Source organism: Ilumatobacter fluminis (genome assembly GCF_004364865.1).
In the GTDB taxonomy this organism is placed as follows: domain Bacteria; phylum Actinomycetota; class Acidimicrobiia; order Acidimicrobiales; family Ilumatobacteraceae; genus Ilumatobacter; species Ilumatobacter fluminis.
The window spans coordinates 3,518,692-3,575,773 of sequence record NZ_SOAU01000001.1 but is presented as its reverse complement, the minus strand read 5'-3'; the positions used below and the strand labels follow the sequence as shown (position 1 = coordinate 3,575,773).

Here is a 57,082-nt window from a genome sequence, read left to right as displayed (position 1 = left end):
TGAACGACTGCGCGAACGGCTGCAACCCCTCGTCGACGACGGCACGATCGATTCGACGCAGGCCGACGCCGTGTCCGAGTATCTCGCCGACGAGTGGAACGAACGGCCGGGCCGCCGTGGTCACGGCCGTCGGGCGCACCCCCTGCTCGAAACCATCGACACCGCCGTCGAGGTCATCGGCGTCGACGCCGAGACGCTTCGTGACGAGCTCCGCTCCGGCAGCTCGCTCGCCGACATCGCAACGGCGAACGGCCTCGATCCGCAGACGCTCGTCGACGCCCTCGTCGCCGAGGCCGAGGCGATGCTCGACCAAGCCGTCGCCGACGGTCGGATCGACGCCGATCGGGCCGAGGAACGCGTGACCGACCTCACCGAGCGGGTGACCGCCCGTGTGAACGGTGAACGGCCGGTCCGCGGCGACACGGCCGACGGCGACTGATACGTCGGCTCGAATCAGCCCAAAGTCCCTATGCGCCCGGCTTCGGCCGGGCGCATACTCGTGTCGAGACGTCGAATCGCGACGGGCGACACGAGGAGGTGCACGATGGCCGAGACCCCAGTGATCGTCGAGGCCCCCGTGATCGTGGTGGGGGTCGACTCGAGTGCCGAGTCCGACACGGCGATCGAGTGGGCGCGCGCGGTCGCCCCGTCCGATGCCCGCATCGTGCTCGTCCACGCGTGGGAGCTGCCGATCGTCACCGGCTACGACGTCGTCATCCCGCTCGACCCGGCCGAGATCGAGGCGTCGGCGAACGCGGGCCTCCAGGCGGTGGTCGACGAGCTCGACGACGACCGGATCGAGACCGAACTCGTGCAGGGCCACGCCGGCAAGGGTCTGATCGGTGTCGCCGACGAACGCGACGCCTCGATGATCGTCGTCGGACACCGTGGCAAGGGCCGGATGTCGATGATGCTCGGCTCGACGGCGAACTATGTCGTGCATCACAGTGAGCGGCCCGTGATCGTCATCCGCGGCGACCACGTCGCTCCCCCCGCCCGAATCGTGGTCGGAGTGGACGATCACGACATCGACGACGAGCACGTCGAGAACGAATCGGTCCGTGCCGTCCGCTGGGCATACGACCTGCCCGGCGCCCGCCACGTCGAGGTGGTCCACGCCTGGTTCCTCCCGGCGCTCGCCGTCGGCATGTTCACGCCGGCGGTCGCCGAACTCGACCAGATGGACGCGGCGGCGAACGCCGTCGTCGAGCGCATCGTCGAGGTGGTCGGTCCACCGCCCGACGGTGTGACGGCGACCGGAGCGGCGGTTCGTGGGACGCCGGGCTTCGCGCTCATCGAAGCCTCCCGCGACGCCGATCTGGTGGTCGTGGGTTCCCGGGGCCGCGGTGGGTTCGCCGAGCTCCTGCTCGGCTCGACCTCGGCCGAGGTCGCCGCCCACAGCCACGCTCCGGTCGCCGTCATCAGATAGGGGTGGGACCCCGACGGTTCGCGTGCCGTTGCCCGTGGGTGGCGGGCGACGGCACGCACTGCTCGGTCCGTAGGGTGTGCGGGTGATCTGTGTCGATCTCGCCGGTGTCGGCATCGCCCAACCCGACAAGCAGCTGTTCGCCGACCTGTCGTTGACGGTCTCGTCCGGCGACCGGATCGCGATCGTCGGCATCAACGGATCCGGCAAGTCGACGCTGCTGCGCCTGCTCGCCGGCTCCCAGCAGCCCGACGAGGGCGAGGTCCGCTTCGGGCGCGGCGTCCGGATCGCCGTCCTCGACCAGGATCCTCGGCTCCCGGCCGGCACCGTCGCCGAGTACCTGGGCGATTCATGGGAGGTCGCGGCGGTGGCGACCTCGCTCGGTGTCCAACCGTTGCTCGACCGGCCGACCGACGAGCTGTCCGGCGGGCAGGCGAAGCGGGTGGCTCTCGCCCGTGCGCTGGTCGGCGAGTTCGATCTGGTCCTGCTCGACGAGCCGACGAACCATCTCGATCTCGAAGCGATCGAGTGGTTGGAGCAGCGGCTCGCCTCGGCTCCGGCAGCCCTCGTGACGATCACTCACGACCGTCACCTCATGGATCGGCTGACCACGGCTCGCGGTGATGGTCGCGTCGTCGAGATCGAGCGTGGAACGGCGTACGTCCACCGAGCCGCCGCCGGTGCCTCGGCCTATGCGACCTACCTCGACGGTCGTGCCGAACGCGACGCCCGTGCGGAGAGCGAGGAGGCGACCCGTCGAATTCTCGCCCGCCGAGAGCTCGAGTGGCTCCGTCGGGGCGCACCGGCCCGTTCGTCCAAGCCGAAGGCGCGCCTGCGTACGGCGAACGAACTCGTGTCCGGCGGGCCCGAGTCGGCGGGCGTCCGCGGTGACGAACTCCTCCTCGACGTCGGCACGACGCGACTGGGCAACCAGGTGCTCGAACTCGTCGGCGTCGGCCAGCGCTACGGCGAGCATCAGGTGTTCCGCGACATCGACCTGCTGGTCGAGCCGGGTGCGCGTCTCGGTGTGGTCGGTCCGAACGGCGCCGGCAAGTCGACCCTGCTCGACATCGTCGCCGGACGCACCGAACCGGACTCGGGTTCGGTCCGCCGTGGTTCGACCGTCGTCACCGGGTACGCCGATCAGCAGACCACCTTGCTCGACCCCGATGCGATCGTCCGCGAGATCGTCGCCGGGCCGACCCGGCAACCCGACTGGGAGGACCGTGTCCTGCTCGAACGATTCTGGTTCGACTCGACGGCGCAGTACGCGCCGGTGCGGATGCTGTCGGGCGGCGAGCGGCGGCGTCTGCAGCTCGTGATGGTGCTCGCGGCGAAGCCCAACCTGCTCGTGCTCGACGAGCCGACGAACGACCTCGACCTCGACACCCTGCGCGCCCTCGAGGGGTTCCTCGACGAGTGGCCCGGCGCGCTCGTCGTCGCCAGCCACGACCGGACCTTCCTCGACCGGACCGTCGATCACGTGCTGGCGATGGAGCCCGGCGGATCGGTCGCTCGGGTGCCGGGCGGCGTCCAGGGATGGCTCGCCGCCCGGTCGGCCAAGCCGCAGGCTCCGGCTCGCAAACCCGTCGGCGACACACGACCGCCCCGGGTGACGACCGGCCGGGAGATCCGCCGGACCGAACAGGCGATGGAGAAGCTGCAGCGGCGCGCCGAGCGGCTCCACGACGATCTGGCCTCGACGACCGACCGCGACGAGATCGCCCGGATCGGTGGCGATCTCGCCGCCGTCCAGGCCGAGATCAGCGAGTTGGAGGATCGGTGGCTCGAGCTCTCCGTCGATCCCGATTCGTGAGCGCGATCGCGCCGATCAGGACGAGCAGCGGGAGCACGCGCCACGGCCAGTCACCGGTGGACGAGTACCAGGTCGTGCCGGTTCGCAGGGGAATGTCCCGGGTGATGACCGCCCGCTCGCCGACGTCGGTGCGGTCGAACACGTCGCCGTCGGGTGACACGAACGCCGAGAAGCCGGTGGGAGCCACCTGCACCACCCATCGGCCGGTCTCGGCGGCGCGCAGCCGGCTCGACGCGACCTGCTGGGTCTGCAGGATCGTCCAGGTGTAGCTCGCGCCGTTGGTCGGGTTGACGAGGAAGTCGCCATCGTCGGCGGCGCGTCCGCGGTCGCCGAAGAAGACCTCCCACGAGATCATCACGCCGATCTCGATCTCGGTTCCCTCGTACGGCATCGGCAGCACTGCCGGGCCCTGCCCCTCGGTGGCGTCGGAGGCAACGTTCTCGAGCGGTGCACCGAGTGCCTCGAGCAGGCCCCGGAACGGCACGTACTCGCCGAACGGCACGATGTGCACCTTCTCGTACCAGCCGGCGACCTCGCCGTCGGGGAGCACGAGCACCTGTGCGTTGACGAAGCTGTCGTCGACCGGGTGCTCGGAGTACTCGGAGTCGATCGTGACGCCGACCGACAACGGCACCCCGAGGCGAGCGGCCTCGGCGGCGACGAGTGCGTACTGGTCGCTCTCGAGGAACGCCTCGTCGTTCACGTCGATCCCGTTCTCGGGCCAGACGACGAGGTCGAGATCGTCGGACGGTTCGATGGCGCGGGTCGCCTCGACGAGGCGTTCGGTCACGACCCTGCTCGGGACGTCGAGCGCCCGCGTGCCTTGTTCGCCGCCGCCTTGCACCGCCGCCACGGTGATCGGCTCCGGATCGTCACGGTCGGCGCCTGCCGGGGCGACGACGGCGACGAGCGCGAACGCCGCAGCCACGATCGCGGCGAACACGCCGGTCGGGTCGACGTACTCGTCGCGCCGCTCGGCGGCGTTGCGAGCGATCCGTATCAGGGCCGGCAGCGCAAACCCGACCTGGAACACGAACCAGGTGAGCAGGAGCGACCCGCCGAGGCGGGCAACACCGAGCAGTGGGCCGCCCGCCTGGGAGATGGCGAGTGAGGCGAGCGGGACACCACCGAACGGGAACACGAACCGCAGCGCCTCGGCCAAGGTGTGGGCGGCAGCGCGTCCGACGGGCGACCACCGGCCGGCCGGTGCCACGGCGGCCGCAAGGGCGTGCAGGGCCGAGAACCACAGGCAGGCGACGAGATAGCCGGGCACCGTCAGGAACCACATCCAGGCCATCGACAGGTACATCCACCCGATGCCGAACGCGAACCCGGCAAGGGCGCGACGACGGCGGGACGATTCGCCGGCGATCGACCAGCCGAACACGGCGGTGCCGACGAAGGCGAGCGGCCAGAAACCCCACGGCGGCATCGACAGAGCGACGAGCAGCCCACCGGAGGCCGCTGCCACGGGTTGCCGCCAGATCGGCGGCCCCGGAGCGGGGTCGGGCATCAGCTGATCAGGTCGGCGAACACCACGATGCGCTGTGCGGTCGACCCGGGCGGGTGGCACGCGAACAAGGTGGCGGTGGGCGTCGGCGTCGGGTTGATGATCCAGACGTCGGTCGGCTGGACGACCTCGACCCGGTTGACGGCGTACACGTGGGTGCCGTTGTCGTCGCTGAAGATGATCTGGTCGCCGGCGACGAGCTGATCGACGTCGCGGAAGACACGGTTCTTGCTCGTACGGTGGCCGCCGATCACGTTGTTGCCGGCCTGGCCGGGCATCGCACTCCCGGGCCAGTGGCCGGGTCCGACGTCGAGGGTCGTCATGCGGATGCCCTCGTACATCGTCGTGTCGACCCCGATCTTCGGGATCTGGATCCGGCCCAGCGAGATGACGGGCTCGGCGGCGTACGTGTCGGTGGGCGGAGCGATCGGTTCGGTCTCTTGGGCCTCGTAGAACGTGGCCTCGTCGACGACCGTGGTCGTGGTCGCACGTGCGATCAACTCGGTGACCTCGGCGGTCGGGAGCGTGGTGGTGGTCGTCGGCGCCCGGGTGGTCGTCGACTTCGGCACCGTCGTGGTCGTGGTGGTCGGCGCTGCCGTGGTCGTCGTGACCTCGGTGGTGGTGGTGCTGGTCGTCGTCTCGGCCGCCTCGGCCGTCGGCTCTCCGCCACCACTGCAGGCGCTGAGCGACAACATGCCGACCACGCCGAGCGCGAACAGCGAACGTGGGGAGATCGTCCGGGGGCGCATAACAACCATCATGTCAGACTTCCATCGGTTCGTGCAGTCGATTGCTTGATCGATTCGGCGGCCGCGCGACCCGACGCGATGCAGGCCGGCACCCCGATCCCGTCATAGCTCGCCCCGGCGAGCGCCACGCCGACGGGCAGCGCCGCTCGGGCGCCCGCGACGAGGCGGTGATGATGCGGGCGGTACTGCGGGAACGCGCCCCGCCAACGGGTGATCGCCAGCTCCGACGGTTGCAGGTCGATCGACAGGTGACGCCCGACCTCGTCGGTGACCGCGGTGATCACCTCGTCATCGGACAGGTGCATGACGGGCAACGCGTCGCGTCCCAGCGAGATGCGCAGCAACTGGCCGCCGTCGGGCCGCCAGTGGGCCCACTTCTGCGACGCGAACGAGGCCGCCGTGACGAGCCGCTGATCGGGCTTCGGCACGAGGTAGCCGCTGCGACCGGCCAGGCGGTCGGGCCAGTCGGGCTGCACCAGGCGGACCATGATCACGTCGGCGGTCTCGATGGCGCCGATCGCCGCAGCGCCGTCGGCCGCCGCCGTGCCGAGCAGCCGTGCCGTCGCAGACGCGGGTGTCGCGAGCACGACGGCGTCGAACGGGTCGTCGTCGACGCGCCAGCGGTCGCCGTCACGGTCGAGCGCGGACACGGGCGTCCCGGTTCGCACGACCACGCCGAGTCGTTCGGCATCGGCTGCTGCGGCGGACGCCAAGCTCCCCATCGACGTCGCCGGCGCACCGAAGATCGGGCCGGCCGGCGACGGCGGGGCGGGACGTCGACGTCCGGCGAGCAGCAGGCTGCGGTTCCCGCGGGCGAGTCCGGCGAGTTGGGGCACCGCCTCGAGGCTCCAGCGGTCGGTGTCGGCGGCATAGATGCTGCCGACGAGCGCGTCGACGAGGCGTTCCTGGACCTCGTCACCGAACCGGGCCCGTACGAGTGCGCCGAGGCAGTCGTCCGGGTCGGTGGCGGGCAGGAACGGCTCGAGCGCAGCCCGCGCCTTGCCCCGCCACGACAGCAGCGACGACGTGGCGAACGGCCGGACCTTCGACGGCATGCCGAGCACGAGGCCGCCCGGGATGTCGTGCAACCCGTCGTGCCACACCGACGCCGACGCCGACGTGGGCGACACGATGTCGGTGAGACCGACCTCGTCGGCGAGCCGGCTCGCGTCGGGCGCACGGAGGAGGTAGGCGTCGGCGCCCTCGTCGACGTGGGGAAGGCCGGCGAACGACGACGACCGGAGCTTGCCGCCGACCCGCTCGTCGGCCTCTCTGATCTCGACGTGATCGAAACCGTCGACGAGTTCGCGAGCGGCCGCCAGGCCGGCGATGCCGGCGCCGACGACGAGTGCCCGACGCTCAGCCACCGAGCCGGGCCGCCTCGTCGTGGACCCGGGCTGCCAGTGCTGCGAGCACCGTCGGGTCGTCGTTGACGCACGCCGTGCGGTCGAACGCGAGTCCGAGTTCGTCCGCCCGCTGCGCTGCCTCGATGTCGAGGTCGTAGAGCACCTCGAGATGGTCGGCGACGAAACCGACCGCCGACACGATCACGCCGTCGACGGTGTCGTCGGAGCCGAGCGTGTCGAGGACCTCGAGCACGTCGGGGCCGAGCCACGGCTCGGGTGTCCGTCCGGCGCTCTGCCACGCGATCTGCCAGTCGGACCCTTCGGCCAACCCGAGACGTTCGGCGACCGCCTCGGCGGTCGAGCGCAGCTCGTCGGGGTAGATGTCACCGGCGGCGATGATCCGCTCGGGCAGGGAGTGAGCCGTGAACAACACCCGCGTCGCATCGGGCGCCGCGGCCAGGCGTGCTGCCAGATCGTCGGCGATGAACGACACGAAGGCCGGCTCGGTCGCCCACGAACGCACCCCGCCGACGGCGATCCCGTGCGGTTCCGCTGCGGCGGTCAACCGGTCGAGATACTGGCCGATCGAGTAGGTCGAGTCGTGCGGGGCGAGCACGATCCCCACCGCCCGTCCGACACCCTGCGCGGCGAGGGCGTCGACCGTGGCCTCGATCTTCGGGTCGGCGTGCTTGAGACCGATCACGACCTCGTACTCGCCCGGGGCGATCGCCTCGAGTGCGGCGGCGAGACCGGCACGCTGTGCCTCGGTCCGCTCGGCGAGCGGGCTGAGACCACCGATCGCCTCGTAGCGGCCCGTCAGCTCGGCGAGCAGTTCGGGTGTGGGCGGCCGCCCGCGGCGGATGTCGGTGTAGTACGGCTCGATCTGATCGGCCGAGGTCGGGGTGCCGTAGGCCATCAGGACGACGGCGGTGCGTGTGGTCATCGACGGGTCTCCTCCTGGACGAACCGGGTGACGGCCTCGAGAACACCGGGGTCGGTGTCGGGTTGGACGCCGTGGCCGAGGTTGAAGATGTGCGCCGGGTGCCCGGCGTTGTCGGCGAGTACGGCCGCGGCGCCGGCGAGCGCCGGGTCGGTGCCGGCCAGCACGAGCGCCGGGTCGAGGTTGCCCTGGACGGCGGTGTCGGTACCCAGCCGGCGACGAGCGTCGGCGATGCGGGTGCGCCAGTCGAGCCCGATCACGCTGACGCCGCAGGCATACATCGACTCGAGCAGGTGGTCGCACCCGATCCCGAAGTGGATCGACGGGACGCCGGGATGACGCTCGCCCAACTCGGCGACCACGCGTCGCGAGTGCGGCTGGACGAACCGTTCGTAGTCGGCACGCGACAGCGCACCGGCCCACGAGTCGAACAACTGGAACGCGCCGGCGCCGTGGGCGAGCTGGGCGCTGATGAACTCGATCGCACTGGAGGCGAGCCGGTCCATCACGTCGTGCCACAAGACCTCGTCGGTCGCCATCAGCGCCTTGGTGTGCTGATAGGTGCGGCTCGGCGCCCCCTCGATCAGGTAGCTCGCGACCGTGAACGGAGCGCCGGCGAAGGCGAGCAGCGGCACGGTGGCCGGCAGCTCGTCGACGAGCAGATCGACGGTGTCGGTGACGTACGCGACGTCGTCGGCCTCGAGCGGGCGGAGACGGTCGAGGTCGGCCCGCGAACGCAGCGGCGTGTCGGCCACCGGCCCGCGACCCGGTTCGACATCGATCCCGAAGCCGACGGCGTGGGCGGGGACGACGATGTCGCTGTAGAGCACCGCCGCGTCGACGCCGTACCGCCGGACCGGCTGCAGGGTGATCTCGGCCGACAGGTCGGGCTGCTTGATCGCATCGAGGATCGATCCGTCGCCGCGAACGGCCCGGTACTCGGGAAGACTCCGTCCGGCCTGCCGCATGAACCAGACCGGCGTGTGGGTGGTCGGTTCGCCCCGGGCGGCGGCGAGGAACGGGGCGACGGTCGCCTCGTCGGATCGGGGGCGGTCGGTGTGGTCGCTGCGCTGCTCCATCCCTGGTCGACGCTATCGGCGAGGAACTCGCGAAGTGTCCCGGCAGATCGCCCGATAGAGTACATCGACCCCCAATTACGGCGGTTGCGGCCGCCGCACGGTCTCCACCGAACGAATGACGCAACACCATCCTGATCTTCCCGACGAGCAGGCGTACGTCGACCATGCGTACGACTGTCTCGAACAGAGCAAGCAGGCTGCCTGGCAGCTGCGGGACCTGAACGAGGCCGACCTCGGCGGCACGTTCCAGGCCCGGTTCGAGCGCAATGCGTTCGACGAGGCCCTGCTCAAGCGACTGACCGATCTCGACCTCGGCAATGCCGCACTGGTCTTCGGTCGGATCGACCGTCACGCCACCGACGACGCCGGTGCCCCGACCGACGAACTCGAGTCGTTCCACATCGGGCGCCTCGCCGTGGCCGACCCGAACGCCGAACCGGTCGTGATCGACTGGCGGGCCCCGGTCGCCGAACCGTTCTACCGCGCCACCGGCCGTGAGCCGATGGGCCTCGCCAGGCGTCGGCACTTCGCCGTCGAGGGACGCAAGCTGCTGGGGATCGAGGACGAGCTCTTCGGCGACGGGCACCTCGGCCTCGGCCACGACGAGGGCCTCGCGGAATCGTCCGGCGGCGCCGCCAACCTGCGGGGCTACAGCACGCTGATCGCGTCACTCGAGCGCGGCCGTACCGGCACGCTCGGCGACATCGTCGCCACCATCCAGGGCGAGCAGGACGAGATCATCCGATCGCCACAGGCCGGCGTCCTCGTCGTGCAGGGTGGTCCCGGCACGGGCAAGACGGTCGTGGCGCTCCACCGAGCCGCCTACCTGCTGTACACCCACCGGTTCCCGCTCGAAGACCAGGGCGTCCTCGTGATCGGGCCGAACCGCGTGTTCCTCAAGTACATCGAGCAGGTCCTGCCGAGCCTCGGCGAGGCCGGGATCGACCAGGTCACCCTCGCCGACCTCGTGCCGGGCGTGCGGTTCGCGACCCGCGACGAGGCGACCGACTCGACGCTCGCCCAGAAGATCAAGGGCGACGCTCGCATGAGCGACGTCATCGACCATGCCGTCAACGATCGTGAGCGCCCGCTGCGCGACGACCTCGTCGTGCCCTACGGCGCCGGCTACGTCCGGCTCCGTGCCGAGGAGTCGGCCCGGATCGTCAAGCAGGCACGCCGCCGGTTCCGTCGTCACAACGCGGCGCGGCGCTGGGTCGAGGGCGAGTTCTACAACGCGCTCGCCGATTCGTCCCGTGCCGACGTCTCGCCCCGGCAGGTCCGTGGCGAGATCCGCTCGCTGCCCGAGGTCCGCGAGGCGCTCGACCGGATGTGGCCGGTCCTGACGCCCGCCCAACTGTTGCACGACCTCTTCGGGTCGATGGCGCTGTTGCGACTCGCCGCCGGCGACGTGTTCGCCGAGCACGAGTACAAGGCGCTGCACCGTGCACGCAGCGAGCACGTCGACGATGTGCGCTGGACGCCGGCCGACGTGGCCTTGCTCGACGACGCTCGCGAGGTGCTCGGCCCGAAGCCCGGCAAGGGCGGCAAGATCGACGAGGCGGACGAGATCCGCACGTTCGGGCACATCGTCATCGACGAGGTCCAGGACCTCACGCCGATGCAGCTCAAGATGGCGACGCGTCGTTCGCTCAACGGGTCGATGACGGTCGTCGGCGACATCGCCCAGGCGACGGGCCCGCTGGCACCCGATCGCTGGGAGGACGTGCTCGAGTACCTGCCCGACCGCAAGCCGCCTCGCGTCATCGGTCTCTCCGTCGGTTACCGCATCCCGTCGCAGATCATGACGCTCGCCAACCGGGTGATGCGTGCGGCGACGCCGGGTCTGCGTGCGCCCGAGTCGGTGCGGGTCGGCGACGCCGAACCTCGGATCGAGCAGGTGGCGTCACGCAACGACGGTGTGGTCACCGAGGTCGAGCGGTTGCGCGCCGAGCTGCCCACGGCCTCGATCGCGATCGTGGCCCCCGACGACCTGTGCGACGATCTGTCCGAGGCGCTCGTCCTGGCCGGGCACCCGCACGGCCGCGCGGCGACCGCCGGACTCGATCAGCTGCTGACCGTGGTGCCGGTGAGCGTCGTGAAGGGTCTCGAGCTCGACGCCGTCATCGTCGTCGAGCCGGCGCGGATCGTCAGCGATCAGGAGCACGGCCTCCGAGCCCTCTACGTGGCCCTGACCCGCCCCACCCAGCGACTCTCGATCGTCCACACCGACGGCCTCCCCGCTTCCCTCACCTGAACAGAAGGGGTCAGGCACCTTCTGTTCTCACAGGGGCGGGGTGCGCCAACCGTGACGTCTCGAACAGAAGGTGCCTGACCCCTTCTGTTCCGACACCGTTCGTCGTCAGGAGACGAGGATGCGTTCGCTGGCGAAGGAGCCGACCCCGACGACGCCCTGACCGTCGATGTCGACCGTCAACGTGCCGTCGGGTGACGCCGCCGTCACGACACCGCAGCTGCCGGGACGCAGCGACGACTGCTCGAGGAACTCGAGCAACCCGGGTGTGAACTCGAGCTCTTCGGGGATGCGCTTGACCGTGAACCGCTCACCGACCGGGTGGTCGGACAGCGGTGACAGATCGAGTTCGACATAGTCACTCCCCGGGATCGGGTTGCCGTGCGGACACGTCGTCGGATCGCCGAGCAGGCGGTTCATCGCCACCTCGACGTTCTCGCTGATCACGTGTTCCCACTTGCCCGCCTCGTGGTGCGCCTCGGCCCACGACAGCTGCAACACGTCGGTCAGGAAGCGCTCGGCGAGCCGGTGTCGTCGCACGACCTGCTGCGCGAGCTCGAGGCCCTTCGGCGTGAGCGAGATCTTGCCCTCGTTCGTGATCAGACCCTCACCCTCGAGGCGTCGGATCATCTCGCTGACCGCAGGCCGGCTGACTTGCAGTCGGTCGGCGATCCGCGCCTGGATCACGTCGAGGTCGTCCTCAGCGAGTTCGAAGATGCACTCGCAGTACTCTTCGAACGCCGGGTGGTGCTCACCAGCCGCAGGCATGTCGTCAGTCTACGTGAACCTCAGCCGAAGGCGGCGACGCGGGCCGCCAGCTCGACCCGGTACGCCTCGGCGCGCCGGAGCTTGATGTCCTCGTAGCCGCGAACCTGATCGGGGAGGGAGGCGATCGCCACCGCCTCGTCGAGGTTGGTGGCGTCGAGCCCGGCGACGATGGTGTCGAGCGCGGCCTCGAACTCGGGGATCATCGCCCGCTCGACCTTGCGGACCTCGGCGTAGCCGAAGGGGTCGAGCTTGGTGCCACGGAGTCGCTTCATCGCCCGGAGCGCCTTGAACGACGGGGCGCCGGTCTTGTCGAACTTCAGCTTCTTCTGCATGCCCATCGCGCGCAGCATCGGCGGATGCAGATGGTAGGTGACCCGCGTGTCGGCGCCACCGACGGCCCGGTAACGGGCCTGCGACTCGTCGAGCAGTGCCAGGCGGGCGACCTCGTACTCGTCCTTGTACGCCATCAGCTTGTGGAGGTGGCGCGCGGCGGCCTCGGTGAGGACGGTCGAGTGTTCGTCGATGCGTCGCTCGGCGCTGCGAACCCGATCGATCTGTTTCCGGAACCGCCGGGCGTCGCCGCGGTCGCCCCAGTCGGCGAGATCGTCGGCCAGCCGGTCGATGAGCTGGTCGAGCGTCTCGACGCGAGGCGTCGTGATGCCGGCGATCGCCTCGACACCGTCGGGGTCGACGACCCACTGGCGTCCGTACCGGAACGAGGCGATGTTGGTGTCGACGGCGACGCCGTTGAGTTCGATCGCCCGTTCGACGTGCTCGGGTGCGATCGGGAGTGCACCGAGTTGAGCGGCCACGCCGAGTACGAAGATGTTGGCGGTGGCGGTGCTCCCGAACAGGCCGCCGGTGACGGCACCGGCGTCGACGTAGCGGTTGTGTTCGGCCCGTGACGACTGGTCGAGGCGGCGTCGCAACACGTCGAACGACGGGAACGGCTTGCCGCCCGGGTCGACGACCATCTCGCCCGTCGGGACCGCGTCGATCGAACCGACGACGACCGTCCGGTCGGGGCTGGCACCTTCGAGATGCTTGTCGCCGGCGCCCGACAGCAGGTCGAACGACAGGTAGCAGTCGACCCCGCCCGGCACGACGTGATTCGACGACGCCGGCGCGATCCGCGACACCCGGACGTCGCTCGTGACCGTGCCGGCCTTCTGGGAGAGGCCGGTCTGGTCGAGGCCGCGGACGTGGAAGCCGTCGAGCATCGCCGCGGTGCCGATGATCTGGCTGACCGTGACCACGCCGGTGCCACCGATACCGGAGAGGCGGAGCGAGAACTCGTCCGGGTCGACCAACCACGTCGGGGTCGGGAACTCGGTCGGCGCGGCGGGGATCTCGCGCGCCTCGGGTCGGGCGTCGGGGTCGACGCTCACGGTCGCGAACGCCGGGCAATCGCCCTCGAGGCACGTCATGTCGAAGTTGCAGCTGGTCTGGTGGATCGCGGTCTTGCGGCCGTACGGGGTGTCGATCGGCTGGACCGACAAGCAGTTCGACTTGTCGCCACAGTCGCCACAACCCTCGCAGATGCGCTCGTTGATGACGACCCGGAACCCCGGCTTGGCGATCAGGCCGCGGCTGCGGGCTCGCCGCTTCTCCGCCGCGCATCCCTGGTCGTGGATCAGGACCGTCGTGCCCTTCACCGCGGCGAGCGTGGTCTGGGCCTCGTCGAACCGGACCCGGTCCCACACCTCGACGCCGGCGGGGAACGTGACGCCGTCGAAACGCTCGGGGGCGTCGGAGGTCACGATGATGCGTCGGACACCCTCGGCCTTCAGCATCGTCGCGATCTCGGGGACGTCGACGGCGCCGGCTGCGTCCTGGCCGCCGGTCATCGCCACGGTGCCGTTGTGCAACAGCTTGTAGGTGATGTCGGTGCCGGCAGCGACCGATGCCCGGATCGCCAGCGAGCCGGAGTGGAAGAACGTGCCGTCGCCGAGGTTCTGGATCAGGTGGTCGCGTTCGACGAACGGCTGCATGCCGATCCACTGGGTGCCCTCGTTGCCCATGCAGGTCAGGCCGACCATGTCGCCGACCCGCTCGGGGTCCATCAACGCGATCATGCCGTGGCAGCCGATCCCGCCGCCGACCAGGGTGCCCGACTCGGTTCGGGTGCTGCGGTTGTGCGGGCACCCCGAGCAGTAGAACGGCGCACGGTTGACGGTGAGTGGGATGAGGTCGCGCTGGCGTTCGGGTGGCGGCTCGGGCGCGAGTCGGTCGGCGATCCGCTTCGACAGGTGGTGGCGCAGCGCCGGGACGATCGTGGTGGCGTCGAGTAGGCCGTTGTAGGGGAGCAGGGAGCGACCCTCCTCGTCGATCTTGCCCCAGACGCGCGGCCGGTCCGGGACGTCGTAGAGGGCGTCGCGGACGAGGAGTTCGAGGGTCGGGTTCTTCTCCTCGACGACGATCACGTCGCTCAGCCCCTGGGCGAAGCGTCGCACGTCGTGGCGGTCGAGCGGGAGCGGCATCATCAGCTGCGCGAGCCGGATGCCCGCGGCGCGCAGGTCGTCGTCGGTGTCGAGGCCGATCAGCCGGAGCGCCTCGCGCAGTTCGTGGTAGGTGTGGCCGGACGCCGCGATGCCGACCCAGTCGTCGCCGGAGTAGACGGTCGCCCGGTTGAGCCGGTTCAGCACGGCGTACTCGCGTGCGATCTGGGTGCGAACCTCGTGGAACTCCTGCTCCATCTCCAACGTGTACGGCGTGATCAGTCGGCCGTTGGGCTGCGGCACGTAGGGCTTCCCGTCGACTTCCCATTCCGGGATGATCGGCGTCACGCGCTCGGGGTGCACGTCGATCGTGCCGGTGCCGTCGGCGACCGCCGTCACCACCTTCAGTCCGGCCCAGATCCCCGACGCCCGCGACACGGCGACGGCGTGACGGCTGAGATCGAGCGCTTCCTGGGCGTCACCGGGGTACAGCACCGGCATGTGGAGGTCGTGCAACGTCGCGTCGCTCGACGTCGGCAGGGTCGACGACTTGGCACTCGGATCGTCGCCGACCACGGCGACGACGCCACCCTTGGGTGCGGCACCGGCGAACACGCCGTGTCGGATCGCATCACTCGCCCGGTCGAGGCCGGGCGCCTTGCCGTACCAGATGCCGAGCACGCCGTCGTACTTGCAGTCGTCGAGGGTGACGGCGAGCTGGCTGCCCATCACCGCCGTCGCGCCGAGCTCTTCGTTCACGCCGCGTTGGTTGACGATCGGCAGATCGGGCACGGCCCTGATCGCCCGGTCGACCTCGTCGCCGTAGGCGCCGACCGGTGATCCCTGATAGCCGCTGATGAACGCAGCGGTGTTCAGCCCGGCAGCCCGGTCGATCAACAGCTGGTCGAGTGGCAGACGGGCGATCGCCTGGAGTCCCGAGACGAAGACCCGGCCGTCTTGTCGGCGGTACCGGTCGGCGAGCTCGTAGGCGGACACGTCCGGTCGTGCGGTATCGGTCACACCCTCATACTGCCCCAACTCGCGCCGCTCGTCATTCGCGACACCCCGATGTCGCTCCTCCGGGCGACACGGATCGGGTTGTGGCCCGTGTGGCACACTCGATGCCGTGATCGTCGTCGTCGGAGAAGCACTGATCGACCTCGTGATCGACCCGGACGGGTCGGTGGAGGCAGCGGCCGGCGGCGCCCCGTTCAACACCGCACGTGGGGTGGGGCGTCTCGGTGGCGACGTCGCGTTCGCCGGCGCGCTCGGGACCGACCGGTTCGGGACGATGCTGGCACGTCGTCTCGCCGACGACGGGGTCGACACGTCGACCGCTCCACGGGTCGACCTGCCGACGACGCTCGCCGCCGCCGAACTCGACGAACACGGCGCGGCGTCGTACCGCTTCTACTTCGCCGGCACCACGGCCCCGGCACTCGACGCGCCGCCGACGACGACGGGCGACGTCCTGTTCGCCGGCGGTCTCGGTCTCGTCCTCGAACCCATGGCCGACACGGTCGCGGCGACGGTCGCCGGTTTCGACGGGATGACGATGGTCGACGTCAACTGTCGGCCGCACATCATCCCCGATCGTCAGCGGTACGTCGATCGGGTTCGAGACATCCTGCTCCACACCGACGTCGTGAAGGTGAGCGACGACGACCTCGATTATCTCGTCCCGGGTGCGGCGCCGCTCGATGCCGCTCGCGGCCTGCTCGAGCGGGGGCCGAAGGTGGTGCTGCTCACCGCCGGAGCGGACGGCGCCCACGTCGTGACCGGATCAGGCGAGCGGCGCGTGCCGTCGATGCCGGTCGACGTCGTCGACACCGTCGGTGCGGGCGACTCGTTCGGGGCCGGGTTCCTGGTCGCGTGGGCCGACGGCGGCGACCTGACGGCGTTCGACGATCTCGACCGCCTGGCCGATGCCGCCGCGTTCGGCGCCCGCGTCGCGGCGATCGTCTGTACCCGCCGCGGTGCCGACCCGCCGACCCGCCCGGAAGTCGTCGGTTGATGTCAGACATCAACCGACCGGGTGTGTGTGACCCGACGCCCGGGTCGGTCGGTTGATGTCTGACATCAACCGACCATCAACCGACCGGGTGTCAGGCGGAGACCTCGGACGGCAGCAGATCGAGGATGAACTCGGTCCGGCCGTGATGGCCGTCCACGACCATGCACCCCAGTTCGTCACCGACCCGCCGGATCGCGCCCGACCGGTGTGACGACCGCATCACGAGACGGGTGTAGTGCAGCTGCCGCGCCCGCTCGACCATCGCCCGGCCGAGCTCGGTGCCCAGGCCCTCGTTGCGGTACTCGGGCGCGACGGCGAGGAAGAGTTCGCCGGCACCGTCGATGCGGGCCAACCCGACGACCTGCGCTTCGACGAAGACCGCCATCCGGAACCCGCCGCGCTGGCGGAGCGACGCGAGCAACGCCCGCGTCGGCTTGGGACGGCTGCTCGCGGTCGGGCCGAAGTAGCGACGCTCGACCTGCAAGCGGGTGAGGAACTCGTCGATGTCGCCGGCCAGTGATGGATGGTCGGCCGCGACGATCAGGGCCTCGACGGTGTCGGTGTCCTCGTTGTGCATGCCCACGATCATGACGGCACGACTTGAACGAGGCCGGTCGGGCGTGTGAACCCTGTGTTTCCGATCTGCGATCAGACGAGATAGTGCCGGACGGCGAGCCGCTCGGCACTGTCGTCGCCGGGCACCGGTAGCTGGCAGTTCACCCGCAGGCTCGGCCACTCCAGCGGGGCCAACTGCTGGTACTCGAAGGTCAACTCACCCGCCGCCGGGTGGTGGAACCGTCGGATCCGTGTCTCGAAGCCGGACACGTCGTGTTCGCGCCACCAGCGGGCGAAGTCGTCACTCACGCCGTGGAGCCGGTCGACGAGCTCGGCGAAGCCGGGGTCGCCGCGCAGGGTCGAGGTGCCGGCACGGAACTCGGCGAGTGCTTGTCGGGCGTGGATGTCCCAGTCGACGATCAGCTCCCGCGTCGCCGGGTCGCCGAACAGCACCCACAGCAGGTTGCGCTCGACGCCGTCGAGTTCGACGATACGCGGGTACAGGCGGGCCTGCGCTGCGTTCCACGCGAGGAACTCCCAGCGCGGTCCGAGCACGTAGGCGGGTGCCGGGTCGAGCGCCTCGATCAGTCGGACCAGTGCCGTCGGCGCCTCCTGGGGTGCCTCGACCGGTGCGGCGGAGGGCTGCGCGATCGCCAGGAGGTGCTCGATGCCGGCGTCGTCGAGCTTGAGAGCTCGACCGATCGCGGCGAGCACGTCGTCAGAGGCGTTGATGCGTCGCCCCTGCTCGAGCCACGTGTACCACGTGAGTGAGACACCGGCGAGCATCGCCACCTCTTCGCGCCGGAGGCCGGGCGTGCGCCGCCGCGACGCTCCTCGCGGCAGACCGACCTGCTCGGGGGTGACCGCGTCACGCCGAGCGCGCAGGAACTCCGCGAGTTCGCTGCGGTGATCGGTCGTCTGACTCATCCGACCCAGTCGACCACATCCTCACCCCCGGGTGCCAGGTGCCACCCCCACCCGTCATCCGACCTGTGATGCAGGGTCGAGCGTGCAGGACGGTCGGACGAGGTCAGACCTCATCCGACCTGTGATGCAGGGTCGAGCGTGCAGGACGGTCGGATGAGGTCTGACCTCATCCGACCGTCGTCGGGTCACGGGGCGCGGTAGGTGCGGCACGGTTGGCCGCGGAGCGAATCGCAGGCCGGCGCCGGATCGGGTGCGTCGATGCCATCGACGACCGGGAGGACGAGCCGAGACGGGGTGATCGTGTCGTGACCGATGGTGACCTGCTCGCCCTGGGCGATCGTGGTGTCGAACGCCCAGACGGCGCGGTTGCCGCCGGGTGCGTCGACGACGAGCCGCAGCTGCGAACCGGCGCGGAAGACGTGCCCGACCGGCAGGATCTCGACCCGGACGAGTTCGAACTCGCCGTCGGGCAACGGCGCCGCGTCGGCCTCGAGGTGGGTGGCGACCGGCCGCAGCTCGGTCGACGCAGCCTCGTCGAGGGCGCGATGCGAGGCCCGCAGCCAACCGCTCTGCACGTACAGCTCCTGACCATCGGGGCGAACCTCGGTGAGGGTCACCTCGACGTCGGTGTCGCCCAGGTTCGACTGGAGGAAGAGGTCGACCGACCCCGAACCGATCACGGCGACGTCCTCGGCGAGCGGTTCGGTGAGCCAGCCGGCGTACGTGCCGGGGCCCGACTCCTGCCAGTCATAGGTGACGTCGACCGTCCAGATACTCGAGCTCGACCCCTCGTAGAACGTCTGCGGAATGGCCTCGGGCAGCGCCAGGTACGTGGTCGATGCCGGCTCGGCGTCGGTCGGCTCGCTCGCGAGCACGCCACCGGACACGCCGTCACCCGACAGGTACCACGCCGTCGCCTGGGCGTCCGGGATCGGCCAGGCGTCGAACCCGGCCGAGTAGCGGGGGAGCGGTGTGAGCGGCGGCAGACCGTCGGCCGCACCCTCCTCGAACAACACCTCGATCGGGGGCTCGGCCTCGAACGCGGTCAGCGCCTCGTCGTACGTCATCCCGGCGAAGCGATCGCCATCGGGCAACGTGGCGGCGTCGGTCCCGAAGATGCCGGCGGCGAGCAGCGGCGCGACCGTTCGGGCGCCGTCGAGCGACGGGACCCGCTCGGCGACGTACAGGTCGAGGAACTCGACGAACCGGGGGAAGACCGCCGGTCCGATCGACTCGGTGTGGAGGCCGTTCGTCAGCGAGGCGTAGAAGGCGTCGGTGCCGGTGAAGCCGTCGAGCATGGTGGCGAAGTGACCGCCGGTCTGCTCGTCCTGCCACGCCCCGGCGACGAACGTCGGCACGGTGATCTCGTCGACGAACGTCCGGGGCGCGACCTCGCCGGAGGTCGCTTCGGTCCAGAACGGGTTGTCGAGGATCACGGCCGTCTGGTCGACGTTCTGGAGCCGGAGCAGCTGGTTGTCGGTGCACGTGTCGTCACCCGCGGCGATGCGGGCGGCGGCCCAGGCCTGGCCTTCGGGTTCGGCGTCGGCCTCACGGGCCTCGCTCCACGGGACGGCGAAGCCGGTGTTGAGGATGCCGCCCGGGTACAGGGTCGAGGCGTAGCTGTCGGCGATGACGCTGAACGGGGTGATCGCCGCGAGGCTCGGCGGTTGCGTTCGGGCGACGAACAGCTGGCTGATGCCGGGATACGACACCCCGACCATGCCGACCCGGCCGCCGAGCGCCCACGGTTGGGCGGCGACGACCTCGATCGCGTCGTACCCGTCGGTGCTCTGGGCGTGTTCGAAGTAGCGGAACGAGCCGCCGGAGCATCCGGTGCCGCGCATGTTGACACCGACGTAGGCGTACCCGAGCGCGTTGAACAGGTCGGGGAAGCCCGTCGATCCGGGGTCGCTCGGCGTGTAGCCGGAGTATTCGACCACGGTCGGGTACGGCCCGTCGCCCGGTTCGCCCGGGAGCCACACGCTCGCCGACAGCGTCGTGCCGTCACGGGTGGTGATGTAGCCGAGCCCGTCGGTCGGCAGGCGCTGTTCGGCGTAGAACGACGGCGTCGGGGTGTCGCCGAACCCGATCACCTTGACCTCCGACGAGACCGACGCCTCGTCGCGAACGCGCACGATCGTTCCGCCGTCGAGGTCACGGAAGATCAGCGCTCCGTTGGCGTCGGTCGGAAAAGCGGCGAGCGTCGATCCGTCCCGATCGACGAGGGTGAGCAGGGTGTCGGGCTCGGCGCCGCGCACGGTCACCTGCTCGATGCCCGGCGACACCGAGAACGTCGCCCTGACCTCGGGCGACGGCGGCAACGTCGTCGGTGCGGGTCGGGTCGTCGGCGCGGGCGGCACCGTCGGGAGCACCTCGCCGTCGTCCCCGTTCCCGTCGCCACCGTTGCCGGCGTCACCGTCGTTCGCGTCCGGTGCAGTCGTGCTGCTGGGTGGGATGAACGCCGACGGCTCCGGTCCGGTGTCGACCGGGGTGCTGGTGACGTCGCCGCCGCTACACGCGGCGACGACGGAGGCGAATGCGATGACGATGGCGGTGCGCCGCATGGTCCACCATCTTGGCCGCCCGGTACGGTGGCCGCCGTGGCAGAACTCGAAGTCCTGGTCGACGACGTCCGACGTCTGGTGGAGGTGGAGTCACCGTCGCTCGACGTCGACGCCTGCACGGCGTCGGCGGAGAACCTCGCGGCGCTGATCGAGGAGCGCACCGGTCGAGCGGCGTCGTTGATCGACAGTCCGGTCGGTCCGCACGTGCACTGGTCGGGCGGCGGCGAGCCGTCGGTGCTGATCCTCGGTCACCACGACACGGTGTTCCCGCTGGGTGCTCTGGCCGAGCGTCCGTTCCGTCACGCCGACGGCAAACTCACGGGTCCCGGCGTGTTCGACATGAAGGCGGGCATCGTGCAGGCGATCCATGCCGTCGCCGAACTCGACGACGCGTCGGGCGTGGAGATGCTGTTCACCGCCGACGAGGAGGTCGGCTCCGCTGCGTCACGTGACCTGCTCGAGGAGCGGGCACAGGCGTGCGGCAACGTGCTCGTGCTCGAACCGAGCGGCGACGGTGGCGCCATCAAGACCGGCCGCAAGGGCGCCGGCACCTTCGAAGTCGTCGTGCACGGCCGTGCGTCGCATGCCGGGCTCGACCCCGATGCCGGGATCAACTCCCTGATCGAGGCGGCACACCAGGTGCTCGTGATCGCCTCGATCGGCGACGCCGCGGCCGGCACCACGGTCACGCCGACCGTCGCGAAGGCCGGCACCGCCGACAACGTCGTGCCCGCCGAGACCCGCGTCCGCGTCGACGTGCGCGTCACCGGGCCGGAGGAGAAGGACCGCGTCGAGGCGGCGATGGCGGCGCTCACCCCGGTCGACGAGCGTGCCACGATCGAGGTGCTCGGCCGGATCGGGCGCCCACCGATGCCGGAGTCGGCGTCGGCCACCCTCTTCCCGCTCGCGCAGCAAGCCGATCCCGGTGTGGTCGGCGTCGCCGTCGGTGGGGCGAGCGACGGCAACTTCACCGCTGCGCTCGGCGTCCCGACGCTCGACGGCCTCGGGGCCGTCGGCGGCGGCGCCCACGCCGATCACGAGTGGGTCGACGCATCGACGCTGCCGGCTCGCGTGGCGCTGCTGCGCGGGATCCTGGAGCGGATCCCGGCGCCGTGACGATGGGGTGACGCTGGCGTGGCTACGGCGTGACGACGAGCTTGCCGAGCGCCTTGCGGTCCATCAGGGCCCGCATCGCCTCGCCGGCCCGGTCGAGCGGGAAGCGCTCCGACACGTGCGGCGCCAGGTCGCCGCTCGCGACCCAGTCGATCAACTGCTGGCTGATGGCGGCGTTCTTGTCCGGCTCGCGCATCGTCATCGCGCCGTAGAACACCCCGATGATCTGGCAGCTCTTCAACAGCGCCAGGTTGAGCGGGATGGCCGGGATGCCGGCCGTGAACCCGATCACCAGGAAGCGGCCTTCCCACCCGATCGCCCGCAGGGCCAGTTCGGCCTTGTCACCGCCGACGCAGTCGTAGACCACGTCGACGCCGTTGCCGTTCGTGAGTTCCTTGGCGCGGTCCTTGAGGTTCTCGGTCGCGTAGTTGATCGTCTCGTCGGCACCGCGCTGGCGGCACAGCTCGAGCTTCTCCTCGCTCGACGCCGCGGCGATCACGCGGGCACCCATCAGCTTGCCGATCTCGACCGCCGACAGGCCGACGGCGCCGCCGGCACCGGTGACGAGCATCGTCTCGCCGGGCTGCAGTTCGCCGCGATATTTCAGGCCGTAGAGCGTGGTGCCGTAGGCGTAGTTGAGGCCGGTGACGACCTCGAAGTCGACCCCGTCGGGGAGGCGCTTCGCGGCGAGGGCGGGGATCACCATCTTCTCGGCGTACGCACCGGTCGTGCCGAGGCCGCCGACGACCCGGTCACCGACCTGCCAGCCGTCGACCCCGGGGCCCACCTCGGACACCACGCCCGCACCCTCGGCGCCGGGGATGTACGGCGGCGTCGGGTGGAACTGGTACTTGTCCTCGAGCATCAAGGTGTCGGGGAACGTGACCGCCGCCGCCTTCACGTCGATGACGAGTTCGCCCTCGCCCGCCACCGGATCGTCGAGCTCGTCGACCGTCAGATCCTCAGGAGCCCCGAACGCATGACACACCACAGCCTTCATGGACGCAGACACTAGGTGACCGGGTCGACGTCGGTTGATGTCAGACATCAACCGACCAGCAAGGCGGGTGGCCGTCGCAGACCGGTCGGTTGATGTCTGACATCAACCGACCAGGTGCGAGTTCGTCAGTCTTCGAGTTCGAGGAGGGAGCTGCCGGTGAGGGTGCCGGCGTTGCGGTAGACGTCGAGCTTCTGGCGGCTGTCGGTGATGTCGAGGTTCCGCATCGTGAGCTGACCGATGCGGTCGAGCGGACCGAACGCGGCGTCCTCCACCCGCTCCATCGACAGGCGCTCGGGTTCGTACGTGAACACACCCTTGGTGTCGACCGTGTCGAGGATCGAGTAGTCGTCGCCCCGCCGCAGGCGGATGTGCACCTCGCCCGACACCGCCGAGCCGACCCAGCGCAGGAGTGGCTCGCGCAGCATCAGCGACTGCGGGTCGAACCAGCGACCCTCGTACAGCAAGCGACCGAGGCGACGCCCCATCGTGGCGTAGTTCTCGAGGGTGTTCTCGTTGTGGATCGCGGTGAGCAGCCGCTCGTAGGCGATCTGGAGCAGCGCCAGCGCCGGCCCCTCGTAGATGCCGCGCGACTTGGCCTCGATGATGCGGTTCTCGATCTGGTCGCTCATGCCGAGGCCGTGACGACCGCCGATCGCATTCGCCTCGAGCACGAGGTCGACCTGCGACTCGAACTCGTTGCCGTTGATGGCGACGGGCCAACCGTCCTCGAACGTGACCGAGACGTCTTCCGGCTCGATCGCAACCGATTGGTCCCAGTGTGCGACGCCCATGATCGGCTTGACGATCTCCATGCCGGTGCCGAGCTCTTCGAGTGCCTTGGCCTCGTGGGTGGCGCCCCAGATGTTGGCGTCGGTGGAGTAGGCCTTCTCGACCGAGTCGCGGTACGGCAGATCGCGGGCCTGCAGGAACTCGCTCATGCCGGTGCGACCACCCAACTCGTCGACGAACTCGGGGTCGAGCCACGGCTTGTAGATCCGCAGGTTCGGGTTGACCATCAGCCCGTAGCGGTAGAACCGCTCGATGTCGTTGCCCTTGTAGGTGGAACCGTCGCCCCACACGTCGACGCCGTCCTCCTTCATCGCCCGCACCAGCAGCGTGCCGGTGACCGCACGACCGAGCGGGGTCGTGTTGAAGTAGGTGCGGCCGGCGGTGCGGATGTGGAACGCGCCGCACTGCAGCGCCATCAGGCCTTCGCGCACGAGCTCGTCCCGGCAGTCGACGAGGCGGGCCTCCTCGGCGCCGTACACCTTCGCCCGACCGGGCACACCCGACAGGTCGGGCTCGTCGTACTGGCCGAGGTCGGCGGTGTACGTGTACGGGATCGCCCCGCGCTCACGCATCCACGCGACCGCAGCGGAGGTGTCGAGACCTCCGGAGAACGCGATTCCGACCCGGTCTCCGACCGGCAGCGACATGAGCACCTTCGACATGGGGTTCGAAGCTACCGGACGGTGTCGTCGGCCGACTCGGCCGATCCGTCGCCGGCACCGACGTCGACCGGCCGGTAGGTCCCGGTGAGTGACGCCGCCGACACGGCGAAGGCGAGGCCGGCGACGAGGAGCTCGACCGCCGCGAGCCGCGGCGCGCGTCCGAGGTCGACGATGCCGAACACGGCGGTGACCAGCGAGGCGCCCATCCCGTACCACGCCATCCGCCGCATGTTGTTGAACGCAGCGATCGTCATCAGCAGCGGCGCCACGAACGGGGCCAGCCGGATGATCGGCGACCGAGGGTCGGCCCGCGGTCCGAGCCACCAGGTGGACAGACCGAGTTGCACGCTCGTGCTCCACACCGCGGCGAACGCCACGATGACGGAGATCCACAGGCAGGCGGTGACGACCCGCCAACCCGTCGCCAACTCACCGGCACGTGGTGCCTCGACGAGGCGGACCTGCTCGGTCACGACGCCGGGCGGCGGCGGGAGCGTGGTGGAGGCGTCGGTGGCCTGGGACTCGGGCACACGACGACTCTACGGGGTCGCTCCGCCGGTGCCCCGGCGGGCGTGCTGTGGCTCTCAGCTCGCTTCCGGTTACTGTCGCTGCTCGTGGCGGATACGACCAACTCAGCCGGACCGACCGGCCCGACCTTCCAGAAGCTCTCGGTCTTCTACCCGATGTGGAACGAGGAGGACTACATCGAACGCGCCCTCGCGTTCGGGAAGCGGGCCTGCGAGGGCCTGGTCGAACGGGGTGACATCCAGGACTACGAGCTGATCGTCATCGACGACAAGTCGACCGACCGCACGCCCGAACTCGCCGATGCGCTCGCCGCTGGCGACCCGCACATCCGGGTCATCCACCACGAACGCAACCGCAAGCTCGGCGGCTCCATGAAGACCGGGTTCGCGGCAGCGACCGGCGACCTGATCCTCTACACCGACGCCGACCTGCCGTTCGACATGAACGAGTTGCCGCGAGCGGTCCGCATCCTGCGCGAGTACGACGTCGACATCATCTCGGCGTACCGCTTCGACCGCACGGGCGAGGGCACGCTGCGGGCGGTCTACACCTTCGTCTACAACGGGCTCATCAAGGCGCTGTTCGGCGTCAAGGTTCGCGACATCAACTTCGCCTTCAAGCTGTGCCGGGCACGCATCTTCGACCACATCGAGCTCAAGTCGGAAGGCTCGTTCATCGACGCCGAGCTCGTCATCCGGGCGACCCGCATGGGGTACGAGATCATGCAGATGGGCGTCGACTACTTCCCCCGCACGCGCGGAGAGTCGACCCTCAGCTCACCGGGCGTGATCGGCACGATCCTGAAGGAGATGTGGTCGTTGCGGGCCGATCTCGACCAGGTCGAACGCGTCCGCTGATGCTGTCTCGTCAGAGCGCTGCCCACCGGCTGAAATAACGACGCGACCAGGGAATCGCGCGGCCGGGGGAGGGGTTGTCTCCTTGTAGCCTGGTGCGGACCACACCGCACCCATGACTCTCACCACCCCCACCGACCTCGTCATCTCGTGAACGCCGCTCAGTCCAGTCCCCTCTCGAAATGGTTGCCCGCCGCCGCTGCGGGTGGCCTGCTCGCCGCGGTCGTCGCGGCCGGCGTGATCTCGGGCAGCGGCGGAGGCGAGACGTCGGCATCGACGACGTTCGCCACGGCCGCACCCGTCGAGACGGTCAACACCCAACCGGCAGTGACCGTGGCCCCCGAAGATCAGGTCGTGAACGAGGGGTCGACGATCGCCAAGACAACGCTCAGCCAGACCCTGTCGAACGGCATGGCCGGCAGCGAGGTCCAGATGGTGCAGGAGCGCCTCGTCGAGCTCGGCTTCGATCCGGGCCCGACCGACGGCGTCTACGGCGGTCTCACCATCCAGTCGGTGTGGGCGTTCGAGAAGCTCGTGCTCGGCACGCCACGTGCTCAGGCGACCGGCCGCGTCACCCCCGAGATGTGGGACCGCATGCAAGACCCGATCAAGGTCAAGCCGCGGGCCCCGAGTGGCGGGTTGGCCGACCACGTCGAGATCTACCTGCAGGAGCAGGTCATGGTCGTGTTCCACGGTGACGAACCGGCGGTCATCACCCACATCTCCACCGGCGAGCTGGCGCCGAACGTCACCGAAGACACCCCGTGGAACGACTTCGACCAGATCGCGGCCGAGTACTGCGAGGTCGTGACGATCGACACGAACAACCAGGGCGTGCCGCTCGAGGAGCCGGTCGAAGAGGCCCGCTGCGGTCGCTCCTACACGCCGCCCGGCGTCTTCAAGGCGTACAAGATGATCGAGGGTCGTCGTCAGAGCGCGCTCGGCGGCATGTACGACCCGATCTACATCAACCAGGGCATCGCCATCCACGGCGCGCTCACGGTGCCGCTGCAGCCCGCGTCGCACGGCTGCATCCGCGTGTCGCAGTACCTGGGCGAGAAGCTGCAGGGCATGATCGACATCGGTGATCAGGTGCTGATCTACGACGGTCAGGTCGACCCGTGGAACCAGACGGAGCAGGCCATGCAGATGCGCTTCGACTACCCGGATCCGAACGCCACGACGACCACCACGTCGACGACGACCACCACCACCTCGACGACGACGACGGTCCCCGAGGCCACGACGACCACCACCGAGGCGCCGGCACCGGTTACGACCACCACGACGAAGCCGCCGACGACCACCACCACGTCGACGACCTCCACCACGTCGACCACGGTCGCCCCCGCCGCCGAAGAACCCGACACCGACGACTGACCCGCCGAAAGGGGGTCGGATACGTTTCGTCGGAGTCGGGGTAAGTGGCGAGGCGGTCGGCGACGAAACGTATCCGACCCCGTTCGGACGCTGGTTCCGCCCGGTTCAGCCAGCCGAGCAGGAGGTGAGGCCGCCGAGGACGCCGGTGCGGAAGGCGTCGATCTTCTCGAACGCGGTGCCGATCTGGTCGACGTTCACGCCGATGTCACCCAGCAGGATCGTCATGCGGATCGCCTCGTCGAGATCGCCCGGCGACGTTGCCACCGTCGACTCGGCGACGCCGTCACCGTCGTCGTCACGCTGGTTGCGCGGTGTGGCGCCGTTGTCGTCGGGCGTGATGTCGCGAACCCATGCCCCGGTGTAGCAGTCGTTCAGCAGTGCCCGCGCCTCGCCGGTCAGATCGGAACCGAGATCGAGCTGGACGAGCTCGGCGGCGGCGATCCCGTACACGTAGCCGAGGGTGAAGTCGCCGAACTCGTCGTACAGCTGGACCACCTCGGGCTCGTCGTAGACCACGACCCGCTCGGCCGGGCACACGGTGACCTGCGGCGTCAGGTTCCGAGCGTCGGCGCAGGTGACGGTCGACAGATCGGTCGTCGTCGCCACGGTGAACGGTTCGAAGGTCTCGCCGAGCTCGTCCTGGAACAACAGCTGCCAGAAGTTGATCAGATCGGCCGCGAGGAACTCGGGGGCCGACGAGCAGTCGTCGCCGAAGATCTGTTGGCGAAGCTCGGGATCGAGGGCGTCGCAGTCGTACGGCGCATTCCCTTCGAAGAACTCGTCGGCGCTGAACTGCTGGAACTCGTTCGGCATGAGGGGGAGCGGGTCGTCGAGCAGTTCGGCGCAGCGGGCGGGTCCCTCGAGGAACCCGACCTGGAATGCGCCGACCCGATCGAACGCCGAGCCGTGGCCGCCCGGTGTGAACTGGTTGGTGCCCACCGGGTCGCGGACCTCGAGCATCGCCAGCAGGCCGGCGCGGACGTCGGTGTCGCCGAGCCGCAGCAGGGGTGATTCGCCTCGGTAGGCCTGCCCCGTCCAGGCCCCGGCGAAGCAGTCGGCCTGCTGCTCGGTGAGGATCGTGGCGAGTGGGCGTTCGAAGGCGCCAATCCGCTCCTGGATCGTGTGGCCGTACTCGTGCGCCAGGACGACGCCGAGCACCGAGCTGCCGAACGCATCGGCCAACGGGGTCAGGAGGCTGACCGCCGGGTCGGCGCCCTCGTCGTAGGCCATGAAGTCGCCGATGTTGCAGTAGAACGCGACGAACAGCTGGAGCTCGTCGTAGTCGGTCTCGGGCTCGCCGCATCCGGGGATCGGTGTCGTGCGGGTCGGCGACCCGACGTACACCCCGCCGCGCAACGGTTCGAACGGCTCCCCGTAGACCTCGGGGAACACCTCGGTCCACCACCGCTCGACGTCGGTGAACGCCACCGCAGCGAACTCGTCGTGCTCGTTCGGGATGCGATTCGGGTCGACGTCGAAGACGTCGGCGAACGGCACCGAGGCGTTGAGCTCGGGCTCGATCACCAACGGTTCGGTGACGTCGGCCGCCGTGGTCGGTGGCACTGTCGCCGGTGGGATCGTCGACGGCATCGTCGTGTCGGCCGTCGACGTGTCGGGCGTGGTGTCGACGGTCGGTGCGCTCGACGACGGCGCCGGTTCGGTCACCAGCGGGACCGCCGACTGGACCCGCACGCCACTGTCGTTCGCACACGCGGCGCCGACGATCGACAGGGTCACGAGTGACGCGATCGCAGCGGTCGGCCTCTTCACGTGGTCGATGATAGGTGTGGGTGCCCGAGGCGGCGGATCGTCGCTCTCAGGAAGGTCTTAGCCCTGGCCCTCTTGGACCTCGACCTCGTCCATGCCCGCCGCGATGACGTCGAGCATCTCGCGGATCTCGGACTCCTGGGCGTGTGCCATCGACTCGGCGAACAAGAGCACCTCGTCGTACTCGGCGTTCTGCACCGCGAACTCCGCCATCTCGATGCCCCCGAAGTGGTGCTCGATCATGAGGTCGGCGAACATGATGTCGGCGACCCGACCCTCCGACGCCGCCAGCTCGTCGAGTTCGGCCTCGCTCGCCATGCCGGGCATCTGGTCGTCCTCGGCCACCATCGACATCCACAGCATCGAGGTGCCCGACTCGTTGGCCTCGGCCTCGCCGAGCGTCCGCAGCATCTGGATCATGCGGCCGATCTCGATGTTCTGCCCCTGGATGATGCTGCGGGCCACGGTGTTCATGCCGGGGTCGATGTCGGGCCGGGAGCGGTAGATCACACTCATCAGCACCGCCTGCTCGTGGTGCACGCGCATGTCCTGGAGGAAGCCGGTGTCGACCTCGTTGTGTGCCGGGACGTCACCGGAGTCGCCGATCGCCCACCCCACGATGCCGGCGAGCAGTGCGCCGGTCACGACGAGCACCACGATGTTGAACGGACGTTGCCACCAGGGCAACAGGAGCTCGTCGTCGGCGGTGTCCGACTCCCGAGCGGCTGCCTCGTCGGCCTCGGCCCGCTCGTCGGCGCGACGCTCGAGCTCGACGAGTTGGTCGAGGGAGAGATCGCTGAGGTCGGCTGAACTCCGCTCCATGGTTCAAGTGTGCCACGACGTTGCTGAGAGCGGGCCTCCGATGGGTCGTTGGTCGGTCGTCGCTGTTACGTTCGTCACATGTCCAGCAAGGTGGGCAGACCACGTGACGGCGACTCGGCCGAAACCCGACGGAAGATCCTGCGGGCGGCGCGCGTCCGCTTCGCCCGCGACGGGTTCCGGGCGACCACGAACCGGATGATCGCGCAGGACGCCGGCATCACCTCCGGCGCGATCTACCACTACGTCGAATCGAAAGCCGAACTGTACGCCGACGTCTACTGCAGCACCGTCGACCATCTCTACAGCGAGTTCGAACAGGCGGCATCCGAACACGACACCCTGTTCGACCAGTACGGAGCGGTCCTACGGCGCGCCGCCGAACTCTCGCTCGACGATCCGTCGATCACGGGCTTCATCGTGGCGGTGACCGAAGAGACCCGCCGTCACCCCGATCTGCTGGCGCTGATGACGCCCCAGCGCGGGCGCCACGCCCGCTTCTTCGCCGGTCTGGTCGAGGCGGCTCACGAACGCGGTGAACTCGCTCCCGATCTCGATCTGCGCGCCCTCACCGACCTGCTCGGGTCGGTGATGACCGGCCTGGCCCGCATGTCACACGCCGCAGGCGACGCGTCGAGATACACAGCGGCCGTCGAGGTGCTCGAACGCTTCCTCGACGGCTCGCTGCTCAATACCCGGGTCTAGCGACCGATCACTCGTCGAGGACCGCCGACACGTCGATGTCGACACAGTCGAGCATCGCCATGCCGATCGACTCGGCGTCGGTGCTCAGGCCCTCGGGGTCACCGTCGGGGCCGGCCTCGAGGATCAGTTCCGCGTCGGAGTCGCTGAGCTCACCGATCTGGTCACGGACACAGTCCTCGTCGATCTCGACGCCTTCCATGTCTTCTTCGTTGAGAGCATCGATCATCATGTCGGCGACCTGATCTTGGGGGGAGCCGCCACCGTCGTCGTCGCCGCCGCAGGCAGCGAGGGCCAGCGCAGCGACCGAGAGGGTGGCGAACAAACGTGATTTCATGGGTGATTCCTTTCCGCCGGGCGTGCCCGCTTGCACACCCCGGATGTACCACTGTGGCAGATCGGCTTCGGCCGACCCTGGAAATATCTTCGTGACAGACTGGTCGGGTGGAGATCAGCGTCAGCGAACGCCCCGCCGTCGAGGCCGCCTCGAAGCTGGCTACACGCCTGCGTGATGCCGTCCGGCGACGGGGATCGGCGTCGCTGGCAGTGAGCGGTGGGGGCACGGCGCCGCCGATGTTCGAGGCACTGCTCGACTTCGACGTGCCGTGGAACGACGTCGCCGTGTGGCAGGTCGACGAACGGGTCGCACCCGACGGCGACGACGCCCGCAACGCGAACCAGCTCACCGGCCTCGCCGAGCGTTGTCGCGTTCACGCCATGCCGGTCACGGCCGCCGACCTGCGTGCGGCGGCCCGGCGGTACGCCGCCGGACTGCCCGACCGCTTCGACGTCGTCCACCTCGGTGTCGGCGACGACGGACACACGGCGTCATGGCCGCCGGGTCGGCCGGCGATCCCGACCTCGGACCGCCCGGTCGAACTCGTCGACGAGTTCAACGGGCTGCCACGCATGACCCTGACCCAGCCGGTCGTCGGAGCGGCCCGTGCCCGGGTCGTCCTGGCAACGGGGGAGCGGAAGCGGCCGATGATCGAACGGTGGCTGCTCGGCGACGACGACCTCCCGATCACACGCGTGCGACGGTCCGACACCTGGGTCTACCTCGACGCAGCGGCCGCACCCGACGCGCCGCTCCACTAGCGTTCCCGTCCGTGATCGGCACGCCTCCCCTCTCCGACCTGTTCGCCGACGACCCGGGCCGCGCCGAGCGGTACGTGGTCGAGGCGGGCGACCTCCGCATCGACTACTCCAAGCAGCCGCTGAACGACGACGTCCTCGCCGACCTGCTCGAACGGGCTCGCGATGCCGGTGTCGAGTCACGGCGCGACGCGATGTTCGCCGGTGAGCACATCAACGTCACCGAAGATCGTGCCGTGCTGCACACGGCCCTGCGTGCGCCCCGCGACGCCGTGGTCGAGGCGGACGGCGAGAACGTCGTCCCGGACGTGCACGAGGTGCTCGACGCGATGTCGGCATTCGCCGATCGGGTGCGAGCCGACGATCGCATCACCGACGTCGTCAACATCGGCATCGGCGGCTCCGACCTCGGTCCGGCCATGGCGGCGCAGGCGCTCGAGGCGTTCGGCCACCCGCGGATCACGTGCCACTTCGTCTCGAACGTCGACGGTGCCGACATCCACCGCACGCTGCAGCGCGTCGAACCCGCATCGACCCTGTTCATCGTGGCATCGAAGACGTTCGGCACGATCGAGACCCTGACCAACGCCCGGACGGCACGGTCGTGGCTCGTCGAGGCCCTGGGCGACGATGCCGTGGCCGACCACTTCGTCGCCGTGTCGACCAACGCGGAACGGGTCGCGGAGTTCGGCATCGACACCGCCAACATGTTCGGGTTCTGGGATTGGGTCGGCGGGCGCTACTCGGTCGACTCGGCGATCGGTCTGTCGCTCATGATCCTGATCGGGCCCGACGGCTTCCGAGCGTTCCTCGACGGCTTCCACACGATCGACGAGCATTTCCGCACCGCACCGCTCGAACAGAACGCGCCCGTGCTGCTCGGCATGATCGGCATCCACCACAGCGACGATCTCGGCCGCGACACCAAGGCGGTGCTGCCGTACGCGCAGGAACTCGCCCGCTTCCCGGCCTACCTCCAGCAACTCGACATGGAGTCGAATGGCAAGCAGGTCACCCTCGACGGTGATCTCGTGGCCGGCGACACCGGTCCGATCGTGTGGGGCGAACCGGGCACCAACGGGCAGCACGCGTTCTACCAGCTGCTCCATCAGGGCACCCGGATCGTGCCGGTCGACTTCATCGGCTTCGCCACGCCGAATCACCCCTACCGCAACCACCACGACCTCTTGATGAGCAACCTGTTCGCGCAGGCCGAGGCGTTGGCGTTCGGGCGTCGGAACCCCGACGAGCCGCACCGCAACTTCCCGGGCGACCGGCCGAGCACCCTGATCCTCGCCGACCGGCTGACCCCGTCGGTGCTCGGGCAGCTGATCGCCCTCTACGAGCACATCGTGTTCGTGCAGGGAACGGTGTGGGGCATCAACAGCTTCGACCAGTGGGGCGTCGAACTCGGCAAGGAACTCGCCAACCGCATCACCCCCGAACTCACCGGCGACCCCGACCCGACCCAGCACGACACCAGCACCAACAACGCCATCGCCTGGTACCGCGCCCGCCGCTCGACGAGCGGTTGATGTCTCGGTCGATGTCAGACAGCAACCGACCAGTCGGCAGGGTGCGTGGCTCGGGGCCGCTCGGATGGTGTCGTCGGACGATGTCCGACAGTCAGCGATAGTGATGGAGCAACCAGCTGTCGGCGCGGTCCAATGTCTCGAACACCGAACGTTGAGGCCCGTACAGATCGACCGAGTACCACGAGCCGTCGCCGCCGACGATCACCCTGCCGTCGCTGGCCCAGGCACAAATTTCGAACCACCATGCGTACTGCGACGGGATCTCGACGTCGATCGTCGTCACGTGATCACCCCATGACGTGCTGACGTCGCACTGCACATGGATGCTCGTCGTGCCGACGGGAGGTCCGTCCGGCTCAGGACCGATCGTCGCTCGCCGTGCCTTGCCGAGCACCAGCGCGCCATTCGGCGAGAGTTGACCCTGCCCGAACTGTACGACGTCGCCGGTCGAGAGATGCGTCACCTCGCCGCGATACGCGAAGACAGCCCGGTCGTCGCTCAGCGTCGGCGCTCCGTGCGACCCGGGCACAGCCCACCGCTCGTCGAAGGACTCGTCGCCGGGGACGAACGTGACCATCGGTTCGCCGGTCTCGATGTTCTCGCCGATCTGTCGCCCGGTCGGCCATCCGTCCTCGAACTCACTGCGGTAGCCGACGATCGTGCCATCACCGAGCACGTTGACGTGCGAATGGTGCTCGGTGCTGATCGTCGTCATGCGATTCGTCGACCATTCGAAGCGGTGGACCGCCTCGGCGTCCAGCACGATCAACGACTCGCAGTCCGGGTGGATTTCGAGCTGGGCATCGTCCGGCAGGCTGGTGAGGGCGAGTTCGCTCACCGTCTCGCCACTTCGATCGACCAGTCGATCTCCTCGGATCGCCGATTCGACGATTGCCAGATCACACGTCGGTCGCCAGCCCCTACGGGTGTCCTCGATGCGCTCTGGGGTGAGCGGGACGTAGTCGTTCGTATCAGTCGTGTAGCCGATGAGGTCGACGACGAGATGGGTCGTGGCGAGTGTATGGATGCAGAGTTCGCCCGTCGCCGAGAGCTTGGTGATCGTGGCGTTGGCCGAGTTCCGTCCTGGCCGGTAGTTGAGGTTCGACGCCTCGAGACGTCGGGTGTCGCACGGGTAGCTCGTGGCGTGGCCGGGGGCGGCGGGTGCAGCCGCAGTGAGGTTGTAGACGGCGGCGGTAGCGGAGTCGGGGATCGAGCGCAGGTCGGTGACGTCGAGGCGCAGCGTGTCGCCTCCGGAGACGGGTCGCCCCGTTGCGCGGGAGTCGTGGATGCGCCGCGGCCGGTCGAGCGTGGTCATGCCTCCGCTCGAGTACGCGACGAGGTCGACGACGAAGTGGCTCGCCGCATGAGTGTGGAGGCAGACGCGTCCGTCCGGGGACAGACGGGCGATGACGAAGTTGGCGACGGTACGTCCCGGCTCGAAGTTGAGCGACGACGTGGCCGGCACGTCGTCGGTGCACGGGAAGACGGTCGTGTGGCCTGGGGCGGTTGCGCCGACGCTGGTGAGGTTGAACATCGCGAGCCTGGTGTCGTCCGGGACGAACCGATCGAGTTCGATCTGCAGGCGATCGCCGCCGGCCAGCCGGCGCGAGGCGCGCGTGTCGGTCACGCGACGAGGTGTGTCGAGGGCGGTGATCGTCGATCCTGCGGGCACGTAGCCGACGACGTCGACGACGAGGTCGACCACGGCGTGCGTCGCGATGCAGATCGAGCCGTCGTCGGCGATGCGGACCAGTGCGAGGTTGGGGACGACGTCGTCGGGGCCGTAGTTCAGGTTGGAGACGGTGGGGAGGTCTTGGTCGCACGGGTATGCGGTGATGTGGCCGGCTTCGGCGGGTGCGACGGCGGTGATGTTGACGGCGACCATCTCGGCGTCGTTCGGTACCCCGTGGTTCCCGGCGACCTGGAGTACCTGGACGAGTTGCGGCGGGAGTGCTCCACCACTCGGTCCCGCCTCGACCAACCCCGACGACGTGCACACCAGCGTGACGGCGACCAACCAACCAACGAGCTTTCCACCCACGGCGGCGAAGCTAACCCGAGGACACCCGTCCGCCCGCGATCTCGAGCATGGTCGGTTGATGTCAGACATCAACCGACCAGTTCGTCGAGGGTGAGACCCGCCGATCGGTCGGTTGATGTCTGACATCAACCGACCGCGGGCAAACCGTGGTTCAATCGGGGGTATGACGACGATCGAACGTGTTGGTGTGGTCGGCTGCGGCCTGATGGGATCCGGTATCGCCGAGGTGTGTGCGCGGGCCGGGCTCGACGTGATGGTGCGCGAGGTGACCCAGGAAGCGGCCGAGGCCGGCCGGGCCCGACTCGTGAAGTCGCTCGACCGTGGTCTGAGCGCCGGCAAGCTGACCGAGGACGAGCGCGACGGCGCCGTCGCCCGACTCGGCTTCACCACCGAGATGGCCGAACTCGCCGACCGCCAGCTCGTCGTCGAGGCGGTCGTCGAGGACGAGGCGATGAAGGTCGACATCTTCAAGCAGCTCGACGCCGTGCTCGCCGCCGACGATGCGATCCTCGCCAGCAACACGAGCTCGATCCCGATCATGAAGCTCGGCACGGCCACGAGCCGCCCGGAACAGGTCATCGGGATCCACTTCTTCAACCCGGTGCCGGTCCTCAAGCTCGTCGAACTCGTGACCAGCCTGATGACCAGCCCCGACACGACCGAGCGATCGGAGCGTTTCGCCACCGACGTCCTCGACAAGCACGTCGTGCAGAGCCAAGATCGCGCCGGCTTCATCGTGAACGCCCTGCTTATCCCGTACCTCCTGTCGGCGATCCGCATGATGGAGTCGGGCTTCGCGTCGAAAGAAGACATCGACACCGGCATGGTCGAGGGCTGCAGCCATCCGATGGGACCGCTGCGCCTGACCGACCTGATCGGCCTCGACACGACGCTGGCGGTCGCCGAGAGCCTCTACGAGGAGTTCAAGGAGCCGCTCTACGCCCCGCCGCCGCTGCTGTCGCGCATGGTCGACGCCGGCTTGCTCGGTCGCAAGGCCGGCCGCGGCTTCTACGACTACGCCCGCTGATCCCGCCGGTCGGTTGATGTCGGTTGATGTCAGACATCAACCGACCAGGTCGTCGAGGGTGTGACCCGCCGATCAGTCGGTTGATGTCTGACATCAACCGACGCTGTCGGTGCGCGGGTCGGGGGGCTCCCGGTCGGCGCTCATCAGCGCCAGCAGTTCGTCGGCGCCGTGGAACGGCGTCTCCTCGCCGTCGGCGACTCGACGAACGACACCGTGCCATGCGTCGGCGGGATCGGTGGCCGGGGCGATGCGGACGACGAACGTATGCACGTCACCACTCTCGCGATCCACCTTCGGGTGATCTTGGAACGAGTTTCGGGCGGCCGGGATCGTGCGGTCACTCGCCACCGATGGCGGCGGCGAAACTGCGCGGCTCGAGGTCGAGTTCGCGCATCCGGTCGGCGTAGTGCTGGTAGCGCCGACGAGCGTCACCGTGTCGCCCGACCTTCGACAGCGCCCGGACGAGGTCGACGTGGGCGGCTTCGTCGTAGGGCTCCCGCTCGAGCAGTCGGAGATACAGCCGGATGGCGTCGTCGAGATCGTCGGACGCGGCGCGGATCGCCGCCAGCTCCCGTGTGACGTTCAGGTAGACCGCGCGTGCCTCTTCGCGCAGGGGCACGAACCAGTCGACGTAGGGGTCGTCCTCGAACACGTCGCCCTGGTACCTCGCCTCGACCGTGGCCAGCATCGCCACGGTGCGTTCACCACGCTGGCGACGGAGTTCGGCGAGCGCCGTCGATGCCCCGGCCAGGAACTGGTCGATGTCGGTCGGGACCGTGTCGGGATCGAGCACGATCGCATCGCCCTCGGCGCGGACATAGTGGTCGGCGCCGAACTCCTTGTCGGGGTCGAGCACCGACCGCATCGTCGCCAGCGCGACCGACAGCTTGCTCGACGCCTTCGCCGGGTCGTCGTCGGGCCACAGGCGCTCGAGCGCGATGTCGCGGGGGAGCGGCCGGCCCCGGAGGCACACGAGCATCTTGAACAGATCGCGAGCCTTCTTCGACTGCCAGCGCTTCACCGGGATCGGTTCGCCCCGCAGCGCCACCGAGAACGTCCCCAGTGCCGTGACCGAGAGCGCACTGTCGGTCGCCGAGTCGTGTCGGTCGAGCAGATCTTCGGCCTGGGCCAGGAGTGGACGCGCCCCGATCCGTCGTGCTTGCTCGGCGACCGCCGCCACCCGGGCCACGGCGAGCGCGTCGAGGCGCAGCTCGGCGAGACCGAGCTCGACCCGGCCGCTCTCGATCGGACAACCGAGTTCGTCGAACAGGTTGAAGGCCTCGTCGAGCAGGCGCCGTCGCGCCGCCGGATCGCTTTCGACGGTGGCCTGTGTCTCGAGCGCGATCCCGAGCACGTAGCGATCCCGGCGGTTGCGTGCGAGCTCGGCGGCGCGTTCGGCTGCCTGTCGGGCGGTGTCGACGTCGTCGCGGGCCACGGCGAGGCGAGCCAACACGGTCCAGGCCTCGGCGGCGTCGAGCGAGACCGGCGCGATGCTCGTGGCGCGCTGCGCGTGCTCCCACGCCGCATCGGGGTCGATCGTGGCGAGCGTCGAGGCGAGCTGGTTCAGCGCGGCCACTTCGATCTGCAGGTCGTCGGTTCCTTCGGTCAGCGCCAGGGCCCGTTCGCACGCCCCGCGTGCCTGCTCGAGATCGCCCCGGATCGTGTACAGCCGGGCGAGCTGGACGAGCGGGTAGGCCACCATCGGGGTGCCGTGCCGCTGGAGGTGCTCCGACGCGACCGTGAGATCGTTCCGTGCGTCGTCGAGGCGACCCAGCTTGGTCGTGACCTCTCCTCGGTTCGTCAGCGCGAGTGCCAGCATGCCGTCGAAGCCGCCGGCCTCGGCGTAGCGCACCGCCTCGTCGAGTTCGTCGAGGGCTGCTTCGTACTCGCCCTCCTCCATGAGCCGTGAGCCCCGGTTGGAGCGGATACGGGCGATCTGGAGCAGGTCGGGGGCCCGCTCGGCGTGTTGGAGTGCCCGGACATAGTGCCAATCGTTGCTCACCCGGTCGCCGTCGCTCGCCGACACCATCGCCGCCAGCGTGTAGGCGACGGCCAAGGCACCGTCGTCACCGACCGACGTCGCGAGCTCCAGGGACTCCTCGGCGGCGGATCGGGCCGACTCGACGTCGCCGGCGAGCCACGACACCGAACCGCCGTACCCGATCAAGCGGGCGAGCTCGGCGGGGTCGTCGTCGGGGAGGGCGACGCCGATGCCACGCTGATACACGGCACCGGCCGTTCTCGAATCGCCGCGGAAGTGCGAGATCAGCCCGTGTCGCCAGGCGTCGCCGGGCCGGACGGCGACCGCTGCGGCTCGCTCGTACTCGTCGACGGCGCGGCTCCAGTCGCCGAGCGCTTGGGCGGCTCGGCCGGCGATCCCGCTCAGGGTCGGATCGTCGAGGCGGTCGATCGTGTCGAGCACGAGACGACCGCCGCCGGCGTCGACGGCGGCCAGGCCGAACCGGGACACGGTGTCGCGGAGGACGGCGTCGTCGCCGGCCCGGCGTGCGATCCGGAGCGCGGCGACGGCATCGCCTCGACCGACGGCGATGTGGACGGCGGTGTCGGCGAGTTCGACGCGCCGAGCGGCGCCGGGCCGGACGAACGGCTCGACGCGCCGGCTCGGCCTGACCCGCTCGCCTACTTCGAACGTCCGCTCGACGAGCGCATCGTCGAGCAGCGACGGCAGGAGTTTCGCTGCGTCGGCGTCGCCCGCCCGGGTGAGTTCGTCGGCGGTGGCGCTTCCCAGCACCCAGACGTCGCCCAGGATCCGGCGGCGCTCGTCGTCGAGCACGGCCATCTGGCGGACGGTGAGCTCGTGTTCCACATCGTCGGCAGCGGCGACGGCCCGCAGCGCCGCAGCCCGTTCGTCGGGGGGCAGGGCGGCGAGGAGGGCCCCACCGGCGAGGGCCAGGCCGGGTCGGCCGGCCGAGAGCGCGGCGATCTCCGTCGCGTACGCGTCCAGATCGGGCCGGCGATCGGTCACGATCGCCGCCAGCTCGTCGTCGCCGAGGCGGAGGTCGTCGGGGCCGATCTCGAGCACCCGGTCGTCGGCGCTGAGACGCTTCACCGAGAACGGGATGTCGGTCCGGGTGATCAGCACGATCGACAGCGCGGCAGGGGCCGTCCGGACGATCGTCTCGATGAATCGCATCGCACCGATGTCGGCGTCGGCGTGCTCGAGCTCGTCGATGACGAGGGTGGTCGGACGGTGCAGGTGGTGTTGCAGCTCCTGCCCGATGAGGGCCCCGAGCTGTTCGAACCGTCGTTGCGGTGCCGTGTCGCTGACGGGGCCGCACGACGGCCCGACCGCGGCCGACAACCAGCCGGGGAGCGACGGCACCCGCGCCTTGAGCGCCTGCACGATGATCGGCGGGAGTTCGGAGCCGTCGTGGAGCCGCCGGAGCGACACGGTGACCGACCGATCGGCCCGGACCGAGGCGCGCGCGAGGTGGGTCTTCCCCGCACCCGACGGTCCGCTCAGGACCGTCAGCTGCGGCCATGCAGCCGCCACTGGCATCCCTCCGGTTCTAGCACGGTGCGGTGGGTCGGTTCGACCCGCTAGACAAAGGGGGCCATGGCCGACCGAGTCGAACGTCTGACCAACCTGTTGGCGCTGCTCCTCGAGACGCGCCAACCGTTGAGCCTCACCCAGATCGCCGACGAACTCGTCGGGCAGTATCCCGACAAGGCCGGCGCACGACGTGGCGCGTTCGAGCGTGACAAGGCGGCGCTGCGCGACATCGGCGTGCCGATCGAGCAGGAGATCCTGAGCGGCACCGATCAAGCCGGCCAGACCCGCTACTGGATCGACCGTGACCGCTACGAGCTCCAGGGCCTCGAACTCGACCCCGACGAGACCCGGGCGCTCCAGGTGGCGATGGCCGCGACCCGCCCCGGATCGTCGAGCGGCCAGGAGGCGATGTGGAAGATCGGCGGCGGTGTGCTCGACAGCGGGGCAGCCGTCGCCGCCGTCGTGCCCGACGCCGCAGCACTCCCGGCACTGCGCGAAGCGGTGTCGGGCGGCTCGTCGGTCCGGTTCCGGTACCGCGACGTCGACCGTCGGGTCGACCCGTGGGGCGTGCTGCTCCGTTCGGGCTTCTGGTACCTGGTCGGACACGATCACGAGCGGGACGCCCGCCGAACGTACCGGATCGACCGGATCGTCGGCGACGTGACGCTCGACGGGCCGGCCACGGTCACCCGGCCGGACGACTTCGACCCGCGCGACGCCGTGCCCGACGATCCGAAGCTGATCGGGGCGTCCGGTGACGTGACCGAGGCGACGGTCCGGATCGACGTCGGACGTGCCGCGACCGTGATCCGCGAACTCGGCGACGATCGAGTGCTCGACCGCACCGACGACGGCGCGGTCGTCGTCCGCGTGCCGTGTGCGAACCTCCCGGCGTTTCGGTCGTGGGTGCTCGGATTCGTCGACCACGCAGAAGTCCTCGGCCCGGACGACGTGCGAGCCGACGTGATCGGATGGCTGGAGGCGATGGCATGAGCCGACGAGGGCCACGTGGGGCCGAAGATCGACTTCGTCGGTTGCTCGTCATGCTGCCGTGGCTGATGGAGCGCGGCGAGGTGCCCGTGGCGGAGGCCGCCGACCACTTCGGCCTGAGTGAGAACGACGTCGCCCGCGACCTCGAGCTCGCAGCGATGTGTGGTCTCCCTCCGTTCGTCGACGAAATGATCGACGTCTTCATCGACGACGGAATGATCTGGGTCGGCGTGCCGCGCCTGTTCACGCGGCCATTGCGTCTGAACTCGGTCGAGGCCTGGGAGCTGCTCGCGGCCGGACGTGCGGCGATGCAACTGCCCGGGGCCGATCCCGACGGCCCGCTCGGCCGAGGACTCGACAAGCTGGCCCGTGCCCTCGGCGAGGACGACACGAACCGGATCCGTGTCGAGCTCGAGCGGCCCGAGTCGGCGGATCGGCTCGCCGACGCGATCGCCGCTGCCGAGCGACTCCGGATCGACTACTGGAGCGCCTCGCGCGACGAGGTCACCGAGCGATCGATCGTCCCCCGTCAGCTGTTCACGGATCGGGGCGAGTGGTACGTGAGCGCCGACGACGATCGGTCGGGCGAGGTGCGGACGTTCCGGATCGACCGGATCGAGTCGGTCGAGTCGACGGGTGAGACCGGCGTCGCCGGCGACGGAGCGCTCCCGACGCCCGGCGAGTGGTTCGTCGACGCCGACATCCCGCGTGCGATCGTGCGGCTCGCTCCGGACGCTCTCTGGATCGTGGAGCGATATCCGTTCGACGCCGTCGGTGAACCCGACGCGGACGGCTGGGTCGAGGCGACCCTGCCCGTCGCCAGCCTGCGCTGGTTCGTGCGGACGATGCTGCGTCTGGGGCCGGGCGCCGAGATCGTCGAGCCGGCCGACCTGGCCGACGCCGTGCGCGAGGCCGCCCGCAGCGTGCTGGCGCGCTATCGCTCGTAGAACGGCGCAAGGCCGTGGGCGTCGGTGATGCCGTGGTCGGCCAGCAGCTTGGGGAGCACGAGTGCCGTGGCGCGTGCGTCGAATCGTGCGTCGTGAGGGCGGTCGTTGTCGATGCCGTACCGGTCGCAGAGGTCGGCGAGCCGGTGCGACTGCCGGCGGTCGGGGTCGAGGCGCCGCGAGAGCCACAGGGTGCACACCCGCGGCGGTGGTGTGAGATCGACCCGGTACGCCCGGGCGGCGCGCTCGATGAAGCCCCAGTCGAAGCTCATGTTGTGCGCGACGAGCACCGTGCCGTCGGTGCGTGCGGCGAACTCGGCGAGCACCGAGGTGGCGTCGGGTGCACCCTTGAGGTCGCGCCGGGAGATGCCGTGCACCCGCCGTGGGCCGACCCGCTGCCACGGCCACTTGAGCTTCACCAGCGACGACCATTCGTCGACGACCTCGCCGTCGTCGACGCGGGCCACGGCGATCTGCAGGATGCGGTGCCGGCTGGTCGACAGCCCGGAGGTCTCGATGTCGACGACCGAGAAGACCGGCAGCGCGCCGTCGACGCTCGACGGTTCGTCGGGGCGGTCATCGGCGGTCACCACGCCGTCCAACCTAACCGGAGGGTGTGACATCACCCCGGCCGGTCGGAGCAGTCAGAGCAGCTCGGCCGCGAGGCTGGCGACGCTGCTGCGTTCGCACGCCGTCAAGGTGATGTGTCCGAAACACGGCTGACCGCCGAATGCGTTCGTCAGGACGGCCAGGGCGTTGTTCGTCTCGCCGAGGTATGGCGCGTCGATCTGGCTGGTATCGCCGGTGAACACGACCTTCGTGCCGTCGCCGATCCGGGTGAGGATCGTCCGCAGTGTGGTCGGTTCGAGGTTCTGAGCCTCGTCGATGACGACGATCTGACGCTGGAGCGATCGGCCGCGCAGGAAGGTGACCGACTCGAGGCTCAGCTGGCCGCGAGCGGTGAGGTCGTCGATCAAGCGCTTGGCGTCGTGGCTGCTGTTGCGATCGGTGAGGGCGACGATGGCGTCGTGGATCGCCGACATCCACGGGTCGAGCTTCTCCTCGAGCCCGCCGGGGAGGAACCCGACGTCGGCCCGACCGACCGGGACGAGGGGGCGGTAGATCGCGACCCGCTCGTACAGGCGCTGCTCGACGACCTGTTCGAGTGCGGCGGCGATCGCCAGGATCGTCTTGCCGGTGCCGGCACGACCGTCGAGCGCGACCACCGAGATGTCGGGGTCGAGCAACAGTTCGAGCGCGAACCGCTGCTCCTTGTTGCGGGGGTGGAGACCCCACGGCTCGGGCGTGGCATGAGCGAGCAGGCGGAGGTCGTCGCCCATGCGACGGGCGAGCGCCGACTGCGAACCCGACCGGACGACGGCGAACTCGTTCTCGCTGACGAGGTCGGCGTCGTCGCCCAGCGCCTCGGCCTCGACCGCGTTCGCGGCGTAGAGACAGTCGACGACCTCGTAGTTGACGTCGAGGACCGTCCAACCGCTCGGGCGATCGGTGCGGGCCCGAGCCGGCTCGTGGGCCGCGGCATCGACGCCCAGGTGAGCGGCCTTGATCCGGAGTGCTGCGTCGTTCGAGATGATCGTGGTCGGCCCGTGGTTGCGCTGGCCCAGCGCGGCGCCGATGATCCGGTTGTCGGGGACGGCCGGGTCGAGCCCGTGCTCGACGAGGAGGTGCTTCTGGATCCCGTTGATCTCGATCTGGAGGGTGCCGCCGTTGAGCGGCACCGGATCGGCGAGCGAACCTCCGTGCTGCACCCGCAGTTCCTCGAGCGTGCGCAGCGCCGTGCGTGCGGCGCGGCCGACGTCGTCGGGGCGGGTCTTGAGCCCGTCGAGCTCCTCGACGACGGTGAGGGGGATGACGATCGCCTGGTCGGCGTAGGCCTGCACGCAGTGCGGATCGGCCACCAGGACCGAGGTGTCGAAGACGATCCTCGTGGTGGGGGGACTGGTCACCTCCTCCACGGCGTGCGCGGCGTGGTCATGCCCAAGGAGGTCGGTCACGGTTACCCCTGACTGGTCATGCAGGCGGATGTCCCTGCGTGGAGAGAGCTGGTCCCATCAACGGGGCCAGTTGTAGCAGGCTCGCCGCGACCGATCGGTGGATCGATCGAGATTGTGCCCTGACCTGGGGCGATGGCCGACGGTACGGTGCACGGTCGTGGGGACGACCTCGGCATGTGTGTTCTGCGGGATCATCGGGGGGAGCGACGAGGACGTCGTGGTGTATCGCGACGACGTCGCCGTGGGCTTCCTCGACCATTCGCCGCTGTTCGTCGGGCACGTCCTGATGGTGCCGGCGACGCACGTGGTGACGCTCGCCGATCTGCCGGACGATCTCGTCGGGCCGTTCTACCGGCGTGTCCAGCACGTCTCGGCCCGGTTGCCTGAGCTGCTCGGAGCACAGGGCACCTTCGTCGCGAACAACAACACCGTGAGCCAGAGCGTCGCCCATCTGCACGTGCACGTGGTGCCGCGCTCGAAGGGCGACGGGCTGCGTGGCTTCTTCTGGCCGCGTCGTCGGTACGAGCCAGGTCAGGCGGTTGCGACAGCAGCCGAACTGCGCCGTGGGCTCGCCGATTTTCCACACGGGTGACGCCGCCAGACCGTTGCGGGGGAAGGCTCCCACGATTGACAGATTGCATCTGCAACGACATCGATAGTTGCAGGGATGTAGTTTGAAGCGTTTGATGGGCCATGCCCGAGGGGCACGGGGATGTGGAAGTACCGCTCCCCGTCACCGACCCGAAAAGGAATTCACATGACCAAGGCAGAACTCGTCGAGGCCGTCGCCAAGGCAGCCGACGTCACCAAGGCCGACGCCGAGCGCACGATCGATGCGTACTGGGACACGGTCGTCAAGACCGTCAAGAAGGACGACAAGGTGTCGTGGCCGGGCATCGGCTCGTTCAGCCTGTCGAAGCGCGCCGCTCGCACCGGCCGCAACCCCCAGACCGGCGAGCCCGTGAAGATCAAGGCGTCGAAGGCGATGAAGTTCACCGCCAGCTCGACGCTCAAGACCACGCTCAACGGCAAGAAGTGACCGGCTGATGGCAGCGACGAAGAAGGCGGCAGCCAAGAAGAAGGCGCCCGCCAAGAAGGCACCAGCGAAGAAGAAAGCCGCGGCCAAGAAGCCTGCGGCCAAGAAGGCGCCGGCCAAGAAGAAGGCCGCCGCCAAGAAGAAGGCTGCCGCCAAGGCGCCTGCGAAGAAGAAGGCTGCCGCGAAGAAGGCCGCTGCCAAGAAGGCCCCTGCGAAGAAGAAGGCTGCCGTCAAGAAGAAGGCGGCGGCGAAGAAGGCGCCGGCCAAGAAGAAGGCCGCCGCCAAGAAGAAGGCAGCTGCGAAGAAGGCCCCCGCCCGCAAGGCGCCGGCCAAGAAGAAGGCAGCTGCCAAGAAGGCCCCGGCGAAGAAGAAGGCTGCCGCCAAGAAGGCCGCCGCCAAGAAGACGCCGGCCAAGAAGAAGGCAGCTGCGAAGAAGGCCCCTGCCCGCAAGGCACCGGCCAAGAAGAAGGCAGCTGCCAAGAAGAAGGCCCCCGCCAAGCGGACGGCCAACAAGAAGCAGTAACCCGATACCGACTCGGGCACCTCGACGGGGGCGGCGTCAGCCGCCCCCGTCGTCGCGTCTACGGGGCCGTCTTCACGGCGCGGTCTCGGCCTCGGTCGGTCGCGAACGTGGGAACCACAGCGCGACCGCGGTGCCGACGCCCGGCTCCGACTCGATCGTCACCGTGCCGCCGTGTGCGGCGACCGTCGCGTCGACGATCGCCAGCCCGAGGCCGCTCCCGCCGCGATGACGGGTTCGTGAGGGATCGGCGCGGAAGAAGCGCTCCGTCACCCGGTCGGCGATCTCCTGCGGCATGCCGCCCCCTTCGTCGCGCACCGTCAACGTCGCTCCTGCATCGTCGCCGACGGCGGAGATGTGAATCGTGACCCCGGGATCGGTGTGCACGATGGCGTTGCCGACGACGTTGGCGACGACCTGTCGGACGCGGTCGTCGTCGCCCACGACCGTCGTGTCGCCGGACGCCTCGACGTCGAAGGTCCGCTCGGGGGCGACGATCCGGCCGTCGTGGGCGGCGTCGCTCCCGATCGTCGCGAGGTCGATGTCCGTGAATGCGAGCGGGCGGTGCTCGTCGAGCTTGGCGAGGGTCAGCATGTCCTCGACGAGGCGGGCCATCCGCGCCGCCTCCTGCTCGGTCCGCCTCATCGCGTCGTCGAGCCGTTCCTGGTCGGCCAGTCCGCCGTGCCGGTACAGCTCGGCGTAGCCGCGGATCGTGGTGACCGGTGTGCGGAGTTCGTGTGATGCATCGGCGACGAAGCGTCGGAGTCGGGCCTCCGACGCCGCCTGATCGGACACCGACCGCTCGATCGTCGTCAGCATCTGGTTGAGCGCGTCGGCGAGCTGTCCGGCCTCGGTGCCGGGAGCGCCTTCGGGAACCCGCTCGGTCAGGTCGCCGTCGGCGATCCGCTCCGCCGACTCGGTCATGTCCTTGATCGGGCGGATACCGAGGCGGAGCACCCACCACCCGACGAGCCCGAGTGAGCCGAGGATCGCGAGTGATCCGAGCACTTCGACGAGGACGAGTCGGTCGATCGTCGCCTCGAGGTCGTCGATCGGCACGGCGGTGATCAGGACACCGTCGGCGCCGCGCTGTGCGTACACACGGTAGGTCGAGCCGCTCGCCGTCGAGTCGACCGAGAAGTACGAGCCGCCCGTTTCGGGCAAGTCGTCGGCGTCGATGATCGGCGCGCCGAAGTCGCCGGCCGTCGGCCGGTAGAACTCCTGCAGTTCGCCGTTGTCGCCCACGAACCCTTCGAAGACGTCGCTGACCCGCTCGCGGTAGTCCGACGGTGGCGGCTGTGCCGGCCGAGGCTGATAGCCACCGAGTGGATCGGAACGCTCGCCGTACTGCGGGCTGAGCGCTGCCAGCCGGTCGTCGACCTGTTCGACCAGCTGGTCGCGCGTCGTGCGTGTGACGACCACCGAGACGGCCAGGAGAACGACGGCGACGGCGGCGATACCGACGAGCAGACGCGAACGGAGCGACAGGTTCATCAATGGTCGCGGAGGGTGTAGCCCACGCCTCGGATCGTGTGGATGAGCTTCGGCTCGGTGTCGTCGAGCTTGCGGCGTAGATAGCCGATGTAGGTCTCGACCACACCGCCGTCGCCGCCGAAGTCGTACTTCCAGACGTGATCGAGGATCTGGGCTTTCGAGAGCACCCGACCCTGGTTCACCAGCAGGTACCGGAGGAGGTTGTACTCGGTGGGCGACAGCGCCACGTCGACGCCGCCACGACTGACTCGGTGGGCGTCCTCGTCCATGCGCAGGTCGGCGCACTGGTGGATCCGGTCGAGCGACTTGTCGGCGCTCGTCCGACGGAGCACGGCCTCGGTGCGGGCGACCAGCTCGTCGAGGCTGAACGGCTTCTCGAGGTAGTCGTCGCCGCCGAGGGTCAGCCCGCGGACCTTGTCCTCCGTGGCGTCGCGGGCGGTGAGGAACAGCACCGGCGTGCGGTCACCGTCGGCTCGCAGGCGCCGGCACACCTCGAACCCGTCGAGCTCGGGCATCATGACGTCGAGCAGGATCAGATCGGGCCGTCGGGCGGGGATCACCTCGAGGGCCTCCCGTCCGTTCGCCGCCTCGGACACGTCGAAACCGTGGTGCTGGAGGGCAGCCGCGAGCATCGAACGAAGATTGTCCTCGTCGTCGACGACGAGCAGGTGGTGACCGGGCATGTCGTTCACTGTGGCACGCGAGTCTGGGAGTTCGCTGTGAACTGCCTCGGGACGGACTGCGAGTGACGTGTTCATGACCCGACCATCGCGAGGATCTGTGCCGCGTCGGCGTCTGCCGTCGCCTGGTCGACGAGACCGGTCGACACGACGGTCTCCGTCCACGTGGCGACGATGTCGGCGGCGAGTCCGCTGTCGTACAGCGCCGCTCGTAGCTCGGTGGTTCGTTCGTCGACGAGCCGGCTCCAGTCGTCGACGGCGGTGAACCGCTCGACGAGGACGTTCGAGCCGCCCATCGGGTCGCCACCGCCGGCCCCTGTCTCGCCGCCGGGCCGTTGCGGGCGGTCACCCATGTCGGGCAGATCACCCATGTCGGGCAGATCGCCGGGATCGGGCAGATCGCGCACGTCGGGCATGTCGCCGGGATCGGGCAGATCGCCCATGCCGGGCATGTCGCCGGGTTCGGGCAGATCGCCCGTGCCGGGTCGTTCGCCTCCCCCGGGCATCTGGCCGGGGCCACCGTCCCCCACGTTCTGGACGCCGAAGGCGAGGTTGTGGTCCCAGGCGACGACGGTGAACCGTTCCGCCTCGGTGTCGTAGAACAGATACGAGTTGTTCCCGGGGCCGTCGATGTCGTCGAAGTTGCCGATCAGGTCCTGCATTGCCAGGTACGTCGCGAACGCATCCACGTCGAGCCAGTCGTCCAGCTCGGCGGCGAAGGTCTCGTCGTCGCTCTCGTTCACGAACTGCAGGAAGTCGATCAGTGGGTCGAGATCGGCGTTGTCGTCGCCCGCCTCCTGGTCGAACACGTCGTCGTAGGCGTCGGGATCGTTGCCTCGGTACGAGTAGTCGCCGGTGCTCTCCGCCTTGTACAACGCTCCGTCGTCGCCGAACTCCTCGGACATCCAGGTGTCGTCCGGATGCTCGATGACGAGTCGGAGCGCCGCATCGCCGCCGTTGACACTGAACGCGACCGAGATCGCATCCTGGGATGCGAGTCCGGCGGCCTCCAGCAGTTCGAGCGCGACGGCCTCGTTGATCGCCGTCTCGGTGGAGTTCGACCGGACCACGAGGTCGGTGAGGCCGTCGTGGTTCTGGCCGTCGACGAGTTTGTCGAGCTTGATCAGCCACGGGATCGTGGCCGGGTCGTCGTCGGAGCCCACCGCTCGGAGCGACGAGTTGCCCTTGAGCCGGATCCCGACCTGCTCGTACGTTTCACCGTCGATCGTGATCGTCGCCTCGATCCATTCCTTGTCGCCGGTCGATGTGTAGGTCGCCAGCATGGCCGAGTAGTCGTCGTCGTCGAACTCGAGCTCGATCGAGTGGGCGGTCGCGCTGTCGAGCGTGCCGACGGCACCGAACGAGCCGGTCGAGACGACGACGTCTGCGTCGTCGGCTCCGTCGTTCTCGTCGGTGGTTGCCGTCGCATCGTCGGACGTGGCGGCGCCCGACGTCACGTCGTCGGCGGCGACATCGGCCGTGCTGCAGCCGGCCAGCACGATCAACGCGAGTGCGGCTGCCGCGGCGCGGCGCAGGGGGGAAGTGGGGATGTCGAACATGGTGACGATGCAAGCGACGGCGGATGCGAGCCGGCTGCGACGTCGCTGTGAGTCTCCCGTGAACGTTCCTGCCGAACTGTGGGGTGATTCTCGGTCAACTGCCAGGTTCGTTGCGTACACCTGGTCGCAACCTTCCGTTCAGCCGGCCCGACGGCCGCTCAGACCCTTCTGGAGACCACCGTGTCACTCCCACTCCTCTTCGCCGCCGATCTCGTTGCGATCACCGTCCTCGTCGGTGGTCTGTACTTCCCGCGTCACCGCCGCCGGGAGATGGTCCTGGCACTGCTCGTGATCAACATCGGCGTGCTCGCCCTCACCCAGGCGTTGTCGTCGGCCGAAGTCGGCGCCGGACTCGGACTCGGCCTGTTCGGGGTGTTGTCGATCATCCGTCTGCGCTCGAACGAGATGCCCCAGCACGACGTCGCCTACTACTTCGCCGCGTTGGCGCTCGGCCTCCTCGGCGGCTTTCCCGTCGATCCCGGCTGGCTCAGCCCGGCGCTGATGGCCGCCGTCGTGGCCGCCGTCTTCATCGGTGATCATCGACGACTGCTCGGCAGCTACCGACAGCAACTCATGACGCTCGATCGGGCACATCCGACCGAGGCCGGTGCCCGGGCACACGTCGAGGCGTTGCTCGGCGGCACGGTGCATCGCGTCGTCGTGCGCAAGGTCGACCTGGTGAACGACACGACCCTGGTCGATGTCGCCTTCCAGGAAGCCGACCAGGACCAGGCGTACCACCGTGCCGAGTTCGAGGTGTCGGCGTGACCCCGCTCGACGCCCTGGTCGGGGGGACCGACGCCGTCGGCCTCGACGAGATCCTCTCGGGATCGGCCCTGATGACCCGAACCGACCGCAAGTACGTCCTCGAACCCGGCGACGTCGCTGCGCTGTTGTGCGAACTCGGACCCTCGGTCCGTGTGCTCGAGATCGACGGCAAGCGCAGTTTCGGGTACGAGTCGATCTACTTCGACACCCCCGAACTCGACTCGTACCTTGGTGCTGCGCGTCGTCGTCCCGATCGGTTCAAGGTTCGGACGCGTCGCTACGTCGACCAGGACACCTGCTGGGTGGAAGTGAAGACACGGACGCGGCGTGGCCAGAACGAGAAGGTGCGTCGTCGTCACGACCCGGCGGACGCCGATCGACTCACCCCGGATGCACTCGCCTTCGTCGCGGCGACGGTCGACCCGGCGACCGCCGACCGGCTCGAACCGGTACTCCGCACCCGGTACCGCCGGACGACCCTCGTGGTCGGCGATCAGCGGATCACGATCGACGCCGACCTCCGATGCGACGACCTGACCGGCCAGGCGTTCGGGATCGGCGACCGGTTCGTGGTCGAGACGAAGTCGCCGGGCGGACCGGGCACCGTCGACCGCGCACTCTGGCGGCTCGGTCGGCGGCCGCTCACGATCAGCAAGTTCGCGCTCGGCCTCGCGATGTCGAAGCCGACACTGCCACGGAACAAGTGGCATCGGGTGATCGATCGCTACGTCGTGCCCGACGACTCGATGGTCACAAGTCGGAGATCCGCTTGAACACCTCGGCCAGCTCGACGCCGTGAGGCGCGCCGAGTTCGGCGAGTCGTGCCGTGATGCGCTCGTCGAACGCCGCCAGCTCCGCGGCGTCGGCGGCGTGCATCGTCGACTCGAACTGGCTCTCGTGGGCGTGCAGTGCGTCGAGCTTGCGGCCGACCGAGGCGGTCACGTCCTCGACGTGGTCGGGCTCGTCGGCTTCGAAGAGGAACAGGTGCGACGGGCGATGATGTGACGGGCCGACGTCGGGAAAGAAGTGTGGGTCGCGAGCGGCGACGACGGCGTCGCACGTGAGCAGCCCGGCGGCCCGGTGGTCGGGGTGCAGCCGGTATCGCTTCCACGGGTCGTGCCCGAGGACGACGTCGGGTCGGAGCTCGCGGATCGCACGCACGATGCCGATCCGGTGCTCGACCGTCGGCTCGAGTTCGCCGTCGACGGCGCCGAGGAAACGCACCTCGCCAGCGCGCTCGCCCGACAGGCGTCGGCCCGCTTCGCGTTGTTCGCCCTGACGCCGCTCGACGAGCGAGGGCAGATCGGCTTCGACGTCCCACGTGCCCTTCGAACCGTCGGTGCACACCACGTGATGCACCACGCACCCGTGGTCGGCCCACTTCGCGAGCGTGCCACCGGCGCCGAACTCGACGTCGTCGGGGTGTGCGCCGATCGCCAGCGCGACCCTCGGTGTGTCGAGCGCCGACGTCCACGAGGTGCTGGTGATGGGCGGTTGGCCGGGCTCGTTCGTGCTCATCGGTCCGGCCCGGTCCAGTTGCCGTCGGCACCGAGCCCGATCCCGAGCTCGTCGAGATCGGTGATCGTGTCGACGTCACGAGCGAGCCGCGGGTCGGTGACGACCCGGACCTCGAGATCGCGTTCGAGCGCGGCGGCCAGGTGATGCCGGAAGCTCCCGGCGCCGTACATGGCGGGGAGGTCGGTCGACGCCGGCCGTGTCTGGACGTTCGTCCCGTCGAGGCGATGGTCGGGAACGAGGGTGACGACGCCGTCGGCGATCAGGTGCTCGAAGCCGGTCGCGAGCGGCAGATCGCCGTGTGCGATCACCACGTGGTCGAAGCCCTTGCCCGCCACGACGGCCGAAGCGTGGTCGACGGCGCCGTTCAGGCCGAGCCCCGGCGTCCACAACACCTCCGCGCCCTGACGCCCGGCCCAGTCGGCGACCTCGTCGTCGTCGCACACCACGAACGGGGTGAACGGCCGGGCCGCATCGAGGACGCGTGCAGCCATCATCCGTGCGAGATCGGCGCGGGCGACGGGTGACACCGACGGGGCCAGGCGGCCCTTGGCGTTCCGGAACGCCTTGATCGGCACCAGCACGGCCGCTTCCACACGCCGAACCCTAGGCGGCGCGTCGTCTGTTCACGACGGTCGAGCCGCAACTACAGTGCCGCCATGCGCGCTCCCGAGATTCGGGTGGCCGTGATCGGGGCCGGTTCTTGGGGGACCACCGTCGCATCGCTCGCCGCCGTCAACACGCCCACGACGCTGTGGGCTCGCCGCGGCGATCTGGTCGAGACGATGCGGTCGACGCGCGAGAACCCCGACTATCTCGCCGGCTTCAGGCTGCCCGACGAGCTCGAGGTCACCGATTCGATGGAGGAGGCGGTCGGGTCGGCCGACGTGCTGGTGATGGCCGTGCCGTCGCACGGCTTCCGCGATATCGCCGCCGAGGCGGCAGGGTCCATCCGGCCGTGGGTCCCGGTGGTCAGCCTGTCGAAGGGGCTCGAGCGCGACACCCTGAAACGGATGACCGAGATCATCGGCGACGAGATGCCCGGTCGTCCTGCCGGGTTGATGACCGGGCCGAACCTGGCCAAGGAGATCATGGCCGGCCAGCCCGCCGCCAGCGTCGTGGCCATCCCCGACAGCACGATCGCCGTCGAACTCCAACGGATCCTGAGCCAGCCGAGTCTGCGTGTCTACACGAACCCCGACGTCGTCGGCTGTGAGGTGGCAGGCGTGGTGAAGAACGTGATCGCCATCGCCGCCGGCATGATCGAGGGGATGGAGTTCGGCGACAACTCCCGCGCCACGCTGATCACGCGCGGACTGGCCGAGATGTCACGCCTCGGGGTGGCGATGGGCGGTGACCCGTACACCTTTGCCGGGCTCGCCGGCATGGGTGACCTGATCGCCACCTGCTCGTCGAGCCAGAGCCGCAACAACTCGGTCGGGCTGCAACTCGGTCGAGGCAAGTCGATCGAGGAGATCCTCGACTCGATGAACATGGTCGCCGAGGGCGTCAAGAGTTCGCCCAGCGTGCTCGAGCTGGCTCGCCGATACGGTGTCGAGATGCCGATCACCGAACAGGTCGTCGCCGTGTGCCACGAGGGCCGCAGCGCACGCGATGCGCTCGCTGCCGTCATGGCGCGCAGCAACAAGAGCGAGTTCGACTGATCGTCCCCGACCCCCTGACGACACGGGTGCGGCGCCCCGACACCAGCGCCGAGGAGCTTCGATGATCACCACGGGTATCACCGGTTCGGCCTGGCGCGCCTCCATCTCGCCGTGGGGGCGGATCGAGCCGTGGGACGACGACCGTCCGCTCGACTGGTTCGTCGCGGCCGACGATCGTTGGCACGTGCCCGCCGACGAGCCGACCGTGCGCCAGCAGCGGATCGACGGTACGCCGGTCACCGAGACGCGCGTCCGCGTCCCGAACGGTGATGTCGTCCAGCGGGTCTACAGCGTGCCCGACGCCGGTGGGTTCACGATCGTCGAGGTCGAGAACGAGTCGACGCTCCCGGTGGCGGTCGCGTTCGACCGCTCCGACGTCGTCACCGAACGACCCGTTGCCGACATCCCCATCGAAGGGATCGAACTGCCCGCCGGCTCGTTCGTGCTGCCGCTCGGACACAAGGCGACGGTGCGCGTCGGGATCCCGCACGGCACGGCCCCAGAGCGTCTGCCGGACGTGCCGGCGGCTCGTCAGGTCGCGAACGGCTGGCTCACGACGACGGAGCGTGCGAGCCGGTTCGTGCTGCCCGACGGCGAACGCGGCGCGTCGCTGGCAGCCACGGTGACGGCACTGCGGTGCGAGCTGGCGCTCGGGGCGATACCCGATGCCGACGACGAACCCGAGGCGTTCGCGCTCGCGCTCGGCGAACTCGTCCGGATGGGGGAGCAGCCCGGACCGTGGCTGGAGGAGTTGGTGCGTGCCGTCGAACAGTTCGCCGACCGCACGACGTGGACCACCGACGCCGCGCTCGTGGCGACCGACCGGGTCCTCGCCGCGGCCGGCGAGGACCGAGCGCGGCGCGACCTCGCGAAGAGCGTGGCATCACGGGTCGCCTCGGAGCGGCCGACGACGCCACCCGACGGCATCGCGGCCGTGGCGTGGCTCGAGTCGTCGTTCGCCGTCGGCGGCGCACTGCTCCCGTTCGGATTGCCGGACGCGTGGCTCGGCCAGTCGGTCGAGGTCTACGGCGTGCCGACCGCCGCCGGCAGCACGGTGTCGTTCGCGCTGCGCTGGCACGGCGAGCGACCGGCGGTGCTGTGGGAGCAGACCGGCGAGCCGGTCCGACTCACCGCACCCGTGATGGATCCCGACTGGGCCACCGCCGAGCCGTCGGGTGAGGGTTTGTGGGCGGCGCCGCCGAACGGGTCCGGTCACACGTCGACGTCGGTGCAACCCGACGATCAGGGCGGCTCGTTCTCCTGACCCGACCCGACGGCACCCCTGCGGTGGGTCGGCCCTAGGCTGCATTCATGGCGCTCACCGATCTGCCCTCGCTCGACTCGCTCAAGCTCACCGAGTGGACCTCGTGCGGCGGATGCGCCGCCAAGTGGGGTGCCGCACTCCTGAAAGACCTGGTCGCCGAGTTCCCGGCGCCCACCGACCCGTCGCTCATGGTCGGTCTGGCGCCGTTCGACGATGCCGCGATCTACAAGGTGTCCGACGACGTCGCCATGGTGTCGACCACCGACTTCTTCCCGCCCCTCGTCGACCATCCGGCCGACTTCGGTGCCATCGCCGCCGCCAACGCGTGCAGCGACGTGTTCGCGATGGGCGGCTCGGTCGTCATGGCGATCAACGTCGCAGCGTTCCCCGAGGACTTCCCGCGCGAGGCGATCGTCTCGATCTTCGAGGCTGGCGCTCGCGTCGTGGCCGAGGCGGGCGGCGCCGTCGCCGGTGGACACACGATCCGCAACCCCGAGCCCATCTACGGCCTCGCCGTGCAAGGCGTCGTCCACCCCGACAAGATCTTCCGCAAGGCCGGCGCACGCCCGGGCGACGTGCTGCTGCTGTCGAAGCCGGTCGGCACCGGCCTCACGCTGGCGTGTGGGACGGAGGCCGACAAGCGGGTGGCGATCGACGGCATGACGACGATCAACCGTGCCGCTGCCGAGGCGTTGCGTGCCCTCGACGGGGCCGTGCACGCCGTCACCGACGTGACCGGATACGGCTTGGCCGGCCACAGCTGGGAGATGGCCGAGCGTTCCGGCGTCCGCGCCGTCGTCGACACCGCCGGCATCGTCACGTACCCGGGCGCGCTCGAGGCGGCGAACGACGGCCAGCGCACCGGCGGCGACCCGCGCAACCGCGACTACCTCGCCGGACACCTCGACTCGTCGGCGGCGCCCGGACCCGAGGCGTTGTGCTTCGATCCGCAGACCTCCGGCGGGCTGCTCGCGGCCGTCGACGCCGCAGCGGCGTCCGACCTCGAGGCCCAGGGCTTCTGGCGCGTCGGCGTCGTCGAGGCCGGCGACGCCCGACTCGTCCTGCGCTGACCGACGGGCTTCAGCCGAACGCGACCAGCGCCACGAAGACGGCGCCGAGCACGAGCACGACCGTGCCGACCAGCACGGCCGGCCGGACCGTCCGTCCGCCGACACCGTCGGGTTCACCGCCGGTGAGTCGCGGGCTGTTGTGTCCGCCGGGCCACCGCCACCGCGACGCCGGATCGCGTCCAGGGCCCCACGAGTCGTCGTCCATGCGGCCAGCGTAGGCCGGAGGGGACTTTCGAATCTGGCGTTCACGCCCTGGTTGACCTTGGGTGGGAGGCAGCAGACGTCGAGCACGCGAGGAGGGGCACGATGAGCAAGAACTTCGTCGAGATCCAGGGCGAGGTCATGTCCGGCATGGGTGCCTTGGGCACGGAGGCACCCGAGGTCATGAACTCGTTCATGGGCCTGCACCAGGCGGCGACCGCCGACGGTGCGTTGTCGAAGCGCACGAAGGAGCTGATGGCGCTCGCCATCGCGATCACGGTTCGGTGCGACGGCTGCATCGCGTTCCACGTCAAGGACGTCCTCGAAGCCGGTGCCGGCCGAGGTGAGATCGTCGAGACCATCGGCGTCGCCGTCATGATGGGCGGTGGACCCTCGGTCGTCTACGGCTCGGAGGCCCTCGCGGCCCTCGAGCAGTTCACCGCTGCATAGCCGACGACCCAAGCCGGCGTCGGTGCGGACGAGGTGGCCGCACCGACGCTCAACCGACGACGACCGCGGTCGCGGCGAACTCGCCGGTGGCAGCGATGCCGGTGTCGCCGACCGCGACGATCGTGACGACGTCACCGGGCGAGGTCGCGCTCAGATCGAGGGTGGCGGTGTAGGGCACCGGTGTCGTCCAGTCGGTCGCCGTGATCTCGAAATCGAGCACCTCCGGCGGATCGGCCGGTATCAGCGCCCGCACGACGACCGTGCCCTCGAAGCCGCGGCCGAGGCCGTCGACCGTGAGGTCGCCTGCGGTGACCTCGTCGCCGAACTCGGGCACGTCGATCGTGACACCCTCACTCGTCGCCGACAGGACGAACCAGCCGTCGTCGGCGCCGAGCTGGCGCATGAACAGGATCACGCCCGTCGGCCGTGTGGTCGCCGGGTCGTCGTCGTCGAGCGGGCTCAGGACCTCGATCTCGCCGCTGCGACCGTCGCCCTGCATGAACTCGCCGATCAGCGGTTCGACGCCGAAGACCTGCTCGATGAAGTCGGACGCTGCTTCCTCGGGAGTGTCGAACACGACCTCGGCGGCAGGCCAGACCGCGACGACCGGCTCGACGACCGGAACGGTCGTCGGCGGTGTGGTCGTCGGGACGACGGTCGTGGGAGCGACGGTGGTCGGCGCGGCTGTCGTGGGTGGGGCTGTCGTGGCCGGCATCGTCGTCTCGGGCACCGTGGTCGGTGCGGTGGTGGGCGTCGTCTCGGGCGTCGTGGTCGGTGCGGTGGTGGGTGTCGTCGTGATGGCCGTCGTCGACGTCGGGGTCGACACGGCATCGTCACCGCACGCGGCAGCGAGCGACATCACCACCGATCCGCCGATGAGGGTGCGGAGCACCGTGTGGAACCGTGTGCGCGACATGTCGACCTCTTTCCGACTCCATCATCGGCCGCACGGGCGCCGAACGCAATGGACCAGAGTCACCGGTGCCCGGATAGCGTCGCCGGTGATGGCCCGTGGCAAGGCGCCGACGCGCAAGATCGAACAGGAGCTGTGGGCACACGGCCACGAGACGGTCGTCGGGATCGACGAGGTCGGCCGGGGCGCCTGGGCCGGGCCGCTGATGGTCGGTGCCGCGATCCTGCCGCGCGACAAGCGTATCCAGGGCGTTCGCGACTCGAAGATGCTCACCGAGGCCGACCGCGAGCGCCTGTTCGACCGCATCGCCGACTGGTGCATCACCTGGTCGGTCGGGGCGGTGAGCCAGGAAGAGTGCGACGAGATGGGGATGGCCGACGCGCAACGGCTCGCCTGTCGCCGGGCGGTCGAGGGGCTCGAGGTCGTGCCCGACGTGGCCGTCAGCGACGGCAAGTGGGACTTCGTGACACCCTGCGTCGCCGAGGTCGAGATGCGGGTCAAGGCCGACCGCCACTGCCTGAGCGTGGCAGCGGCGAGCATCCTCGCGAAGGTCGTCCGCGACCGAGAGATGCGGCGACTGTCGGAGAGCTACCCGAACTGGTCGTTCGACACCAACAAGGGCTACCCGTGCCCCAAGCACAAGGCGGCGCTCCAGGGTTACGGCCCGTCGGCGATCCACCGCCGCACGTGGGTGTTCATGGACAACTACGTCCGCTGGCCCGGCGTCGAGCGGGTCTTCCGCCCGGAGCAACCCACCCTGTTCTGAGTCGGATGAGGTCAGACCCCAACC

52 protein-coding genes (1 of these 52 cut by a window edge) are annotated in these 57,082 nt (G+C 69.5%); 24 read left to right on the top strand and 28 right to left on the bottom strand.

Translation table 11 applies throughout. The features are described 5' to 3' along the window. The 3 genes from BDK89_RS16175 to BDK89_RS16165 all read left to right on the top strand — a co-directional run. Nucleotides 1–439: the 3' portion of a hypothetical protein gene (locus BDK89_RS16175; RefSeq protein ID WP_133869937.1), read on the top strand. 284 nt of this gene lie to the left of the window's left edge; the window shows 439 of its 723 coding nt (coding positions 285–723); the start codon falls outside the window, past its left edge; its stop codon occupies nucleotides 437–439. A 105-nt stretch (nucleotides 440–544) separates the two neighbouring features. Continuing rightward, nucleotides 545–1,429 (top strand): universal stress protein, encoded by an 885-nt coding sequence (locus tag BDK89_RS16170; RefSeq protein WP_166657629.1) that lies wholly within the window; start codon nucleotides 545–547, stop codon nucleotides 1,427–1,429. A gap of 82 nt (nucleotides 1,430–1,511) precedes the next feature. Then, nucleotides 1,512–3,242 carry an ABC-F family ATP-binding cassette domain-containing protein gene (locus tag BDK89_RS16165; RefSeq protein WP_166657628.1) on the top strand — a complete coding sequence of 577 codons (1,731 nt, stop codon included), beginning with the start codon at nucleotides 1,512–1,514 and terminating at the stop codon, nucleotides 3,240–3,242. Here the strand turns inward: BDK89_RS16165 and lnt are convergent. Genes lnt through hemE form a run of 5 tightly spaced genes read right to left on the bottom strand, consistent with a single transcriptional unit; the run spans nucleotide 3,190 to nucleotide 8,866 of the window. Then, nucleotides 3,190–4,755 carry an apolipoprotein N-acyltransferase gene (lnt, locus tag BDK89_RS16160; protein WP_133869934.1) on the bottom strand — a complete coding sequence of 522 codons (1,566 nt, stop codon included), beginning with the start codon at nucleotides 4,753–4,755 and terminating at the stop codon, nucleotides 3,190–3,192. The genes BDK89_RS16165 and lnt overlap by 53 nt on opposite strands. Then, nucleotides 4,755–5,501, bottom strand: coding sequence for a sortase (locus BDK89_RS16155; RefSeq protein WP_166657627.1), 747 nt, complete (start codon nucleotides 5,499–5,501; stop codon nucleotides 4,755–4,757). The genes lnt and BDK89_RS16155 overlap by 1 nt, the downstream gene beginning before the upstream one ends. Nucleotides 5,502–5,509: 8 nt before the next feature. Continuing rightward, complete coding sequence (gene hemG, locus BDK89_RS16145; RefSeq protein ID WP_133869932.1) at nucleotides 5,510–6,868, bottom strand: protoporphyrinogen oxidase; 1,359 nt, start codon at nucleotides 6,866–6,868, stop codon at nucleotides 5,510–5,512. Next, nucleotides 6,861–7,790, bottom strand: coding sequence for a ferrochelatase (hemH, locus tag BDK89_RS16140; protein WP_133869931.1), 930 nt, complete (start codon nucleotides 7,788–7,790; stop codon nucleotides 6,861–6,863). Before hemH ends, hemG begins: the two co-directional genes overlap by 8 nt. Beyond that, the gene (hemE, locus tag BDK89_RS16135; protein WP_133869930.1) at nucleotides 7,787–8,866 is read right to left on the bottom strand and encodes a uroporphyrinogen decarboxylase; all 1,080 of its coding nucleotides are present in this window, start codon (nucleotides 8,864–8,866) and stop codon (nucleotides 7,787–7,789) included. The genes hemH and hemE overlap by 4 nt, the downstream gene beginning before the upstream one ends. Nucleotides 8,867–8,981: 115 nt before the next feature. Here hemE and BDK89_RS16130 point away from each other — a divergent pair, with 115 nt between their 5' ends. Continuing rightward, nucleotides 8,982–11,120: a HelD family protein gene (locus BDK89_RS16130; protein ID WP_133869929.1), complete on the top strand. Its 2,139-nt coding sequence runs from the start codon at nucleotides 8,982–8,984 to the stop codon at nucleotides 11,118–11,120. A 105-nt stretch (nucleotides 11,121–11,225) separates the two neighbouring features. On the opposite strand, the gene BDK89_RS16125 is transcribed toward BDK89_RS16130, so the two are convergent. Together BDK89_RS16125 and BDK89_RS16120 are read right to left on the bottom strand one after the other, a co-directional pair. Beyond that, a complete protein-coding gene (locus BDK89_RS16125) occupies nucleotides 11,226–11,885 on the bottom strand; it encodes a metal-dependent transcriptional regulator (RefSeq protein ID WP_133869928.1) in 660 nt (219 codons plus the stop codon). A gap of 20 nt (nucleotides 11,886–11,905) precedes the next feature. Continuing rightward, nucleotides 11,906–15,343: an indolepyruvate ferredoxin oxidoreductase family protein gene (locus BDK89_RS16120; protein WP_133869927.1), complete on the bottom strand. Its 3,438-nt coding sequence runs from the start codon at nucleotides 15,341–15,343 to the stop codon at nucleotides 11,906–11,908. Nucleotides 15,344–15,449: 106 nt separating this feature from the next. Between BDK89_RS16120 and BDK89_RS16115 the strand changes: the two genes are divergently transcribed. Then, a complete protein-coding gene (locus BDK89_RS16115; RefSeq protein ID WP_133869926.1) occupies nucleotides 15,450–16,337 on the top strand; it encodes a carbohydrate kinase family protein in 888 nt (295 codons plus the stop codon). 91 nt (nucleotides 16,338–16,428) lie between these two features. Here the strand turns inward: BDK89_RS16115 and BDK89_RS16110 are convergent, their stop codons facing one another. The 3 genes from BDK89_RS16110 to BDK89_RS16100 form a co-directional block, all read right to left on the bottom strand. After that, the gene (locus BDK89_RS16110; RefSeq protein WP_166657626.1) at nucleotides 16,429–16,914 is read right to left on the bottom strand and encodes a GNAT family N-acetyltransferase; all 486 of its coding nucleotides are present in this window, start codon (nucleotides 16,912–16,914) and stop codon (nucleotides 16,429–16,431) included. 71 nt (nucleotides 16,915–16,985) lie between these two features. Then, a complete protein-coding gene (locus tag BDK89_RS16105) occupies nucleotides 16,986–17,819 on the bottom strand; it encodes a helix-turn-helix domain-containing protein (RefSeq protein ID WP_133869924.1) in 834 nt (277 codons plus the stop codon). 185 nt (nucleotides 17,820–18,004) lie between these two features. Continuing rightward, complete coding sequence (locus BDK89_RS16100) at nucleotides 18,005–20,383, bottom strand: CocE/NonD family hydrolase (protein ID WP_133869923.1); 2,379 nt, start codon at nucleotides 20,381–20,383, stop codon at nucleotides 18,005–18,007. 27 nt (nucleotides 20,384–20,410) lie between these two features. Between BDK89_RS16100 and BDK89_RS16095 the strand changes: the two genes are divergently transcribed. Then, on the top strand, nucleotides 20,411–21,499 hold the full coding sequence (locus BDK89_RS16095; RefSeq protein WP_133869922.1) for a M20 family metallopeptidase: 1,089 nt from the start codon (nucleotides 20,411–20,413) through the stop codon (nucleotides 21,497–21,499). 22 nt (nucleotides 21,500–21,521) lie between these two features. Here BDK89_RS16095 and BDK89_RS16090 read toward each other — a convergent pair whose 3' ends face one another. The 3 genes from BDK89_RS16090 to BDK89_RS16080 form a co-directional block, all read right to left on the bottom strand. Next, nucleotides 21,522–22,496 (bottom strand): NADPH:quinone oxidoreductase family protein, encoded by a 975-nt coding sequence (locus tag BDK89_RS16090; protein ID WP_133869921.1) that lies wholly within the window; start codon nucleotides 22,494–22,496, stop codon nucleotides 21,522–21,524. A gap of 125 nt (nucleotides 22,497–22,621) precedes the next feature. Further along, nucleotides 22,622–23,947, bottom strand: coding sequence for an argininosuccinate synthase (gene argG / locus BDK89_RS16085; RefSeq protein WP_133869920.1), 1,326 nt, complete (start codon nucleotides 23,945–23,947; stop codon nucleotides 22,622–22,624). 11 nt (nucleotides 23,948–23,958) lie between these two features. Beyond that, complete coding sequence (locus BDK89_RS16080) at nucleotides 23,959–24,477, bottom strand: hypothetical protein (protein ID WP_133869919.1); 519 nt, start codon at nucleotides 24,475–24,477, stop codon at nucleotides 23,959–23,961. A gap of 84 nt (nucleotides 24,478–24,561) precedes the next feature. On the opposite strand from BDK89_RS16080, the gene BDK89_RS16075 reads away from it, so the two are divergent. Next, nucleotides 24,562–25,332 carry a glycosyltransferase family 2 protein gene (locus BDK89_RS16075; RefSeq protein ID WP_243839192.1) on the top strand — a complete coding sequence of 257 codons (771 nt, stop codon included), beginning with the start codon at nucleotides 24,562–24,564 and terminating at the stop codon, nucleotides 25,330–25,332. 147 nt (nucleotides 25,333–25,479) lie between these two features. Next, nucleotides 25,480–26,709, top strand: a complete 1,230-nt coding sequence (locus BDK89_RS22210) for a L,D-transpeptidase family protein (RefSeq protein ID WP_133869918.1) — start codon at nucleotides 25,480–25,482, stop codon at nucleotides 26,707–26,709. A gap of 105 nt (nucleotides 26,710–26,814) precedes the next feature. Here the strand turns inward: BDK89_RS22210 and BDK89_RS16065 are convergent, their stop codons facing one another. Beyond that, nucleotides 26,815–28,479: a neutral zinc metallopeptidase gene (locus BDK89_RS16065; protein ID WP_133869917.1), complete on the bottom strand. Its 1,665-nt coding sequence runs from the start codon at nucleotides 28,477–28,479 to the stop codon at nucleotides 26,815–26,817. Between the two features lie 57 nt (nucleotides 28,480–28,536). Further along, complete coding sequence (locus tag BDK89_RS16060) at nucleotides 28,537–29,298, bottom strand: DUF305 domain-containing protein (protein ID WP_133869916.1); 762 nt, start codon at nucleotides 29,296–29,298, stop codon at nucleotides 28,537–28,539. A gap of 78 nt (nucleotides 29,299–29,376) precedes the next feature. On the opposite strand from BDK89_RS16060, the gene BDK89_RS16055 reads away from it, so the two are divergent. Further along, nucleotides 29,377–30,000 (top strand): TetR/AcrR family transcriptional regulator, encoded by a 624-nt coding sequence (locus tag BDK89_RS16055; RefSeq protein WP_133869915.1) that lies wholly within the window; start codon nucleotides 29,377–29,379, stop codon nucleotides 29,998–30,000. A 7-nt stretch (nucleotides 30,001–30,007) separates the two neighbouring features. On the opposite strand, the gene BDK89_RS16050 is transcribed toward BDK89_RS16055, so the two are convergent. Beyond that, complete coding sequence (locus BDK89_RS16050) at nucleotides 30,008–30,334, bottom strand: hypothetical protein (protein ID WP_133869914.1); 327 nt, start codon at nucleotides 30,332–30,334, stop codon at nucleotides 30,008–30,010. 107 nt (nucleotides 30,335–30,441) lie between these two features. On the opposite strand from BDK89_RS16050, the gene BDK89_RS16045 reads away from it, so the two are divergent. Together BDK89_RS16045 and pgi are read left to right on the top strand one after the other, a co-directional pair. Then, a complete protein-coding gene (locus BDK89_RS16045) occupies nucleotides 30,442–31,095 on the top strand; it encodes a 6-phosphogluconolactonase (RefSeq protein ID WP_133869913.1) in 654 nt (217 codons plus the stop codon). Between the two features lie 11 nt (nucleotides 31,096–31,106). Next, the gene (gene pgi, locus BDK89_RS16040) at nucleotides 31,107–32,627 is read left to right on the top strand and encodes a glucose-6-phosphate isomerase (RefSeq protein WP_243839191.1); all 1,521 of its coding nucleotides are present in this window, start codon (nucleotides 31,107–31,109) and stop codon (nucleotides 32,625–32,627) included. Between the two features lie 91 nt (nucleotides 32,628–32,718). Here the strand turns inward: pgi and BDK89_RS16035 are convergent, their stop codons facing one another. Beyond that, complete coding sequence (locus BDK89_RS16035; RefSeq protein WP_133869912.1) at nucleotides 32,719–34,668, bottom strand: hypothetical protein; 1,950 nt, start codon at nucleotides 34,666–34,668, stop codon at nucleotides 32,719–32,721. A 163-nt stretch (nucleotides 34,669–34,831) separates the two neighbouring features. On the opposite strand from BDK89_RS16035, the gene BDK89_RS16030 reads away from it, so the two are divergent. After that, nucleotides 34,832–35,695 carry a 3-hydroxybutyryl-CoA dehydrogenase gene (locus tag BDK89_RS16030; protein WP_133869911.1) on the top strand — a complete coding sequence of 288 codons (864 nt, stop codon included), beginning with the start codon at nucleotides 34,832–34,834 and terminating at the stop codon, nucleotides 35,693–35,695. Nucleotides 35,696–35,788: 93 nt separating this feature from the next. Here BDK89_RS16030 and BDK89_RS21850 read toward each other — a convergent pair whose 3' ends face one another. Continuing rightward, the gene (locus BDK89_RS21850) at nucleotides 35,789–35,965 is read right to left on the bottom strand and encodes a hypothetical protein (RefSeq protein ID WP_166657625.1); all 177 of its coding nucleotides are present in this window, start codon (nucleotides 35,963–35,965) and stop codon (nucleotides 35,789–35,791) included. Between the two features lie 67 nt (nucleotides 35,966–36,032). After that, entirely contained in the window at nucleotides 36,033–39,215 is a 3,183-nt protein-coding gene (locus tag BDK89_RS16025; protein ID WP_133869910.1) for an AfsR/SARP family transcriptional regulator, read from the bottom strand. Nucleotides 39,216–39,272: 57 nt separating this feature from the next. Here BDK89_RS16025 and BDK89_RS16020 point away from each other — a divergent pair, with 57 nt between their 5' ends. Further along, on the top strand, nucleotides 39,273–40,202 hold the full coding sequence (locus BDK89_RS16020; protein ID WP_133869909.1) for a helix-turn-helix transcriptional regulator: 930 nt from the start codon (nucleotides 39,273–39,275) through the stop codon (nucleotides 40,200–40,202). Continuing rightward, nucleotides 40,181–41,146: a WYL domain-containing protein gene (locus BDK89_RS16015; protein ID WP_133869908.1), complete on the top strand. Its 966-nt coding sequence runs from the start codon at nucleotides 40,181–40,183 to the stop codon at nucleotides 41,144–41,146. The genes BDK89_RS16020 and BDK89_RS16015 overlap by 22 nt, the downstream gene beginning before the upstream one ends. Here BDK89_RS16015 and BDK89_RS16010 read toward each other — a convergent pair. Together BDK89_RS16010 and BDK89_RS16005 are read right to left on the bottom strand one after the other, a co-directional pair. Further along, nucleotides 41,134–41,736 (bottom strand): 3'-5' exonuclease, encoded by a 603-nt coding sequence (locus BDK89_RS16010; RefSeq protein WP_166657623.1) that lies wholly within the window; start codon nucleotides 41,734–41,736, stop codon nucleotides 41,134–41,136. The two genes, BDK89_RS16015 and BDK89_RS16010, sit on opposite strands and share 13 nt — an antisense overlap. 51 nt (nucleotides 41,737–41,787) lie before the next feature. Further along, nucleotides 41,788–43,110, bottom strand: coding sequence for a PhoH family protein (locus BDK89_RS16005; protein WP_133869906.1), 1,323 nt, complete (start codon nucleotides 43,108–43,110; stop codon nucleotides 41,788–41,790). Between the two features lie 205 nt (nucleotides 43,111–43,315). Here BDK89_RS16005 and BDK89_RS16000 point away from each other — a divergent pair, with 205 nt between their 5' ends. From BDK89_RS16000 to BDK89_RS15990, 3 genes are all read left to right on the top strand, one after another. After that, nucleotides 43,316–43,750: an HIT family protein gene (locus tag BDK89_RS16000; protein ID WP_208294098.1), complete on the top strand. Its 435-nt coding sequence runs from the start codon at nucleotides 43,316–43,318 to the stop codon at nucleotides 43,748–43,750. Between the two features lie 165 nt (nucleotides 43,751–43,915). After that, a complete protein-coding gene (locus BDK89_RS15995; protein WP_133869905.1) occupies nucleotides 43,916–44,197 on the top strand; it encodes an HU family DNA-binding protein in 282 nt (93 codons plus the stop codon). A gap of 7 nt (nucleotides 44,198–44,204) precedes the next feature. Then, a complete protein-coding gene (locus BDK89_RS15990) occupies nucleotides 44,205–44,717 on the top strand; it encodes a histone (protein ID WP_133869904.1) in 513 nt (170 codons plus the stop codon). Between the two features lie 72 nt (nucleotides 44,718–44,789). Here BDK89_RS15990 and BDK89_RS15985 read toward each other — a convergent pair whose 3' ends face one another. The 3 genes from BDK89_RS15985 to BDK89_RS15975 all read right to left on the bottom strand — a co-directional run bounded on the left by BDK89_RS15985 (nucleotide 44,790) and on the right by BDK89_RS15975 (nucleotide 48,447). Further along, the gene (locus BDK89_RS15985; RefSeq protein WP_133869903.1) at nucleotides 44,790–46,208 is read right to left on the bottom strand and encodes a sensor histidine kinase; all 1,419 of its coding nucleotides are present in this window, start codon (nucleotides 46,206–46,208) and stop codon (nucleotides 44,790–44,792) included. Beyond that, entirely contained in the window at nucleotides 46,208–46,891 is a 684-nt protein-coding gene (locus BDK89_RS15980) for a response regulator transcription factor (RefSeq protein WP_133869902.1), read from the bottom strand. Before BDK89_RS15980 ends, BDK89_RS15985 begins: the two co-directional genes overlap by 1 nt. 71 nt (nucleotides 46,892–46,962) lie before the next feature. Continuing rightward, complete coding sequence (locus BDK89_RS15975) at nucleotides 46,963–48,447, bottom strand: CotH kinase family protein (protein WP_133869901.1); 1,485 nt, start codon at nucleotides 48,445–48,447, stop codon at nucleotides 46,963–46,965. Nucleotides 48,448–48,627: 180 nt separating this feature from the next. Here BDK89_RS15975 and BDK89_RS15970 point away from each other — a divergent pair, with 180 nt between their 5' ends. After that, nucleotides 48,628–49,215, top strand: coding sequence for a DUF4956 domain-containing protein (locus BDK89_RS15970; protein ID WP_133869900.1), 588 nt, complete (start codon nucleotides 48,628–48,630; stop codon nucleotides 49,213–49,215). Further along, nucleotides 49,212–49,988 carry a polyphosphate polymerase domain-containing protein gene (locus tag BDK89_RS15965; RefSeq protein WP_208294097.1) on the top strand — a complete coding sequence of 259 codons (777 nt, stop codon included), beginning with the start codon at nucleotides 49,212–49,214 and terminating at the stop codon, nucleotides 49,986–49,988. Before BDK89_RS15970 ends, BDK89_RS15965 begins: the two co-directional genes overlap by 4 nt. Here BDK89_RS15965 and BDK89_RS15960 read toward each other — a convergent pair. Together BDK89_RS15960 and cofC are read right to left on the bottom strand one after the other, a co-directional pair. Further along, complete coding sequence (locus tag BDK89_RS15960) at nucleotides 49,966–50,733, bottom strand: PIG-L deacetylase family protein (RefSeq protein WP_133869899.1); 768 nt, start codon at nucleotides 50,731–50,733, stop codon at nucleotides 49,966–49,968. The two genes, BDK89_RS15965 and BDK89_RS15960, sit on opposite strands and share 23 nt — an antisense overlap. Further along, nucleotides 50,730–51,326 carry a 2-phospho-L-lactate guanylyltransferase gene (gene cofC, locus BDK89_RS15955; RefSeq protein ID WP_133869898.1) on the bottom strand — a complete coding sequence of 199 codons (597 nt, stop codon included), beginning with the start codon at nucleotides 51,324–51,326 and terminating at the stop codon, nucleotides 50,730–50,732. The genes BDK89_RS15960 and cofC overlap by 4 nt, the downstream gene beginning before the upstream one ends. 63 nt (nucleotides 51,327–51,389) lie before the next feature. Between cofC and BDK89_RS15950 the strand changes: the two genes are divergently transcribed. The 3 genes from BDK89_RS15950 (at nucleotide 51,390) to selD (ending at nucleotide 54,728) form a co-directional block, all read left to right on the top strand. Further along, a complete protein-coding gene (locus tag BDK89_RS15950; RefSeq protein WP_133869897.1) occupies nucleotides 51,390–52,394 on the top strand; it encodes an NAD(P)H-dependent glycerol-3-phosphate dehydrogenase in 1,005 nt (334 codons plus the stop codon). Nucleotides 52,395–52,455: 61 nt separating this feature from the next. Next, the gene (locus BDK89_RS15945) at nucleotides 52,456–53,658 is read left to right on the top strand and encodes a hypothetical protein (RefSeq protein WP_133869896.1); all 1,203 of its coding nucleotides are present in this window, start codon (nucleotides 52,456–52,458) and stop codon (nucleotides 53,656–53,658) included. 47 nt (nucleotides 53,659–53,705) lie between these two features. Next, a complete protein-coding gene (gene selD, locus BDK89_RS15940; RefSeq protein ID WP_133869895.1) occupies nucleotides 53,706–54,728 on the top strand; it encodes a selenide, water dikinase SelD in 1,023 nt (340 codons plus the stop codon). A 10-nt stretch (nucleotides 54,729–54,738) separates the two neighbouring features. On the opposite strand, the gene BDK89_RS15935 is transcribed toward selD, so the two are convergent. Next, a complete protein-coding gene (locus tag BDK89_RS15935; protein ID WP_133869894.1) occupies nucleotides 54,739–54,933 on the bottom strand; it encodes a hypothetical protein in 195 nt (64 codons plus the stop codon). Between the two features lie 101 nt (nucleotides 54,934–55,034). Between BDK89_RS15935 and BDK89_RS15930 the strand changes: the two genes are divergently transcribed. Continuing rightward, nucleotides 55,035–55,379: a carboxymuconolactone decarboxylase family protein gene (locus BDK89_RS15930; RefSeq protein ID WP_133869893.1), complete on the top strand. Its 345-nt coding sequence runs from the start codon at nucleotides 55,035–55,037 to the stop codon at nucleotides 55,377–55,379. A 49-nt stretch (nucleotides 55,380–55,428) separates the two neighbouring features. On the opposite strand, the gene BDK89_RS15925 is transcribed toward BDK89_RS15930, so the two are convergent. Then, complete coding sequence (locus tag BDK89_RS15925; protein WP_133869892.1) at nucleotides 55,429–56,295, bottom strand: hypothetical protein; 867 nt, start codon at nucleotides 56,293–56,295, stop codon at nucleotides 55,429–55,431. Nucleotides 56,296–56,383: 88 nt separating this feature from the next. On the opposite strand from BDK89_RS15925, the gene BDK89_RS15920 reads away from it, so the two are divergent. Continuing rightward, the gene (locus tag BDK89_RS15920; protein WP_243839190.1) at nucleotides 56,384–57,058 is read left to right on the top strand and encodes a ribonuclease HII; all 675 of its coding nucleotides are present in this window, start codon (nucleotides 56,384–56,386) and stop codon (nucleotides 57,056–57,058) included. Nucleotides 57,059–57,082 lie beyond the last annotated feature (24 nt).

Bases quoted from the DNA above. Each gene is read 5' to 3' on its own strand.
- BDK89_RS15975 (WP_133869901.1), bottom strand. From the start codon at position 48,447: ATGTTCGACATCCCCACTTCCCCCCTGCGCCGCGCCGCGGCAGCCGCA.
- BDK89_RS15920 (WP_243839190.1), top strand. From the start codon at position 56,384: ATGGCCCGTGGCAAGGCGCCGACGCGCAAGATCGAACAGGAGCTGTGG.
- BDK89_RS16030 (WP_133869911.1), top strand. From the start codon at position 34,832: ATGACGACGATCGAACGTGTTGGTGTGGTCGGCTGCGGCCTGATGGGA.
- BDK89_RS16125 (WP_133869928.1), bottom strand. From the start codon at position 11,885: ATGCCTGCGGCTGGTGAGCACCACCCGGCGTTCGAAGAGTACTGCGAG.
- BDK89_RS16020 (WP_133869909.1), top strand. From the start codon at position 39,273: ATGGCCGACCGAGTCGAACGTCTGACCAACCTGTTGGCGCTGCTCCTC.
- BDK89_RS15930 (WP_133869893.1), top strand. From the start codon at position 55,035: ATGAGCAAGAACTTCGTCGAGATCCAGGGCGAGGTCATGTCCGGCATG.
- BDK89_RS15950 (WP_133869897.1), top strand. From the start codon at position 51,390: ATGCGCGCTCCCGAGATTCGGGTGGCCGTGATCGGGGCCGGTTCTTGG.
- BDK89_RS15995 (WP_133869905.1), top strand. From the start codon at position 43,916: ATGACCAAGGCAGAACTCGTCGAGGCCGTCGCCAAGGCAGCCGACGTC.
- BDK89_RS16015 (WP_133869908.1), top strand. From the start codon at position 40,181: ATGGCTGGAGGCGATGGCATGAGCCGACGAGGGCCACGTGGGGCCGAA.
- hemH (WP_133869931.1), bottom strand. From the start codon at position 7,790: ATGACCACACGCACCGCCGTCGTCCTGATGGCCTACGGCACCCCGACC.
- BDK89_RS16170 (WP_166657629.1), top strand. From the start codon at position 545: ATGGCCGAGACCCCAGTGATCGTCGAGGCCCCCGTGATCGTGGTGGGG.
- selD (WP_133869895.1), top strand. From the start codon at position 53,706: ATGGCGCTCACCGATCTGCCCTCGCTCGACTCGCTCAAGCTCACCGAG.
- BDK89_RS15945 (WP_133869896.1), top strand. From the start codon at position 52,456: ATGATCACCACGGGTATCACCGGTTCGGCCTGGCGCGCCTCCATCTCG.
- BDK89_RS15990 (WP_133869904.1), top strand. From the start codon at position 44,205: ATGGCAGCGACGAAGAAGGCGGCAGCCAAGAAGAAGGCGCCCGCCAAG.
- argG (WP_133869920.1), bottom strand. From the start codon at position 23,947: ATGTCGAAGGTGCTCATGTCGCTGCCGGTCGGAGACCGGGTCGGAATC.
- hemE (WP_133869930.1), bottom strand. From the start codon at position 8,866: ATGGAGCAGCGCAGCGACCACACCGACCGCCCCCGATCCGACGAGGCG.
- BDK89_RS15935 (WP_133869894.1), bottom strand. From the start codon at position 54,933: ATGGACGACGACTCGTGGGGCCCTGGACGCGATCCGGCGTCGCGGTGG.
- BDK89_RS15925 (WP_133869892.1), bottom strand. From the start codon at position 56,295: ATGTCGCGCACACGGTTCCACACGGTGCTCCGCACCCTCATCGGCGGA.
- BDK89_RS15960 (WP_133869899.1), bottom strand. From the start codon at position 50,733: ATGAGCACGAACGAGCCCGGCCAACCGCCCATCACCAGCACCTCGTGG.
- BDK89_RS16110 (WP_166657626.1), bottom strand. From the start codon at position 16,914: ATGCACAACGAGGACACCGACACCGTCGAGGCCCTGATCGTCGCGGCC.
- lnt (WP_133869934.1), bottom strand. From the start codon at position 4,755: ATGCCCGACCCCGCTCCGGGGCCGCCGATCTGGCGGCAACCCGTGGCA.
- BDK89_RS16090 (WP_133869921.1), bottom strand. From the start codon at position 22,496: ATGAAGGCTGTGGTGTGTCATGCGTTCGGGGCTCCTGAGGATCTGACG.
- BDK89_RS16025 (WP_133869910.1), bottom strand. From the start codon at position 39,215: ATGCCAGTGGCGGCTGCATGGCCGCAGCTGACGGTCCTGAGCGGACCG.
- BDK89_RS16050 (WP_133869914.1), bottom strand. From the start codon at position 30,334: ATGAAATCACGTTTGTTCGCCACCCTCTCGGTCGCTGCGCTGGCCCTC.
- BDK89_RS16055 (WP_133869915.1), top strand. From the start codon at position 29,377: ATGTCCAGCAAGGTGGGCAGACCACGTGACGGCGACTCGGCCGAAACC.
- BDK89_RS15985 (WP_133869903.1), bottom strand. From the start codon at position 46,208: ATGAACCTGTCGCTCCGTTCGCGTCTGCTCGTCGGTATCGCCGCCGTC.
- BDK89_RS16100 (WP_133869923.1), bottom strand. From the start codon at position 20,383: ATGCGGCGCACCGCCATCGTCATCGCATTCGCCTCCGTCGTCGCCGCG.
- BDK89_RS16155 (WP_166657627.1), bottom strand. From the start codon at position 5,501: ATGCGCCCCCGGACGATCTCCCCACGTTCGCTGTTCGCGCTCGGCGTG.
- BDK89_RS16060 (WP_133869916.1), bottom strand. From the start codon at position 29,298: ATGGAGCGGAGTTCAGCCGACCTCAGCGATCTCTCCCTCGACCAACTC.
- BDK89_RS16130 (WP_133869929.1), top strand. From the start codon at position 8,982: ATGACGCAACACCATCCTGATCTTCCCGACGAGCAGGCGTACGTCGAC.
- BDK89_RS15980 (WP_133869902.1), bottom strand. From the start codon at position 46,891: ATGCCCGGTCACCACCTGCTCGTCGTCGACGACGAGGACAATCTTCGT.
- BDK89_RS16105 (WP_133869924.1), bottom strand. From the start codon at position 17,819: ATGAGTCAGACGACCGATCACCGCAGCGAACTCGCGGAGTTCCTGCGC.